The 57,671-nt window shown below is 73.0% G+C and carries 40 protein-coding genes, 1 tRNA gene and 1 pseudogene (2 of these 42 running past the window's edge); 7 read left to right on the forward strand and 35 right to left on the reverse strand.

From position 1 onward, the window contains the following. Positions 1-315 carry the 5' portion of a class I SAM-dependent methyltransferase gene (locus FB554_RS07200; RefSeq protein ID WP_142005341.1) on the reverse strand. The gene continues 540 nt to the left of window position 1, outside the view, so the window shows 315 of its 855 coding nt (coding positions 1-315); the start codon lies at positions 313-315; its stop codon lies beyond the left edge, outside the window. Positions 316-448: 133 nt separating this feature from the next. Here FB554_RS07200 and FB554_RS07205 point away from each other — a divergent pair, with 133 nt between their 5' ends. After that, positions 449-1,723, forward strand: a complete 1,275-nt coding sequence (locus FB554_RS07205) for a glycosyltransferase family 4 protein (RefSeq protein WP_236022325.1) — start codon at positions 449-451, stop codon at positions 1,721-1,723. Positions 1,724-1,839: 116 nt separating this feature from the next. Here FB554_RS07205 and FB554_RS17080 read toward each other — a convergent pair whose 3' ends face one another. From FB554_RS17080 to FB554_RS07225, 5 genes are read right to left on the reverse strand one after another with little or no spacing between them, the layout of a single operon-like run. After that, positions 1,840-1,992 carry a hypothetical protein gene (locus tag FB554_RS17080; protein ID WP_170206805.1) on the reverse strand — a complete coding sequence of 51 codons (153 nt, stop codon included), beginning with the start codon at positions 1,990-1,992 and terminating at the stop codon, positions 1,840-1,842. 2 nt (positions 1,993-1,994) lie between these two features. After that, positions 1,995-3,746, reverse strand: a complete 1,752-nt coding sequence (locus FB554_RS07210) for an MmpA family trehalose lipid delivery protein (RefSeq protein WP_142005342.1) — start codon at positions 3,744-3,746, stop codon at positions 1,995-1,997. A gap of 2 nt (positions 3,747-3,748) precedes the next feature. After that, the gene (locus FB554_RS07215) at positions 3,749-4,834 is read right to left on the reverse strand and encodes a glycosyltransferase (protein WP_236022326.1); all 1,086 of its coding nucleotides are present in this window, start codon (positions 4,832-4,834) and stop codon (positions 3,749-3,751) included. Beyond that, positions 4,831-5,688 (reverse strand): glycosyltransferase family 2 protein, encoded by an 858-nt coding sequence (locus FB554_RS07220; protein ID WP_236022327.1) that lies wholly within the window; start codon positions 5,686-5,688, stop codon positions 4,831-4,833. The genes FB554_RS07215 and FB554_RS07220 overlap by 4 nt, the downstream gene beginning before the upstream one ends. Further along, positions 5,685-10,109: an alpha-(1->3)-arabinofuranosyltransferase domain-containing protein gene (locus tag FB554_RS07225; protein WP_142005343.1), complete on the reverse strand. Its 4,425-nt coding sequence runs from the start codon at positions 10,107-10,109 to the stop codon at positions 5,685-5,687. Before FB554_RS07225 ends, FB554_RS07220 begins: the two co-directional genes overlap by 4 nt. A gap of 71 nt (positions 10,110-10,180) precedes the next feature. On the opposite strand from FB554_RS07225, the gene FB554_RS07230 reads away from it, so the two are divergent. Continuing rightward, positions 10,181-11,371: an MATE family efflux transporter gene (locus FB554_RS07230; protein ID WP_142005344.1), complete on the forward strand. Its 1,191-nt coding sequence runs from the start codon at positions 10,181-10,183 to the stop codon at positions 11,369-11,371. A 202-nt stretch (positions 11,372-11,573) separates the two neighbouring features. On the opposite strand, the gene FB554_RS07235 is transcribed toward FB554_RS07230, so the two are convergent. The 5 genes from FB554_RS07235 to FB554_RS07255 form a co-directional block, all read right to left on the reverse strand. Beyond that, entirely contained in the window at positions 11,574-12,398 is an 825-nt protein-coding gene (locus FB554_RS07235; RefSeq protein ID WP_142005345.1) for a class I SAM-dependent methyltransferase, read from the reverse strand. A 57-nt stretch (positions 12,399-12,455) separates the two neighbouring features. Then, the gene (locus tag FB554_RS07240) at positions 12,456-14,477 is read right to left on the reverse strand and encodes an acyltransferase family protein (RefSeq protein ID WP_142005346.1); all 2,022 of its coding nucleotides are present in this window, start codon (positions 14,475-14,477) and stop codon (positions 12,456-12,458) included. Further along, complete coding sequence (locus FB554_RS07245) at positions 14,474-16,657, reverse strand: acyltransferase family protein (RefSeq protein WP_142005347.1); 2,184 nt, start codon at positions 16,655-16,657, stop codon at positions 14,474-14,476. Before FB554_RS07245 ends, FB554_RS07240 begins: the two co-directional genes overlap by 4 nt. After that, positions 16,654-18,594 (reverse strand): acyltransferase family protein, encoded by a 1,941-nt coding sequence (locus FB554_RS07250; RefSeq protein WP_142005348.1) that lies wholly within the window; start codon positions 18,592-18,594, stop codon positions 16,654-16,656. Before FB554_RS07250 ends, FB554_RS07245 begins: the two co-directional genes overlap by 4 nt. 149 nt (positions 18,595-18,743) lie before the next feature. Beyond that, positions 18,744-19,715 (reverse strand): nucleotidyltransferase family protein, encoded by a 972-nt coding sequence (locus tag FB554_RS07255; protein ID WP_142005349.1) that lies wholly within the window; start codon positions 19,713-19,715, stop codon positions 18,744-18,746. Positions 19,716-19,815: 100 nt separating this feature from the next. On the opposite strand from FB554_RS07255, the gene FB554_RS07260 reads away from it, so the two are divergent. Next, positions 19,816-21,618: a hypothetical protein gene (locus FB554_RS07260; protein ID WP_142005350.1), complete on the forward strand. Its 1,803-nt coding sequence runs from the start codon at positions 19,816-19,818 to the stop codon at positions 21,616-21,618. A 140-nt stretch (positions 21,619-21,758) separates the two neighbouring features. After that, positions 21,759-22,196, forward strand: coding sequence for a hypothetical protein (locus FB554_RS07265; RefSeq protein WP_142005351.1), 438 nt, complete (start codon positions 21,759-21,761; stop codon positions 22,194-22,196). A 407-nt stretch (positions 22,197-22,603) separates the two neighbouring features. Here the strand turns inward: FB554_RS07265 and polA are convergent, their stop codons facing one another. Next, positions 22,604-25,279 carry a DNA polymerase I gene (gene polA / locus FB554_RS07270; RefSeq protein WP_142005352.1) on the reverse strand — a complete coding sequence of 892 codons (2,676 nt, stop codon included), beginning with the start codon at positions 25,277-25,279 and terminating at the stop codon, positions 22,604-22,606. A 46-nt stretch (positions 25,280-25,325) separates the two neighbouring features. On the opposite strand from polA, the gene FB554_RS07275 reads away from it, so the two are divergent. After that, on the forward strand, positions 25,326-25,769 hold the full coding sequence (locus FB554_RS07275; protein ID WP_142005353.1) for a PaaI family thioesterase: 444 nt from the start codon (positions 25,326-25,328) through the stop codon (positions 25,767-25,769). Between the two features lies 1 nt (position 25,770). Here FB554_RS07275 and FB554_RS07280 read toward each other — a convergent pair whose 3' ends face one another. The 8 genes from FB554_RS07280 to FB554_RS07315 form a co-directional block, all read right to left on the reverse strand. Beyond that, complete coding sequence (locus FB554_RS07280) at positions 25,771-26,337, reverse strand: GNAT family N-acetyltransferase (RefSeq protein WP_170206807.1); 567 nt, start codon at positions 26,335-26,337, stop codon at positions 25,771-25,773. 207 nt (positions 26,338-26,544) lie between these two features. Continuing rightward, entirely contained in the window at positions 26,545-27,273 is a 729-nt protein-coding gene (locus FB554_RS07285) for a hypothetical protein (protein WP_142005355.1), read from the reverse strand. A gap of 221 nt (positions 27,274-27,494) precedes the next feature. Further along, positions 27,495-28,202, reverse strand: a complete 708-nt coding sequence (locus FB554_RS07290) for an ABC transporter ATP-binding protein (RefSeq protein ID WP_244937446.1) — start codon at positions 28,200-28,202, stop codon at positions 27,495-27,497. A 5-nt stretch (positions 28,203-28,207) separates the two neighbouring features. Next, complete coding sequence (locus FB554_RS07295) at positions 28,208-29,122, reverse strand: ABC transporter ATP-binding protein (RefSeq protein ID WP_142005357.1); 915 nt, start codon at positions 29,120-29,122, stop codon at positions 28,208-28,210. Further along, a complete protein-coding gene (locus FB554_RS07300; RefSeq protein WP_142005358.1) occupies positions 29,119-30,882 on the reverse strand; it encodes a branched-chain amino acid ABC transporter permease in 1,764 nt (587 codons plus the stop codon). Before FB554_RS07300 ends, FB554_RS07295 begins: the two co-directional genes overlap by 4 nt. Further along, positions 30,879-31,823 (reverse strand): branched-chain amino acid ABC transporter permease, encoded by a 945-nt coding sequence (locus FB554_RS07305; protein ID WP_142005359.1) that lies wholly within the window; start codon positions 31,821-31,823, stop codon positions 30,879-30,881. Before FB554_RS07305 ends, FB554_RS07300 begins: the two co-directional genes overlap by 4 nt. Before the next feature lie 189 nt (positions 31,824-32,012). Next, positions 32,013-33,239 carry a branched-chain amino acid ABC transporter substrate-binding protein gene (locus FB554_RS07310; protein WP_236022328.1) on the reverse strand — a complete coding sequence of 409 codons (1,227 nt, stop codon included), beginning with the start codon at positions 33,237-33,239 and terminating at the stop codon, positions 32,013-32,015. Positions 33,240-33,446: 207 nt separating this feature from the next. Next, complete coding sequence (locus FB554_RS07315) at positions 33,447-34,067, reverse strand: ANTAR domain-containing response regulator (RefSeq protein ID WP_236022329.1); 621 nt, start codon at positions 34,065-34,067, stop codon at positions 33,447-33,449. 159 nt (positions 34,068-34,226) lie between these two features. Here FB554_RS07315 and FB554_RS07320 point away from each other — a divergent pair. Next, positions 34,227-34,300, forward strand: a tRNA-Leu gene (locus FB554_RS07320). A 122-nt stretch (positions 34,301-34,422) separates the two neighbouring features. Here FB554_RS07320 and pyk read toward each other — a convergent pair. From pyk to hisI, 13 genes are all read right to left on the reverse strand, one after another. Continuing rightward, positions 34,423-35,889: a pyruvate kinase gene (gene pyk / locus FB554_RS07325; protein ID WP_142005360.1), complete on the reverse strand. Its 1,467-nt coding sequence runs from the start codon at positions 35,887-35,889 to the stop codon at positions 34,423-34,425. 74 nt (positions 35,890-35,963) lie between these two features. Then, positions 35,964-37,424 carry a glutamate synthase subunit beta gene (locus tag FB554_RS07330; protein WP_142005361.1) on the reverse strand — a complete coding sequence of 487 codons (1,461 nt, stop codon included), beginning with the start codon at positions 37,422-37,424 and terminating at the stop codon, positions 35,964-35,966. After that, entirely contained in the window at positions 37,417-41,955 is a 4,539-nt protein-coding gene (gene gltB / locus FB554_RS07335; protein WP_142005362.1) for a glutamate synthase large subunit, read from the reverse strand. Before gltB ends, FB554_RS07330 begins: the two co-directional genes overlap by 8 nt. A 180-nt stretch (positions 41,956-42,135) precedes the next feature. Beyond that, positions 42,136-43,029, reverse strand: coding sequence for a prolipoprotein diacylglyceryl transferase (gene lgt / locus FB554_RS07340; RefSeq protein WP_142005363.1), 894 nt, complete (start codon positions 43,027-43,029; stop codon positions 42,136-42,138). Between the two features lie 13 nt (positions 43,030-43,042). After that, positions 43,043-43,783, reverse strand: coding sequence for a DsbA family protein (locus FB554_RS07345; RefSeq protein WP_142005364.1), 741 nt, complete (start codon positions 43,781-43,783; stop codon positions 43,043-43,045). Positions 43,784-43,912: 129 nt separating this feature from the next. Beyond that, the gene (locus FB554_RS07350; protein WP_142005365.1) at positions 43,913-44,377 is read right to left on the reverse strand and encodes a MauE/DoxX family redox-associated membrane protein; all 465 of its coding nucleotides are present in this window, start codon (positions 44,375-44,377) and stop codon (positions 43,913-43,915) included. Further along, positions 44,374-45,177, reverse strand: coding sequence for a tryptophan synthase subunit alpha (gene trpA, locus FB554_RS07355; RefSeq protein WP_142005366.1), 804 nt, complete (start codon positions 45,175-45,177; stop codon positions 44,374-44,376). Before trpA ends, FB554_RS07350 begins: the two co-directional genes overlap by 4 nt. Beyond that, positions 45,174-46,448 (reverse strand): tryptophan synthase subunit beta, encoded by a 1,275-nt coding sequence (gene trpB / locus FB554_RS07360; RefSeq protein ID WP_142007492.1) that lies wholly within the window; start codon positions 46,446-46,448, stop codon positions 45,174-45,176. The genes trpA and trpB overlap by 4 nt, the downstream gene beginning before the upstream one ends. A gap of 98 nt (positions 46,449-46,546) precedes the next feature. After that, positions 46,547-47,347, reverse strand: a complete 801-nt coding sequence (gene trpC, locus FB554_RS07365; protein ID WP_142005367.1) for an indole-3-glycerol phosphate synthase TrpC — start codon at positions 47,345-47,347, stop codon at positions 46,547-46,549. Positions 47,348-47,357: 10 nt separating this feature from the next. Beyond that, positions 47,358-47,651 (reverse strand): HGxxPAAW family protein, encoded by a 294-nt coding sequence (locus FB554_RS07370; RefSeq protein ID WP_142005368.1) that lies wholly within the window; start codon positions 47,649-47,651, stop codon positions 47,358-47,360. A 115-nt stretch (positions 47,652-47,766) separates the two neighbouring features. Beyond that, a complete protein-coding gene (locus tag FB554_RS07375) occupies positions 47,767-48,417 on the reverse strand; it encodes a Trp biosynthesis-associated membrane protein (RefSeq protein ID WP_142005369.1) in 651 nt (216 codons plus the stop codon). After that, positions 48,414-49,988, reverse strand: a complete 1,575-nt coding sequence (locus tag FB554_RS07380; RefSeq protein WP_142005370.1) for an anthranilate synthase component I — start codon at positions 49,986-49,988, stop codon at positions 48,414-48,416. Before FB554_RS07380 ends, FB554_RS07375 begins: the two co-directional genes overlap by 4 nt. Then, positions 49,985-50,347, reverse strand: coding sequence for a phosphoribosyl-AMP cyclohydrolase (gene hisI / locus FB554_RS07385; RefSeq protein ID WP_236022330.1), 363 nt, complete (start codon positions 50,345-50,347; stop codon positions 49,985-49,987). The genes FB554_RS07380 and hisI overlap by 4 nt, the downstream gene beginning before the upstream one ends. 150 nt (positions 50,348-50,497) lie before the next feature. Here hisI and FB554_RS07390 point away from each other — a divergent pair, with 150 nt between their 5' ends. After that, complete coding sequence (locus FB554_RS07390) at positions 50,498-53,677, forward strand: hypothetical protein (protein ID WP_142005371.1); 3,180 nt, start codon at positions 50,498-50,500, stop codon at positions 53,675-53,677. A 332-nt stretch (positions 53,678-54,009) separates the two neighbouring features. On the opposite strand, the pseudogene FB554_RS07395 reads toward FB554_RS07390, so the two are convergent. Together FB554_RS07395 and FB554_RS07400 are read right to left on the reverse strand one after the other, a co-directional pair. Next, positions 54,010-55,816, reverse strand: a pseudogene (locus tag FB554_RS07395) (ABC transporter ATP-binding protein). After that, positions 55,813-57,671, reverse strand: the 3' portion of a protein-coding gene (locus FB554_RS07400; protein WP_236022331.1) for an ABC transporter ATP-binding protein. The gene runs 145 nt beyond the window's last position; 1,859 of the gene's 2,004 nt are visible here — the last part of the coding sequence; its start codon lies beyond the right edge, outside the window; its stop codon occupies positions 55,813-55,815. The pseudogene FB554_RS07395 and the gene FB554_RS07400 overlap by 4 nt, the downstream one beginning before the upstream one ends.

A 57,671-nucleotide genomic window follows, 5' to 3' on the forward strand; every position in this document is an offset into this window, starting at 1 on the left:
CTGGTCGGGGTCGACGCCGCCGACCCGGGCGCCGGCGTCGAGGAACCGGCGCAGCAGCTCGCCACGGCCGTACCCGATCTCGAAGACCCGCGTCGGCGCCAGGCCCCGCGTCAGGCTGCGGTAGGTCAGGGTCAGGCGGGCCCGGTCGAGCGTGGCCTCGCCGCCGTAGGCGTGGTCGCGGTGACCGGCGGGGGCCGCGGCCAGGTCGCGGTGCAGGTGGCCGCAGCGGGTGCACCGCAGCAGCGCGCCGCCCCCGCGCAGCGGGCGCGGCTCGAGCGGCCCGCGGCAGACCTCGCAGGCATCGGGTTGGTCCATTGGCTACCTTTCAGTAACAACGGGCGGTAGCGTAGCCGGTGGCCAGGTGACTCAGAGCACACCACGCAAGCACGTCGCGGCTCCCCGGAGGAGGAGCCACGGCGGCCGACCAGAAGGATCAGAGGGAGGGCCCGTGCGCACTGCCGCATCCCGCACGCCGTCCGAGCGCCCGCTGCGGGTGCTCTACCTGTCGTGGCGCGACCGCGACAACCCCGAGGCCGGCGGTGCCGAGACGTTCACCGACCGCACCGGCGAGGTGATGGTCGCCCGCGGCCACCGGGTCACCCTGCTGACCTCCTCCTTCCCGGGCGCCGAGCCCGAGACCGAGCACGGCGGGGTGCGGGTGCTGCGGCGCGGCAACCGGTTCACCTGCTACCTGCACGGGCTGGCCCACGTCGCGCGCCACCGCGACGACTACGACGTGATCGTCGACGTGCAGAACGGCGTGCCGTTCTGGGCGCCGCTCGCGGCCAAGGTCCCCGTGGTCAACGTGGTGCACCACGTGCACCGCGACCAGTGGCGGGTCGTCTTCGGCCGGGTCGGCGGGGCGATCGGCTGGTTCGTCGAGTCGCGGGTCGCGCCGGTCGTCTACCGCCGCTCGCGCTACGTCACGGTCTCCCAGGCCACCCGCTCCGACCTCGCGACGCTGGGCATCCCGCCCGAGCGTGTCGACCTGGTCTACAGCGGCAACGACCACCCGCCGGCCCTGGAGTCCTACGCCCGCGAGCCGCGAAGCGAGCAGCCGAGCATCACCGTGGTCGGGCGCCTGGTGCCGCACAAGCAGGTCGAGATCGCGATCGACGTCGTGGCCGACCTGCAGGAGCAGCAGCCCGAGCTCACCCTCGACGTGGTCGGGGCGGGCTACTGGCTCGAGGAGCTGCAGGCGTACGCCGAGCGCCGGGGGGTCGCGGGCCGGGTGCACTTCCACGGCTTCGTCGACGAGCACACCAAGCACACGCTGCTCGCCCGCTCGTGGGTGCTGCTCATGCCCTCGCACAAGGAGGGCTGGGGGCTGACCATCGTCGAGGCCGGGCTGCACGCCACGCCCGCGATCGCGTTCGCCTACGCCGGCGGCCCCACCGAGTCGATCGTGCACGGGCGCACCGGGCTGCTGTCGCGCGACGCCGACGACATGCGCGAGCAGGTCGCGCGGCTGCTCACCGACCACGAGCTGCGCCACGCCCTCGGCGAGCGGGCCCGCACCCACGCGCGCAGCTTCGACTGGACCACCGCCGGCGAGAAGCTGATCCACACGCTGCGCTCGGTGCTCGGGCAGGTGGAGCGCGCGCCGCAGCCGACGGTGCGGCTGGCCTCGCTCACCCCGATCGACCAGCTCGAGGTGCCCTCGCACGAGGACGAGCCGACCGAGACCGACGGCGACCGCGACGCGCAGGAGCGCTCCGCCTGAGGCGCAGCCGGCGACCGGCACTCGCGCACGGGCACGCGGCACACGACCCACACGGCACGACGAACGGCCCGCCGGTTGGCGGGCCGTTCGGCGTAGCGGTCTGTGGTGCGGGCGGATCAGCCGTCGTAGCTGATGACCTCGCTGTAGTTCTGCGGCTGCTTGATCGAGCTCTGCGACTGCACGAGCCCGAAGATCGCCAGCAGCGCCAGGATGACACCCACCACGGCCCCGCCGATGTTCCACGCGGTCTTGTTACCGGACTCGTTCATGCCTACCTCGCTGGGCTGTGATCTGCGTCGGTCTTTCGCTGACTACGCCACCGTAGCAAAGAGGTACCCCCGAGTAGGAGACAAATCACACCCGAGCCTGCGATCGCGTACGAAATCCATCCCGGAGGGTGGGTCGTGGAGGGCTCGGCGCGGGCCGGGTCGACCGGCCCGAGGTCGTACAGCCGCAGGTCGGGCGTCGAGGCGATCACCCGCGCGTCCGGCAGCCGCGGCACGCCGGGGCCGGGCGGCTGGTCGGCGAGCACCAGGGCGTAGCGGATCCCGTGCTCGCGCAGGACCGGCGCGGTGTCGCCGCCGCGGCGCAGCGCCGCCCCGATGGCGTCGGCGGTGGGGTCCTCGCCGCGCACGACCCGGTCGGACAGCGGCAGGTCGTCGTTGACGACCACCTGGCGAGACAACAGCCGCTGCCACGGGTCGAGCACCACCCGCTGGTCGTTCCAGGCGTAGCGGCGGTAGAGCGTCCAGGGGAAGACCGCGACCGCGCCCGGCGGCGCCTGCTCCAGCTGCGCCGCCACCGCCCGGTGGTCGGCGGGGTAGTCGACCGCCGTCCAGCGCCCGGTCGCGCCCCAGGCCAGGCTCGGCAGGGTCAGCAGCGAGACGACGCCGACCGCGCCGCCGAGGGCCAGCGCCACGGCCCGGCCTCCCCCGCGCGCCAGCACCAGCGCGCGCAGCCGCTCGGCGCTCACCCCGGCGGCCAGGGCGACGAAGACCATCCACAGCGCGACGAACTTCTGCGAGTCGCGCAGCAGGCCCCCGCCGGGCAGGTTCAGCACGATCGACTCCACGAGCGCCCCGCCGCCCACCGCGCTCAGCGCGGCCACGGCGAGCCCGACGGCGCCGGTCACCGCGACCCCGAGCTGGGCGGGCCCGGCGCGCCAGCCGCGGCTCGCGCACCACACCGCCACGCACGCGACGACGAGCACCAGGGCGACCCCGGCGAGCACGGCCGACTGGCGGTCGGGCAGCCAGACCCCCTGGTTCCAGATGCCGCCGCCGGTGAGCAGGCTCCCGACCACGCCGTACGGCGTGTCGGCCCGTGAGCGGAACGCCGCCACACCCCCGGGGTCGGGCTCGAAGCTGCCGGTGATGGTCATGAACGGCAGCCACCAGACGGCGTTGAGCAGCAGCCAGCAGACCCCGGCCCAGGCGGCCACCGGCAGCCGCGCGCGCAGGCTCGCACCCCCGCCGGGCACGGCGAGCACCACGAGGGCCAGCAGCAGCGCGAGCACCGAGCCGGTCGAGCCGGTGAGCGTGGCGAGCAGCAGCACGCCGCCGAGCCGCAGCCGGTCGCGGCCCGTGCCGTCGCGCGCGGCGGCGGCGCTGGTCGCGACCCACGGCAGCACGGCGTAGCCGAGCAGGAAGCCCCAGTGGCCGATGGCCAGGCGCTCGACGAGGTATGGGTTCCAGCAGGCCACCAGGGCCGCGACCGCGGCGGCCAGGCGGGTGCGCACGAGTCCGGCGACGCCGGCGCCGACCCCCACGAGGACGAGGACGAGCAGCAGCTTCTGCACCAGCCACCCCGGCAGCGCGAGCGACAGCAGCGCGACGACCACGTCGTTGGGCACGGCCCGCGGCACCGACCCGTCGGTGCCGAGCGTGCGCTCGCTGAGCGCCAGGTCGGGCACGAAGACCATGTCGTAGAACAGCAGGTAGCCCGGGGCGAGCCCCGGGCCCAGGGCCAGCAGCGCGGCCAGCGCCCCGACCAGGGCACCGACCACCCGGCGGGAGCGCAGCACGGTCAGGCCCGCTCGACGCGGGCGAACGCCTCGCCCATCCGGCGCACCTGGGTGTCCAGGTCGTGCTCGGCCAGCATCCGCTCCCGGTTGAGCGCGCCGACCCGGGCCCGGTCGGCGCGGTCGGTGAGCCAGTGCACGAGCCGGTCGGCGATCGCCTCGGCGTCGTCGTCGAGCAGGTCGTTGGGCGGGGCCGCGACGGCCTCGTCGTTGGTCCCGCACCGCACGGTCACGACCGGCAGCCCGCACGCCTGCGCCTCGAGGTAGGCCAGGCCCAGCTGCTCGGTCCACTTCCAGGTGGGGCGCGGCGCCGTCACGAACACGGCCGAGCCGCGCAGCAGGCCGGCGACGCCGTGGGCGTCGAGCGCGCCCGCGTGCCGGACCCGGCGGGCGGGGTCGGCGGCGGCCTCGTCGACGAGGTGGCGCAGCGGACCCGAGCCGGCGACGACCAGCGACGCCTCGGGCACCGTGCGCTGCACGATGCGCATCGCCTCGAGCACCCGGTCGATGCCCTTGTTGGGCGCCAGCGGAGAGACGAACGCGACCACCGGCTCCTCGCTCGGCCGCGGCGCCGGGTGGAAGATGTCGGTCGGCACGCCGGGCTTGACGACCTGGATGCGGGAGTCGTCGAAACCGTTGGCCAGCAAGTGATCTCGCGCCGCGTCGACCATGCACAGCAGCAGGTCGGCGTCGCGGCAGGAGTTCAGCGCCTGGCGATAGGGCGGCACCTTGTAGAGCGGCTGGTCGGGCAGGTTCTCCCAGGTGATGACCGCCTGCCTGACCCGACCGCCGGACCGGCGGCGGAAGCGCGAGGCCTGCCCGGTCACGAGCGAGCACAGCTCGAGCGAGGCCACCCAGTCGTAGTCACCCGGGTCCTGCTCCCCCAGCCCCCGCACCCAGGCGAAGGCCCCGGCCTCGATGAAGCGCTTGACGGGGCGGACGTACGAGCTCGGCACCCAGGTGAGGTCGCCCACCGGCTCCTGGGCGGCCAGCGCGGTCACCCGGGTGCCCGGCATGCGCGACATCCAGAACAGCTCGCGCCGGGGCCGCTGGTCGGGCAGCGACACCCACAGCATCCGGCGGTCGGTCACGCCGGGCCGCCGCTGCTGGCCGCCTGCCGGCGGTCGCGGGCCCCGCGGCGCGCGCCGACGGCGTAGCCGACCGCCTCGAGGCCGCGCATGAGCACCATGCCGGCGGCGTGGGCGGGGTCGCGGGCCAGGTCGCCGCGGTGGCGCAGGTAGCTGCGCAGCACGGTGCGGCCCTGCGCCCCGACGGCGCCCTCGTGCTGGCTGGCGAAGGCCGGGATGCTGCGGCCGTAGTAGTAGCGCTTGCGCAGCACGTCGGGCAGCGTGAGGCGGCCCTCGTCGTGGTCGACGATGACCGGCGCGAGCGCGATGGTGCGCCCCTCGCGCAGCATCCGCATGCGCAGGTCGGCGTCCTCGGGGCCGGACATCTCCAGGTGGAAGCCGCCGTCGCCGAGCAGGTAGTCGCGCGGCACCAGCCGCGGGTTGTGCAGCCACGGCTCGTCGAGGTAGCACTCCCGCTCCAGCGCCCGGCACGCCGTCCAGAAACCGTCGCCGATGGTGCGCTCGGGCAGCGCGACCCCGGTCGCCCCCTCGCGCTGGGCGGTGCGCATGGCCTCGGCGACGGCGCCGGGCGGCAGCACCATGTCGCTGTCGAGCCACAGGATCCACTCCCCCGCGGCCGCGCGCACCCCGGCGTTGCGCTGGGCGCTGCGCTCGGGGCCCTCCACGAGCACCCGGTCGGCAAGCTGCTCGGCGACCGCGGCCGTGCCGTCGTCGCTGTGGTTGTCGACGACGATCAGCTCGACCGCCGGATAGGTCTGTGCTGCAACGGATCTCAGGCACGCCTCGATCGTGCGCGCGTTGTTGCGCGTGGGCACGACCACGGTCACGAGTGGCGTGGCGTCTGCTGGGTCGGTCACGCGTCGGCGCTCCTGGTCTGGGGGACGTCGGCTGGGTCGGTGTCGGACCGGTCGGGCTGGTCGGTCTGGTCGTGCTGGTCCTGGCGTACGCCGTCGCCGGGCTCGTCGTCGTCCGGCGCCTCGGCGCGGTCGCGCGCGGACGGCTCGCGGTCGAGGCGCAGCGCCCCCACGAGAGCGAGCACCAGGCCGCCACCGGCGAGGTAGTGCGGCCACATCGAGGCCGCCACCGCGTCGGCGCTCACCCGGCCGAGCGCGTCGCCGAGGCCGAGCAGGTAGACGACGATGCTGACCAGGACCAGGCCGGCACCGGCGTACAGCAGGCGGGTGGGTCGCACGGAGCGGCGCAGCAGCAGCACGGCCGCCAGGCCGGCGACGAGACCGGGCACCCCGACGGCGAAGGTCGCGAGCAGCACCAGGAGGACCTCCTTGGCGCCCCGCGGCCAGGCGCGCCAGGCCAGGCGCCCCAAGCGGGAGGCGCCGGGGCCGTCGTCCTCGTCCGCGTCGGCCACGTCCGCATCGGTCTCGCTCGCCCCGGTCGGACCGCCGAGCGCGGAGGCTGCGGTCGCACCCGTCCGCGCGGCGGTGGCGCCCGAGCCGGTGGCGCCCGAGGCGGGGGCGCTGTCGCCCTCCACGCCGTCGTTCACGCCCTTGACGCCGTCGTCGCCACCGCCCGCGGGCGCGGCGGCGCGACGCCGGCGCGGCCAGACCATCAGCGTCAGCAGCGTCGCGAGCGCGACCACCGCACCCGAGACGACCAGCGCGACGGTCGACCAGCGCTGCGGGTCGTAGCGCAGCGTGATGGTGTGCGCGCCGCCGTCGGGCACCAGCCAGCCGGCGGAGAAGCCGTCGACCAGGACCGGCGACCCGAGGTCGGTGCCGTCCTCGAGGGTGGCGCTCCACCGCGGGTCGATGCTGGTGCCGGCGAGGACGTAGTAGGGGCCGTCGCCCTCGGCGACCTCGAGGGTCTTCACCGAGGGACGGTCACGGGTGATGCTCACCTGCGGCGCCTCGACCGGGTCGGTGCCCTCGACCGTGTCGCGCAGGTCGAGGTTGTCGAGCACGAACCCGTCGACCGGGTCGATGCGGTGGCTGCCGGGGCCGAGGTCGAGCTCGCCGCAGCCGATCCAGGCGGTGCCGGGCTGACCGGTGCCGACCAGCTGGCTGTCCTGCCCCGGACGCATCCGCAGCGGCTTCCCGTCGACCGTGGCCACCGTCTGGCACCGGGTGTCGGCCCGCCGGTCCTCGGCGCTCGCGGCGCGGGTGCGCAGGCCGGTGTCGATCTCGGTGAAGCGGGCGGGCGTGCCGTCCGTCGGCCCGTCGACGCCGAGCACCGTCACCCGCACGGTGCCGCCGCGGGTGCCCTCGGGCAGCTGCACGCTCGAGCGGCCGGGCCGCAGCGTGGCGTCCTGCACCGGGCGCCCGTCGACGCTGATCCGCACCCGCCCGGCGAACTGGGTGTTGTCGTTCGTGCGCTCGGGCAGCGGGATCTGGTTGATCGTCACCCGGTCGATGTCGCGCTGCGGCCCGCTGATCTCCCACCAGCCGCCGCGCAGCGCGTTGCCCGGCACCCAGGCGGTGCCGTTGTCGCCGTCGGCGGCCCGCGAGGCGCGCACGTCGGGGTTGTCGAAGAAGAAGCCGCTCGACTGCACCCGGATCGACGGGTCGAGCCCGGCGACCCGGTCGTACATCGGCTCCAGGGGCCCGTCGACGCGCACGCCGGCGGAGCTGCGGTAGGTGCGCGCGTCGGGCAGCGCGACGACCCGGCGCAGGCCGGCCTCGCTGTCGTCGTTGGGCTGCGGCTCGTTGGCCACGCGGCGCAGCAGGACGTCCAGCGGCGTGCGCCCGAACTGCTGCTTGCCCCGCGCGTCCAGCGTGGCGTAGCGGTCGCTGAACGTCGTGGGGGTGCGGGCGGCCCGGACCGGCTTGGGCCCGGGCAGGCCGAGCTCGGCGATGCCGACGAGGCTGTAGCCCTCGCCGCGCAGCGAGTCGATGCGCAGCGTCACCCGGTCGGCGCGCACGCCGCCCAGGTCGAGCTCGGCGCTCTTGCCGGCCTCGGGGAGACGGGCCGAGGCCGACCGGCCCCCGGCCGTCAGCGTGACCCGGTCGATCGACACCCCGCCGAGGTCGAGCTGGCTCACCGGCACGGTGTCGAGGCGGACCGGCTCGGGGAACTGCACGGTGAGGGTCTGCCCGACCCCGCGCTGGAAGTCGCCGAAGCGCCAGCCGGTGTCGGGGTCGCCGTCGACGGCGAGCTCGGGGATGCCGTACGGCAGGTCGAAGAAGGCCGCGCCGCTGCTGCTCGCCGTCACCGTCGGACCGCTCGTGGCCAGCACCGTCTGGTCGGCCGGGTCGGTGCCGAGCGTCCGGCTCTGGGAGAGCTCCTCGCTCGCCGGCAGCAGCGGGCCCTGGCCGGCGGTGAGCCGGTTGGGGATGGCGTCGCGCCGGGCGTTGGTGTCGGTGATCACCATGCGGCCGGTGGTGGGCAGGCTGCGCGCGAGCTGCTGGGCCGAGACGTCCTGGGCGTAGCGCACCGCCGGGTTCTCGCGCAGCATCCCGGCCGCGGTCATCGACGGGAAGGCGAACCCGTCGCCGGCCACGACCAGCTGGCCGGTCGTAGGGACGACCCGCGCGGCCGTGCGGGCGTCGCGCACGTCGTACAGCTGCACCGGGGGCAGCGCCGTCTCGCCGTAGGACGGACCGCTGCCGTCGGGCGGCATCATGAACTGCCCGAGGCGGCCGAAGTTGCCCGCCCCGAACAGGCCGGGGTCGTCGGCCAGCAGCCGGCTCGTCACGGCCGGGCGGGCGCCGCCGTCGTCCTCCCAGGCGGTGTCGTGGCGCAGCAGCACCTTGTCGGAGCCGAGGTAGCGCGCGAACGTCGATACCGTCGCCGCGGGCGCCTGCCCCGACTGCACGGTCGCGTCGAGCGCCGAGAGGAAGTTGACGCCCGGGGGCGAGGCGTTGGGCGTGGTGTCGGGCAGCACCGCGTCGCGGCGCATCAGCGAGTTGGTGAGGTCGTCGGGCCGCTCCACCGTCCAGCGGTAGTCGGGCCGCACCTGACCCGGCACGAGCAGCGTGGTGCTGCTCGGGTTGCCCCGGTCGGCGGCGCGGGCCGCCTCCTGCCAGTAGGACGGGATGTTCATCGGCGAGATGTAGAGCCGGCCGCCGATCGCCGGGAGCGTCCAGGCCCCGAGCACGACGGCCAGGGCCGCCGCGACCACCGGCGGGGCGCCCGGCTTGCGCCACAGCCAGGGCAGGACGCGCACGACCGCCAGCCCCAGCGCCAGGGCGAAGGCGAGCACCAGCACCGCACCGATCTTGTTGGTCGTGCGGAAGGCCGCGAGCGCCGGCTGCTGCAGCAGCTCGCGCAGCAGCGCCCCGAACGGCGACGCCGGTGAGGACTCGCTCGGGAAGATGCCGACCATGATCACCGCGGCCAGCGCGATGCTGCCGACCAGCGCCACGCGTACGGCTCCCCGGGCCCAGCGCAGCGAGAGCAGCGCGAGCACCGGCCACAGGATGGTGAGCGCGATGATCATCGGGCTCGCGACGTAGACCGCGTGCTGCGGAACCCACGCGGTCTCGTCCCCGCCCTGGCCGTAGAGCGGCCACAGGCCCACGCCGCGCAGCACCTCCGGGTAGGAGGAGACCATCGCGATGCCGGAGAGCGTCTCGGACGCCTCGACGATCTGCGCTCCGGTCGCCCGGGCCGACACCGCGGGCACGAGCCAGTAGAGCGAGACGCCGACGACGAACAGCGCGCAGCGGGAGACCACCCGCAGCGCGTCACGCCAGGCCAGCCCGGCCCGCACGCGGGCGGCGATCACCACGGGCACGATCGCCAGCAGCTGCAGCAGCGGCACGACGGCGACGTTCATGCCGCTCATCAGGAAGAACGTCAGCCCGAACGCCGCCGGCCAGCGCCAGCTGCGCGGCGCCTGCAGGGCGCGCACGAGGCACAGCACCTGCCAGGGCAGCAGCGCCATCGGGAGGGCGATCGCGAGCGTCGCCCCGGCCTGGATGGTGTACGGGTTGGCCAGGTAGAGCACGCCCGCGGCCAGCCCGCCCCAGCGGCCCGCCCGGGGCGCCACGTGGCGCAGCAGCTTGGCGGCACCGACCGCGGCGAGCAGCCACAGGCCGAGGTGGAACACCTTGAACGCCCACTCCGGCGACAGCCCGATGCCGCGCAGCGCCCCGACGACCAGCAGCACCGGCACCAGGCCCACGTTGAAGTTCGGCGAGCCGAGGTACGGCGAGGACTGCCAGGCCGAGACGTAGCGCCCGAGCATGTCACCGGGCGCGATGTAGACCTCGGGCTTGATGTCGGTGTTGAACTCGCCCAGCCCGTTGAGGAACACGATGGCGGCGAGCAGCAGCACGAGTCCGGCGACGGTCGCACGGAACCGGGTGATCCAAGTAGGCAATCCGTCGCATCTCCGCTGCAGAGGGCAAGGGCAACGGCCAATATAACCCGCGAGTAGCCTTGCAGGCCGTGATGCGAGATGCCCAGCTCGGCGCCCGCAGTCGCGGACGTCTGCGCGGCATCGCGCTGGGGCTCGCGATGGGCCTGTCCAACGCGATCAGCTACCTGCTGGTCGCGTTGCTGTCGCGCTCGCTCGGACCGGCCGACTTCGGTGGGTACTCCGCCCTGTCGACCGTGGGCATCCTGCTGGCCATCCCCGCCGGCGCCTTCCAGCTGGCCATCGCGCGCCGGCAGCACTCCCCCGGCGCCCCCAGCGGCCTCGGCGCCTCGCTCGCCGTCGGCAGCGGGCTGACCGCGCTCACCGCGGCGGTCGCCGTGCCGCTCGCCGACGCGCTGGACCTCGACTCCCCCTGGGCGGTCGTCTTCCTCGCGCTGACCCTCGTGCCGATGACCACCAGCGGCGCCCTGCAGGGGGTGCTGCTCGGGCAGGAACGGCTGCGACCGCTCGCGCTGAGCTTCCTGCTGGTCGCGGGCGGACGCCTCGCCGCGGTCGTCGTGGCCGTGACCCTGGACCTGTCCACCAGCGGCGTGTTCGGCGCGCTGCTCGTCGGCAACACCGTCGCCGGCCTCGCGACGTGGCTGCTGGCGCGGCCCGCCCTGCGCCGCGCCGGAGGCGACGGCCGGGTGCTCGGCGACGTCACCCGCGCCTCCGGCGCCCTGCTGGTCTTCATGGCGCTCACCGGCGTCGACGTGCTGCTCGCCCGCAACTACCTGTCACCGGACGACTCCGGCGGCTACGCGCTCACCGCCACGTTTGCCCGCGCGCTGTGCTGGGGCACCCAGTTCGTGGTGCTGCTGGTCATCCCGCGCATGGCGCGCGACGCGCGCGGGCAGGCCAAGCTGCGCGCGGTGGGCGTGGTCCTCGGTCTCGGGCTGCTGGCGCTCGCGGTGGTCCTCCCGGCCCCCGGCACCTGGATCCGGATCGCGGGCGGCGAGGAGTACGCCGGCTACCAGCGGCTGCTGCTCGGCAGCCTGGTCGTCGGCATCCTCTGGGCGATGATCCAGGTGCTGCTGCTCGCCGACGCCGGCGGCACGCCCCGCCTCGCGATCATCACGACCGGGGTGCTCGCCGCGCAGGTGGCCGCGGTCGCGCTGTGGTGGCACCACTCGACCTGGCAGATCCTGTGGACCACCGCGGGCGCCGCCGCCACGGTCCTCGCCGTGGGGCTGCTGTCCCTGCGGTCGGACAGCCCGCGAACGTGATCCCACCCGGCCCGCGGTGAGGCCCCCCTCGCCCACATTTCGTTCACTCGCGCACGAAATGCAGCCGGCACCCCCGGAATCCCGGGCCCCTCGCCCACATTTCGTTCACTCGCGCACGAAATGCAGCGGCCACCCCCGGAATCCCGGGCCGCTCTCCCACATTTCGTTCACTCGCGCACGAAATGCAGGCGGCACCTGTGGGCTAGATCGCCCGCGATCGCGACATCACCAGCTTGGCGGCCCGCTTGGCCACCCCGGGCATCCGCTCGGCCATCCGCCAGGCCGCCGTGTTGAGGTGGCGCTGCGGGCCGGTCTGCCAGCGCCGCAGCGCGGCGGTGGCACGCGACTCGCGGGCGGCCTCGCCCGGCTGACGCCGGAAGACCAGCGCGTGCAGGCCGTTGGCCCAGCGCGGGTCGTCGTTGGTGGCGGCGTCCCAGGTGGCGGCGATCTCCCAGCCCGGGTGGTTCTTCAGGAACAGCCGGTGCGCGCGCTGCACGACCGGCCAGGTGGCGTCGTCGACGAGCACCAGCGCCTCGTCGGCGAGCAGCGGCTCGACGACCGCGAGCGCGAGGTAGTGCGCGAGCAACGTGTGCTCGCCGTCGTAGAAGTAGACGCCGACGGGCCGGTCGATGACCCCCGGCTTCCCCATGAGCGCGAACGCGTCACCCTCGAGCAGGGTCACCCTCGCGCCGTCGGCGTGCCGGTCGAGGTTGTCGAACAGCTCCGCGCGGGCCACCTGCCCGGCCATGCCGAACTCCATGAAGTTCTCGATGGCGTACATCCGCGCGTCGTGGTTGTCAGCGGCGGCGGCCACGATCGAGCGGCCCTTGAACGTGCCGACCTCGAGGTACGCCTCGTCGGCCGGCAGCAGCCGGGCCGCGAGGTTGACCATGGCCAGCTCGTTCGGGGAGGTGAACCCGTCGACCTTCTCGGTGATCTCCACCCAGCGCGGGTCGATCGGGTCGGTGACCTGCGGGTCGCCGGGGAAGATCGAGGGGACCTCGGCGAAGAAGCGCTCCGTCTGCATGGCCGGTGAGCCTACTCCTGCGTAGGTTGCCGCGGGGAGAGATTCACGCGGACGGTCTCATTCCCCGGTTCGGTCGGTCCGGCCGACCAGGGTCGGGGCGAAGCGCTGCCACCACAGCCCGACCGCGTCGGGGGTCAGGTGCACCCCGTCGGTGCGCAGCTGCACGCCGTAGGCGCGATCGACGTACGACCCCTGCGGGCAGAGGAAGCCGCGCATGTCGAGCATGGTCACCCACGGCCGGGTGGCGGCCACCCGCTGCAGGGCGGTGTTGAGCGCCTGCTGGCGCGCGGGGTCGTTCTGCTCGCGGGCCGCGCCCTCGGCCTGCTCCGGCGAGACGCCGGGCATTGCGGCGTCGCCGCTCGCGACCGTGCGGCCGTAGCAGGGGATGTTGACCAGCGACACCGGGTTGGCGCCCCGGCGCCCGGCGATGTCGACCGCGCGCCCGAAGGTGCGCTCCATCAGCGCGGTCCACTCCGGCGTCCCGACCCGCACCAGCCGACCGTCGACCCACCGGTCGAACAGCTCGGCCGACCCGGACAGCACCACGGAACGGTCGGGCGAGACCTGGTCGACCAGGGCGCTCCACCGGCTCTCCCAGCCGTCGCACTGCGGCGACGGCGTGGTGCGGCTGCCGCCGATCTGCAGCTCCTGGGGTGTCGCGATGCCGCACCCGAGCTGGGTCGAGGACCCCACGCTGAGGTCGGGATAGTCCTGCTGCGGGAAGTACTTCCACAGCGTGAAGGCCACCGAGTCGCCGAGCACCAGCACCTTGTCCTGCCCCGGCCGCATCGGCCCGGTCACCGTCGAGATCGACCCGGGCAGTCCGGTGCCGAACACGGGCGGCTGGGCGTTGGCGGTGGAGGTGAGGGTGAGCAGGCAGGCGGTCCCGAAGGCGGTGCCGGTGATCAGCGGAGCCGCACCGGGGCGCAGCCGGCTGAGCGCGCCGCGCCGGATCGGCCGCTCGACGTAGGTGTCGTAGGCGAACGCCAGCGCGAACACCGAGGCCATGCGCAGCACCATGAGCGGCACGCCGCTCAGCCCGGTGCGCTCGGAGTCGAGGATGAGGAACAACGGCCAGTGCCACACGTACAGGCCGTACGTCCGTCGCCCCGTCGCGACGAACGGTCGCCACGACAGCGCCCGGGTCAGCGCGCTGTCCGGCAGCGCGACGACGTGCCACCCCATCGCGAACGCCGCCAGGCTGGCCACGAAGAAGCCGCCGCGGAAGACCCACTGGCTGGTCTCGGTGACCAGCAGCGGCAGGCCGAGGAGGGCCAGGAAGCCCAGCACCCCGAGCACCCAGATGCCGGACCGGGCGGTGAGGTCGACCGGGCCGAGCGCCACGACCCGGCGGGGCCCCTGCTGCTGCTTCGGCCCGCGCTCGGCGGCGCGCACGACGAGCACCCCGAGGGTGCAGCCGATCAGCAGCGCCTGGGCGCGGGCGAAGGAGTTGTAGTAGACCGACGAGGGGTCGCTGAACGGCTCGTAGATCGCAGCCATGTAGACCGCCGAGGCGACCGCCAGCACCATCAGCACGGTGGGCAGCCAGCGGGTGCTGCCCTTGCGCCAGCGCAGCCACAGCAGCAGCAGCACCGGCCAGACGAGGTAGAACTGCTCCTCGATCGACAGCGACCAGGTGTGCAGCAGCGGCGAGACCTGGTCGCCGACGGCGAAGTAGGACTGCTCCTCGGTGGCGAACCTCCAGTTCGACCAGAAGGTGAGGGTCGAGAGCATGTCGATGCGCAGCTTGCGCAGCGTGGTCGGGTCGGCCCAGAGCCAGGCGTACAGCGCGACGAGGGCGACCATGCCGAGCAGCGCCGGCAGCAGCCGCCGCGCGCGGTTGGCCCAGAAGCCGAGCAGGCTGATCGTGCCGTAGCGGCGGTGCTCGGCCAGCAGCACGGCGGTGATCAGGAAGCCGCTGGTCACGAAGAACATGTCGATGTTGAGGAACGCGCCCTGCAGCCAGCTGACGCCGGCGTGGTAGAGCAGCACGACGGTGACGCCGATCCCGCGCACGCCGTCGACGGCGGGGCGGTAGGCGATCTTGCGACGTTCGGGAGGGGCGGCCGGGGTGCTCACGGGCGACGCTCGCTCCCCAGCGGCGCGAGGATCTGCGGCAGCATCCACTTCCAGATCATCGGCGAGGCCGGCACCGAGAAGTGCAACCCGTCCTGGAAGAACTGGATGCCCGCGGCGCTGCTGCGCTGGGTGTCGCCGCACACGGCCTGGCCGAGCTCGAGCACCGGCACGCCGCGGTCCTTGGCCCAGCCGCGCAGGTAGGCGTTGATCTGCACCGGGTTGCGCGCCTCGCGGTAGGCCTCCGGCTCCTTGGTGCGCACGGTGTTGACGAACCCCGGGTCGAGGCCGGACAGGTCGACGCGGCACGGCAGCGTCGCGATCATCAGCCCGGCGACTCCCCCGGCCCGCGACCGGCGCGCCCAGGCGTCGAGGGCCTGGCCGACGGCCCGCTCGAACGCCGGGTCGCCCCAGCGCCGCATCGCGCCGTCGACCTGGTGGGAGAAGGCCAGCAGCGTCGAGGGGAACAGCAGCGAGACGTCGGCGCCCGAGCGCTGCAGGTCGGCGGTGAGCCGCTGCTTCCCGCGCACGCACTCGGGGGTGTTGTTCAGGGTGCCGCCGTTGGGGTTGGCGACCGGCAGGTCGAGGGTGTCGCAGCCGGCGACGGCCAGGTTGGCGACCGAGGTGCCCGGGAAGTTGCGGGCCGGGAAGTTGCGGGCGAGCAGGAACGGCACGGAGTCCCCGACCATGCCGATGCGCACGGGCGGGTCGGGGCGGGTGTACGCCCGCTGCCCGCGCACCAGGTCAGGCACCGAGGGCACGTAGCTGGGCACCCGCTGGTCGAAGGTCGGGTTGCCCTCCTCGCTGCCCTGCTCGACGGGCGTGGCGGCCTGCGCGGGGGCCGGCGGCAGCCCGCTGGAGACCGACACCGCGCCGGCGACCAGCACCGCGAGACCGCCGGCGGTGATCGCCCGCCCGCTGGTGAGCCGCCCGGTCAGCCCGCGCAGGCCGTGCCGCAGCACGGGCTGCTCGACGAGGTCGTAGGACAGCTTGGCGAGCAGGAAGGTCAGCGTCAGCCCGACCACCACGACCTGCCAGGTCGGCGCCTCCGGCATGGCCTGGCCGAGCCAGAGGGCGATCGGCCAGTGCCACAGGTAGAGGCCGTAGGACAGCTTGCCGAGGTAGGCCAGCGGCGGGGCGCCCAGCACCCGCTGCAGCGACGGCGCCCGGTCGTCGGCGGCGACGAGCACCAGGGCCGCGGCCACCGCCGACAGCACCAGCATGCCGCCGTAGTCGTAGACCCACGACGGGAACGGCGCCACGACGACCGTGCCGGCGACCAGCAGCACCAGGGAGACCCAGCCGACGGCGGTGACCACGGCGGGCGAGAGCCCGGCCCAGGACGTACGTCGGGGGGCCTGGTCCTCGCCCGAACCGGCCTCGTCGGCGGGCTCGCCAGTCTTCACCTCAGGTTCAGGGTCAATGTTGTCGGCCTGCGCGGCGCGTTCGTCGCGCTGCGGGTCGCGGTCGCGGGAGACCAGCGCGAACGCGAGAGCCGCACCGACGAGCAGCGCCTGGGCACGGGTGTCGGTGCCGTAGTAGGCGTGCGACTGGGCCGACATGCTCCCGATGCCGACGACCGCCGTCCACACCGCCGACACCGCCGCCAGCGCGAGCAGCACGCCCACCCGCGCGCGCCGCCGGGCGAGCAGCGCGACCAGGCCGAGCACGAGCAGCGGGGCCAGCACGTAGAACTGCTCCTCCACCGCGAGGGTCCACGCGTGCCGCAGGTAGGAGGGGTTGCCGAACTGCTCGAAGTACTGGTCGTCGCGCAGGATCAGCCGCCAGTTCATGACGAAGCCCAGCGTCGCGAGCACGTCGCCGCGCATCGGCCGGCGCGCGTCGTCGGGGGCCAGCAGCATGCCGTACGCCACGATCGCGCCGAGCACGAGGAACAGCGCGGGCAGCAGGCGCCGCGCGCGCCGGCGGTAGAACTCCAGCAGCCGCAGCCGGCCGGACGCCTCCCGCTCGGCCACCAGCAGCCGCACGATCAGGAAGCCGGACAGCACGAAGAAGACGTTGACCGCCACCCATGCGCCCTGGAACGCCGCCACCCCGAGGTGGAACAGCATGAAGATCACCATGAAGACGCCGCGGATGCCGTCGAGCGCGGGGCGGTGCGGGAACCGGGTGGGGCGCCCGGTCAGGTCCTGAGCCGGGGCCGCCTGCGGGGCGGTGGTCACTGCGAGGCCGTGGTGGCGCCGCTCCACCGGTTGATCTGCGGCATCAGCCACTGCCAGAACATCCGGGCCCCGGGCGCGGTGTAGTGGACGCCGTCGTTGCGCACCTGCACGCCGTTCATCCTGTCCTGGTACTTCCCGCTCGGACAGACGAAGGAGTCCAGGTCGGCGATCTTGACCCGCTCGGGGTTCTTGGCGGCGAACCGGCTGAGGATCTGGTTCACCGCGGCCGCGCGCTTCGGGTCGTTGCGGTCGCGGGCCAGGTCCTTGCCGTTGACCACGTAGCTCGGCTGGTTGTAGCAGGGCACGTTGGTGATCACGACCGGCGCGTTGCTCGGCGAGAGCGCCGTGAGCCCCTGCTGCAGGCGGGAGTCGAGGTAGCGGGCGTACTCCGGGCTCCCGACCCGCAGCACCTTCCCGTCGACGACGTGGTCGAAGACCTCCCAGCCGCCGAGGCTCCACACGATGGCGTTGGGCTGGGTCTCCTTCAGCCCCTGGTTCCAGTAGTCGAACGAGCTCTCGCAGTCGTCGCGGTTCTCGGCCGGCTGCGGCTCGCCGTCGATGGCCAGCGCCTGCTCGGCGGTGCCGCACCCGAACTTGACGTTGGCGGTCGCCGACACGTCGGGGAAGGACTCCTTGGGGAAGTTGTAGCCGAGGCTGAAGCCGACCGAGTCACCGACGATGAGCAGCCGGAACGCGCCGCCGGCGTGCTTGACCTGCGCAGCCTCCCCGGCCTGGGCGTTGGGCGCCAGCTGCATGCCGGCGGTCGTCACCAGCAGCACCGCCGCCGTGACCGCGACGCTGGTCGTGGAGACCGCGGCGGAGACCTTGCTGCCTAGCCGCTTGAGCGCGCCCCGGCGGATGGGGTTCTCGATCAGGTAGAACGAGGCGCTGGCGAAGGCGAAGGTGAGCGCGAGACGTACGACCAGCAGCGGGAACGCCGAGAGCCCGGTGCGCTGCTCGTCGAGCATGACGAAGATCGGCCAGTGCCACAGGTAGAGGCCGTAGGACAGCTTCCCGACCCACACCAGCCAGGACAGGCTGAACAGCCGGGCCACCGAGGAGGTGCGGTAGAGCTCGACGCTGAGGATCAGCATCGCGAACATCACGTCGAACAGCAGGAAGCCGCCGGTGAACGCCCAGCCCTCGGCCGGGACGAACAGGAACCAGCCGAGGGTCGCGATCGCGACGACCCAGCCGACGATCGCGAGCGCGCGGCGGTGCTGGGCGATCTCGGCGACCCGTCGGGTGCCGAGCGCGTGCAGCCCCATCGCCAGCAGCGATCCGACGAGGATGTCCTGCATGCGGGTGTCGGTGCCGTAGTAGACGCGCGACGGGTCGGCGCCCGGGGTCGCGAGGCGAGCCATGAGGTACGCCGACAGCAGGGTGAGCGCGCCGATGACCGCGATCGGGATCCACTTACGGCGGCCGGCGAGCTTGAGCAGGCCGATGAACAGCACCGGGAAGATCAGGTAGTACTGCTCCTCGATGCCCAGCGTCCACGCGTGCCGGAACGGCGAGGGGGAGCCGAACTGCTCGAAGTAGGACTGGCCGGTCGCGATCATCCGCCAGTTGGCGACGTAGAACAGCGTGGCGATGCCGTCGCCGGAGAAGGTGCTCGGCGTGCGCTCCTGCATGACCCGCGGCACGACCAGGCCCATCACCAGGAGCATGACCAGCAGCGCGGGAAGCAGGCGGCGAGCCCGGCGTACGTAGAACCCGGCCAGGTCGATCGCGCGCCACTTGTCCCACTCCTTCAGGAGCAGACCGGTGATCAGGTATCCGGAGACGACGAAGAAGACGTTCACCGACCAGTAGCCGCCGAGCACCCACGACACCGGGGCGTGGAACAGCATGATCGTGATGACCGAGATGGCGCGCATCCCGTCCAGCGCCGGGCGGTAGGAGCTGCCGCTGGGGCGAATGGCAGGGCTGGTCATGAGTTGGTGCGTCTCCACGAGGGGCCGGTCGGTCGCCCGCCCACGGCCGTCGGCCGGTGACGAACCGGGCCAGCATAGACACGGATGCGGCCCGGTCGACGTAAAAGTGACGGATGAGTAACTTCCGGGTGCGGATTCGTAGGTTGCTCTCAGGTTCCGGCCGGGTGCACCGCGTCCTGCAGCACGGCCCCGGCCGGCACGACGGCGCCCGGCGCGACCACCGCGCGCTCCAGCCGGGCGCCCTGCTCGACCCGTCCGCCGGGCAGCACCACCGCGGCCTCGAGCACCGCGCCGGCGGCGACCCGGGCCCCCGCGTGCACCGCGCTCCCCCGGGTCAGCACCGCCGCGGGGTCGACCTGCGCCTGCGGGTGCACCCACGCCTCGCCGCCAGTGCCGGCGGGCATCCCGGGCACCCGGCCGAGCACCGCGTCGGCCGACGCGGCGACGAAGCTGGACGGGGTCCCGACGTCGCGGAAGTAGGCGTCCTCGCGGTAGGCGACGACCCGGCCTCGCCGCACCAGGTCGGGCAGCACGTCGCGCTCGAGGGACGTCTCCACGCCGGCAGGGATCGCGTCGAGCACGGCCCGGCGGAGGACGTACGTCCCGGCGTTGACCAAACCCGCACCACCCGCGGCCGGCTTCTCGACGAACGACGCGACCCGCTCGCCGTCGAGCACGACGTGGCCGAACGCGCTCACGTCGGGCACCTCGCGCACGTGCAGCACCGCGTCGGCGTCGGACGCCGCGGCGAGCAGCTCCTCCTGCCGGCGCAGGTCGTGGCCGGACAGCAGGTCACCGTTGGCGACGACGACGGTCCCGACGTGGTCGCCGAGGGAGTCCGCGGCGAGCCGCAGCGCCCCGCCGGTGCCGAGCCGCCGGGGCTCGCGGACGTACGTCAGGTCCAGGCCGAGCGCGCGGCCGTCGCCGAGCGCGGGCGGGAAGCGGTCGGCCTGGTGGGCCACCGCGAGCAGTCCGCGCTGCACGCCGAAGGCGCCGAGCCGGCGCAGCAGGTAGGCCACGAGCGGCTGGGGCCCGAGCGGCAGCAACGGTTTGGGCAGCTCCGAGCCGATCGCGCGCAGCCGGGTGCCGAGCCCGCCGGCGAGCACCACCGCTTCACGCATGCGCCCGCCCGGCGCTCGACCTCGGGGTTACGCTGCAGTAGTTTCCCGGCGCCACCGGGCGCCGCCGCTCCCAGACACTCACCCGAGGGACAGTAACCGCGTGACCACCTCCGCTGCATCGCCGGCCCGCGGGCGCACCCCTGGGCGGCGGCACGGCGGCAGCACGGCCGCGGGGGCGGTCGACGCGGCGCGTGGCCGGGTCACCCGCCTCGCGACGCGGGCGGTGCACCACCCGCTCCTGCCGTACGTCCTGCTCGCCCTGCTCCCGATCCTCGCCGCGGCCGTGCGGGCCTGGGTGAGCGGCTGGGCGCCGGAGGGCGACGACGCGATCATCGGCATGCGGGTGCGCGACACGCTGAGCCCGAACCTGCCGTTGGTCGGGATGCGCTCCACCAGCGGCCTGGAGGACCCCGCCCTCGCCAGCCACCACCCCGGACCGCTGGAGTTCTACCTGCTCGCGCTGCCCGCGGCGCTGCTCGGCTTCTCCGGCGCCGGCCTGGTGCTCGGCGTCGCGCTGCTCAACGCCGCCGCCGTCATCGGCACCCTGGTCATCGGGTGGCAGCTGGGGCGCCACCGCGTGGTCCTGCCGCTGACCGGCGCGGTGCTGGCGCTGGAGTGGAGCCTCGGCGCCGCGCTGCTCGTGCGCCCGCTCAACACGTTCGTCGCCGCGTTCCCGCTGCTGCTCGCCCTGGTCAGCGCCACGGCGCTGCTGCTCGGGCGGCTCGGGCCGATGTGGGTGTTCGCGCTGTCGGCGACGCTCGTGGCCCAGTCCAACGTGGCGTACGCCCCGCTCGTCGCCGCGATCGCGCTGCTGCTGGTCGTGGTCGGGCTGGTGCGCTGGTGGCGGCTGCGGCACGCGGTCTGGCCGCTGCCCGGCTGGCGGCCGCGCACGCAGCAGCACCGGCGCTGGGGGCCGGGCCGCGTCACGTTCGCGGTGCTGGCCCTGGCCTGGATGCCGCCGCTCGTGGAGCTGCTCACCGCGACGCCCAACAACCTCACCCAGCTGCTGGCCTACCGTGCCGACGGGGCCCAGCAGGGCGGCGGCGTGCGCCCCGACCAGCGACTGTCGTTCGCCGTCGGACAGCTGGTGCCGGTGGCGCGGCTCGGCCGCTACGGCGACCACCTGGCGGTGCCGCCCACCCCTGCGGTGGCGGCGCTCGGGATGATCGTGGTGCTGCTGCTCGCGCTCGCCGCCGTGGGCGGGAAGCGCCGGGTCACCACCCGCCGACCGTGGACCGTGGGTCGCTGCGCGTGCGCCCTCGCGGTGTTCTCGCTCGCCGCCGAGGTGTGGGCGCTGTCGTTCCTGCGGGTCAGCATCGCCGCGGCCTACTGGCTGCTGCCGACCATCGTCGTGTCGGTGTTCGCCTGGGCCGCGCTCGGCATCCGGGTGCTGGAGCTGCTTCCCGAGGGGGTCCGCGAGCGGGTCGGTCGGCCGGCGCGTCTGGCGGCGGTGGCGCTGCTGGTCCTCGCGCTGGTGCCGACCCTGACGACCCCGACCGACGGCGCGTGGCGCGGCAGCCGCGACGCCCAGCAGGTCAGCGACCCGGTGGTGACCGCCCTGCGCGAGCGGGTTCGCCCCGGCTCCGACGTGGTGGTCCTGCCCGCGGGACTGTGGCCCTACCTCTCGCTCGCCTCGGCGGTCGGGTTCCAGAGCGAGCGCGCCGGCTTCCGGACGTACGCCGTCTCGGCCTGGCCCTATCCCGAGGACATGGCCCACCGCCAGGTCGATGCGGCACCGCCGGACAGCGTGCGGGTCTTCCTGCAGGAGCGGCAGGCCGACGGGACCTGGCCGCAGCTGCCGCCGGGCACCGAGCGGATCCCGCTGCCGGCCGTCGAGGGGCGCCCCGAGCTGGCGTTCTCGTTGCTCGTGCCGCCCGCCAGCCGCCGCATCGCCGGCAGCTGATCTCGCCGCCGGCCGGACTGCTCGCGCGCACACGTTGCCCGGGCCAACCCGCGCGCGGGACTCGCGTGGTGTCGCGACGCGCCGGATCCTGCGGCCCGAACCCTGGCCGCTGGAGGTGACTGGCCAGTAGCATTCACGCCATGGCCGAACCGACGACTGAGACCCGCACCGTCATCTCGCCGCGTGCGGGCACGAAGATCTGCTGGCTGATCGCGATCCCGCTGCTCGCGGCCGCGGCCTACTTCTTCTGGTCGCCCATCACGTTGCAGAGCCCCGACACCGGCGCGATCTTCAACTGCGGGTCGGCCGCCTCGCCGCCGAGCGAGGGCTTCCAGCGCGGCACCTGCGGCGACCTGAGCACGGTCAACAGCATGCGCGCGATGTTCCTCGGCGGCACCGGGCTGCTGCTCGCGATCCTCGGCACCGCGCTGTTCGGGATGAACCGCCGCCAGGAGACCCGCGAGGTCGCGGCACGCGACGAGGAGCCCAGGCGCTCGGAGTCGGCCGGGTCCACCACGACCGGCGTCGACAAGGACTCCGAGCCGGCCGCCGGCGCCACTCGCGCCGACAAGGACTGACCCGGGCGGTCGTACGCCCTCGCCCGGCTCGGTTTCGTCCGGTCGGTCTCGTCCGGTTGGGCCTGGGGCGCGGCTTCGTCGCTCCCCTGGGCTGCGCTCGGCGCGTCGCCTGTACGCACGGTCGGGAAATGTGCCGGGAGGCGCGGCCGAGTCGCTGGCTGGGCTGAGCCCGGCGCGTCGCTTGTGCGCGTGGCCGGGGCCCTGGCCGCAGATCGTTCACTCGTGCACGAAATGCAGCTGGCATCCCCGGAATCCCGGACCCCCCTCCCACATTTCGTTCACTCGCGCACGAAATGCAGCCGGCGCCCCCGCAATCCCGGGCCCGGCGCCCGCATTTCGTTCACTTGCGCACGAAATGCGTTCCGTGACCCGTGTCCGCACCCGTGCCCACGAGGCCGGGCGGCGGCTCAGTGGGCGGCGGCGTGCCAGGAGCTGCCGAGGCCGACGCTGACGTCGAGAGGTACGTCCATCTCGACGGCCGCGCCCATCTCGCGGCGGACCAGGGTCTCCAGGTCGGAAGCTTCGCCGGGGGCGACCTCGAGCACGAGCTCGTCGTGCACCTGGAGCAGCATGCGCGAGGTCGCGTCGGAGTCGCGCAGCGCGGAGTCGACCCGCAGCATGGCGAGCTTGATGATGTCGGCCGCCGACCCCTGGATGGGGGCGTTGAGCGCCATCCGCTCGGCCATCTGGCGGCGCTGCCGGTTGTCGGAGGTGAGGTCGGGAAGGTAGCGGCGACGACCGAGCATGGTCTCGGTGTAGCCGGTCTTGCGAGCGTCGTCCACGACCTCGCGCAGGTAGTCGCGCACCCCGCCGAAGCGCAGGAAATACTCGTCCATCAGCTCCTGGGCCTCACCGGTGGAGATGCCCAGCTGCTTGGACAGGCCGAACGCGGACAGCCCGTACGCCAGGCCGTAGGACATCGCCTTGACCTTCGACCTCATCTCGAGGGTGACCCCGTCGGGCTCGACACCGAAGACCCGCGCCCCGACGAACCGGTGCAGGTCCTCACCGGTGCGGAACGCCTCGATGAGCCCGGAGTCGCCGGACAGGTGAGCCATGATGCGCATCTCGATCTGGCTGTAGTCGGCCGACATCAGCGACTCGAAGCCCGGGCCGACGACGAACACCTCGCGGATGCGCCGGCCGGCCTCGGTGCGAATCGGGATGTTCTGCAGGTTGGGCTCGACCGACGACAGCCGCCCGGTGGCGGCGATCGTCTGCTGGTAGGTCGTGTGGATGCGCCCGTCGTCGGCCACCGACTTCTGCAGCCCCTCGACGGTCACCCGCAGCCGCGAGCTGTCGCGGTGGCGCAGCATCGCCTCGAGGAACGGGTGCTCGGTCTTGGCGTAGAGGTCGGACAGCGCGTCGGCGTCGGTGGTGTATCCGGTCTTGGTCTTGCGCGTCTTGGGCAGCTGCAGGGTGTCGAACAGCACCGTCTGCAGCTGCTTCGGTGAGCCGAGGTTGATCTCCTCGCCACCGATCGCGTCGTAGGCGTCCTGCTGCGCGGCCCGCACGCCGTCGGCGTACTCGCTCTCGAGCCGCTCCATCGCGTCGGTGTCGACCGCCACGCCGCTGCGCTCGAGCCCGGCGAGCACCTCGACGAGCGGGAGCTCCAGGTCGGCGAGCAGGTCGGTGCCGCCGGTGCCGCCGAGCTCCTCGTCGAGCTTGTCGGCGAGCTCGCGCACGGCCTCGGCCCGCTCCATCGCCTGCTGGGCCTCGACCGGGGTGCCGGTGTCGCCCAGGTCGAGCAGCCCCTGGCCGGAGGACTCCGCGGCGGTGCCGAGCTCGCGTCGCAGGTATCGCAGGGCCAGGTCGGTCAGGTCGTAGCTGCGCTGGTCGGGCCGCACGAGGTAGGCCGACAGCGCCGTGTCGTGGGTGACCCCGGCGAGGGCGAACCCGCGCGCCGCGAGCGCGTGCCGCGGCACCTTCGACTCGTGCAGCGCCTTGGGCCGACCCGCGTCGGCGAGCCAGTCGCCCAGCGCCTTCTCGGCCGCCGGGTCGAGACCCTCCAGATCGACGTACGCCGCCGCGGACTCTCCCGCCACTGCCAGCCCACGAGCATCGCCGGCGCCCTTCACCCAGGTGCCGAGCACCTGCACGCCCGTGCGCACGCCCGCCGGGGCGTTGGCCTCGAGCCACGCAGCCACCTCCTCGCCGGCGAGCACGCTGCCCTCGACCTCGATGGCCGACTCGGCCTCGGTGTCGACCGACTCCAGCGTCGAGAACAGCCGGTCCCGCAGCACCCGGAACTCCAGACCGTCGAAGACGGTGTGCACCTGCTCGCGGTCCCACGTCTGGCGCTGCAGGTCGCCGACCCCGACGTCGAGCGACAGGTCGCGCAGCAGCTGGTTCAACCGGCGGTTGCGCAGCACGCCGTCGAGGTGCTCGCGCAGGCTCTCGCCGGCCTTGCCCTTGATCTCGCCGACGTGGTCGACGATGCCGGGCAGGTCGCCGTAGAGCCCGATCCACTTCGCCGCGGTCTTCGGACCGACCCCCGGCACGCCGGGCAGGTTGTCGGAAGACTCCCCCACGAGCGCCGCGAGGTCGCTGTAGCGCTCGGGGGTCACGCCGTACTTCTCCTCGACCGCCGCGGGCGTCATGCGCGCAAGGTCGGACACGCCCTTGCGCGGGTAGAGCACGGTGACCCTGTCGGTGATCAGCTGCAGCGTGTCGCGGTCGCCCGAGCAGATCAGCACCTCGTCGAAGCCGTCGTCGAGCGCCTGGGTGGTGAGCGTCGCGATGACGTCGTCCGCCTCGTAGCCGGGGGCCTCGACATAACGGATCTTCAGCGCGTCGAGCACCTCGTGGACCAGCGACACCTGCCCCTTGAACTCGTCGGGGGTGGTGGCGCGGCCGGCCTTGTACTCGGCGTACTCCTCGGTGCGGAAGGTCTGCCGGCTGACGTCGAACGCGACCCCGACGTGCGTCGGCTCCTCGTCGCGCAGCACGTTGATGAGCATCGAGGTGAAGCCGTAGACGGCGTTGGTCGACTGCCCCGTCGTGGTCGAGAAGTTCTCGACCGGGAGGGCGAAGAACGCCCGATAGGCCAGGGAGTGTCCGTCGAGCAGCAGGAGACGCTTCACGGATGAGAGCCTAGGACCCACCACCGACACCAGGAGGACCCCCGTCATGACCGACCCCAGCGCCACGCTCGGCGACGCGCTCGACCTCGAGACCATGAACTCGTTCAACAAGGGCACGCTCGCCGAGAAGATGGGGATCGAGATCGTCGAGGTCGCCCCCGGCAAGGTCGTCGCCCGGATGCCCGTCGAGGGCAACACCCAGCCCTACGGCCTGCTGCACGGCGGCGCGCACGTGGTGCTCGCCGAGACGGTCGGCTCGATCGCCGCCGCGATCGCCGCCGGCGAGGGCCGCGCGGCCATGGGCCTGGACATCAACTCCACGCACCACCGCGGGGTCCGCTCGGGGTTCGTCACCGCCACGGCGACCGCGCTGTCGGAGGGGCGCTCGGTTGCGGCGTACGAGATCGCGATCGTCGACGACGAGGGTCGCCGGGTCAACACCTCGCGCCTGACCTGCATCCTGCGCGACGCCCCGACCAGGGCCAGCTGAGTCAGGCGCCGGTCTCGGGCTCGATCTCCGGGTGGCGCAGGCCGTGCCGGGCCCGCTCGCGCAGCGAGCGTCGGCGGCGCACGATCTCCTCGGTCGTCGAGGTCTGCTCGTCGTCGCCCAGCCGTCGGTGCAGCGCCCGCGTGGGCGTGGACCGCACGGTCACCTGGGCCGCGAACCCGAGCCGGGCGAAGTAGCGGTTGGTGTGCTTCTCCCCCGCCGGCACGCAGCTGGTGACCTGCCCGACCCCGCGCAGGTCGGCGTACGTCGCGACGGCCGCGAGCAGCTCCTTGGCGACGCCGCGCCGGCGCGAGCCGGGGGTGACGTAGATCTGGTCGATCCAGACCGCGCTCTCCTCACCGAGCCCGCTGAGCGGGCTGGCTGTGACGGCGGCGAAGCCGACGGGCTGGCCGTCGCGCTCGGCGAGGTAGACGCGCACGTCCTCGCGCTCCAGCGCGGACCGGACCCGGCCCTCGCGCACGGCCCGGTCGGCCCAGTCGGCCGACTGCCCCGCGGCGGTGCGGGCGGCGACCCACAACGGCGCCAGACGCTGCTCCTGGTCGACGGTCACCCGCGACACAGAGATGCCACCACGGCCCAACGCTCTGGCTCCGATCCTCGGCCCCGATGTGCGCCGCCTTCGGGCGCGGCGGCAACACTACGCCTCCCTCGCCCACCCGGACAGTTGAACCCCGAATGAAACCGGGTTCCGTCCCTTTGACCTCGATGCATCAGGGTCAGAGGCACGGAACCCGGTTTCATGCGTGGCCGGGCCGGGTCAGCCGCCCAAGCCGCCGGCGCTGGTCGTGCTCGGCGTCGCGGCGGGCGCCGGCGTCGTGCTCGGGGCCGGTGCCGGCGTGCTGCTCGGGCTCGGCGCGGACGAACTGCTGGGTGTCGACGTGCTGCTCGAGGTCGACGAGCTGCCGGTGGTGGACGACGACGCGACCGACGAGGCGGCCGCGTCTGCCGACTCCTTGGCCGTCGGCGTGCAGCCGGGAATGTCGCAGACGGGTGGCGTGCCCGGCACCTTGAACGCGACCGTGATGGGCGGGTGCTGGTTGGGGTCGGTGCCCGGGGCCGGGGTGTGGCCCCACTGGATCTGCATGACCGCGTCGAAGTCCTGGTTCGCCGAGTTCGAGCTGTCGGCACGGAACTCGACGGTCTGGCACTGCCCTGCCGCGAGGCGGTAGGGCAACGGCGGCGACTGGTGGGTCAGCGTCAGGTTGGTCCCGCTCACCGAGTAGCTGATGCTGTACAGCCAGATGTCCTCGCTGCTGTTGTTGCAGACCTCGAACGTGAACTGGTAGCCCTTCGGGAAGGCCTTGCAGCTCTGGCCGGGCGACTTGCAGGCGCCGATGAAGCGGAAGGTCGGCGGGACGGTCGACAGCGCGAACGCCGGCGCCGCCTGCGCCACCACCACTGCCGGGGTCGCCCAGGCGACTCCCTTGACGACCGCCCGTCGGCGTACTCCCGTGCTGTCCGAACCGTGCTCCTGGTGACCGCTCATGGTCCCCTCCCCTGACCGTGGGTCGGCCCGGCGCGTCCGGGCCGACTGCTCGCGTCCCACCCGGACGGGTGCACGACGCGCAGTCAGTGTGCCCGTGCCGTTCACGTCCGAGCACGCTGTTCTCGGCGGTGCGGCCAGAGTGAAAGAAGGGGTGGTTGGGGACTCCCTATCTTTCAGGGAGCCGGGGGTCGTGCAGTAAGTGCGTGCAGCAGGGTCGGGCGTCAGTCCTCGCCGAGGTACGCCTTGCGCACCGCGTCGTTGGTCATCAGCTCTCGCCCGGGCCCGTCGAGCACGATCGAGCCCACCTCGAGGACGTAGCCCCAGTCGGCGAGCTTCAGCGCCGCCTGGGCGTTCTGCTCGACCAGCAGGATCGTGGTGCCGCGCCGCTGCAGGGTGCGCACGGTCTTCATGATCTTCTGCATCATCAGGGGCGACAGACCCATCGAGGGCTCGTCGAGCATCAGCAGCTTGGGGCGGCTCATCATCGCCCGGCCCATCGCCAGCATCTGCTGCTCGCCGCCGGAGAAGGTGCCGGCCGGCTGCTTGCGCCGTTCGCGCAGGATCGGGAAGAGCTCGAACGCCTCCTCCAGGTCCTCGGCGACCGCCTTGTGGTCGTTGCGCGCGAAGGCCCCCAGGTGCAGGTTCTCCTCCACGCTCATCCGCGGGAAGATGCGCCGCCCCTCGGGCGACTGCGCCAGGCCGAGACTCACGATCTCGTGAGCGGGCACGTCGTCGATCCGCTTGCCCTGGAAGGAGATCGAGCCGCTCTCGGGGCGGATCAGCCCCGAGATCGTGCGCAGCGTGGTGGTCTTGCCCGCGCCGTTGGTGCCGATGAGGGTGACGACCTGCCCCTCCTCGACGGCGAACGAGATGCCCTTGACCGCGGCGATCTTGCCGTAGGCGACGGTGAGGTCGGAGACCTCCAGCATCGGGCTCACGGGCGCTGCTCCCTCGGGTCGGTGCCGGTCTCGTCGTCGCGGCGCAGGTCGGCCTCGTCCTCGCGCACGATCTCGTCCATCTCCTCGTCGTCCTCGGTGCCGTCGCCGGTGCCGATGTACGCCTCGATCACCCGCGGGTCGGACTGCACCTGCTCGGGGGTCCCCTCGATCAGCGTCTTGCCCTGCACCAGGCACAGCACCCGGTCGCACAGGTTGAAGATGAACCGCATGTCGTGCTCGATGACGACGACGGCCAGCCCCTGGTCGCGGATCTTGAAGATCAGCTCCATCGCCTGCTGGGTCTCCAGCGGGTTCATGCCCGCGGTCGGCTCGTCCAGCAGCAGCAGCTTGGGGTCGGTCGCGAGCGCGCGGGCGATCTCGAGGCGGCGCTGGTCGCCGTAGGACATGTTGCGCGCCAGGTGCGCCGCCTGCCGGCCGAGGCCGACGAACTCCAGCAGCTGCTGGGCGCGCGCCCGTGTCTCCTCCTCCTCGCGCCGGAACTTCGGCCCGCGCAGGATCGAGGTGAGCGCGCCCGAGGACGTACGGCAGTAGCGGCCGACCATGACGTTCTCCAGCGCCGTCATGTTGCCGAAGAGCCGGATGTTCTGGAACGTGCGGGCCATCCCGGCGCGCACCACCTTGCCGGGCTTGGGCGGCAGCACCTGCCCCTCGAAACGCACCGTTCCCTCGGTGGGCCGGTACATCCCGGTCAGGCAGTTGAAGAACGTCGTCTTCCCGGCGCCGTTGGGCCCGATCAGCCCGACGATCTCGCCCTGGTGCACCTGCAGGTCGACGCCGCCGACGGCCACCAGGCCGCCGAACCGCATGACCACGCCGGACGCGTCGAGGATCAGCTCGCCGCTCGTGCCGTCGCCGGGTGCGCCGTACGTCGGTTCGGTCGTGGCGGTCATGCCTGCGCTCCCTTCGGCCCGCTCGAGCCGCTCGACCCGGGTGGCCCGGTCTGTCCCGGGCCCAGGTCACTGGTCTCCAGCCGGTCCTCGACCTCGTCGGCGAGCGACTCGTCCTCCTCGTGGAACTCCAGCTGTCGCCGCTTGGAGGCGATGAGCCCCTCGGGCCGGAAGCGCATCATCACCACGAGCAGCAGGCCGAAGATCAGCAGGCGGTACTCGTTGAAGAAGCGCAGCTTCTCGGGCAGCAGCTTCAGGATGGTCGCGCCGAGCAGCACGCCGGCGATCGTGCCCATGCCGCCGAGCACGACGGCGGCGAGCAGGAACGCCGACTCCAGGAAGATGTACTGGTCGGGCGAGACCGAGGTGTCCTGGTGGGCCTTGATCGTGCCGGCGATGCCGGCGAGCGCCGCGCCGCCGGCGAAGGCCAGCAGCTTGAGCCCGAACACGTTGACGCCCATGGCGTCGGCGGCCCGCTCGTCCTCGCGGATCGCGACCCAGCCGCGGCCGATGCGGCTGTTGTTCATCCGGGTGAACACCAGGATGATGAAGCCGATCAGCAGCAGGAGCAGGAAGTAGTAGTTGCTCATCCGGCCCAGCGGGATCCCGAAGACCGAGTGCACCTGGCCGAAGTCGAAGCCACCGATCTTCAGGTCGGGGATGGCGCCGATGCCGTTGGGGCCGCGGGTCAGGTTGGGTCCGTTGGTCCCGTCGAGGTTGAACATCGCCAGCCGGAAGATCTCGCCGAACGCCAGGGTCACGATCGCCAGGTAGTCACCCGAGACGCGCAGCGTCGGCGAGCCGATGATCAGGCCCAGGCAGGCGGTGACGACCGCGGCGATCAGGACCACCACGAAGAACGGCGGCTTCCAGTCGATGGTGGCGAACGCCGAGCTCGACAGCATCGCGGCGACGTAGGCGCCCGAGCCGAGGAAGGCGATGTAGCCCAGGTCGAGCAGCCCCGCGAGGCCGACGACGATGTTCAGCCCGACCGCCGTCGCGGCGAAGATCAGCACCTGCGCGGCGATCGACATGTTCGCGTCGGAGCCGTTCTGGGTGAACGGGAACAGGAACGCCACGACGAACGCCGACAGGGTCAGCACCGTGCGGTGCCGCGCGGCCGCCTGGGAGACCCAGGTGAAGATGCCGCCGCGCACGGCCGTCACGAGCAGGCCCGCGACGAACAGACAGGCGGCGACGAAGCTCCACGACTCCTCCAGCCCCAGGGTGACCGCCGCCAGAACCAGGGCCAGCGCCATCACCGCGGTGATCAGCAGGATCTCCACCCACGGCTTCATCCGCGCGGTCTCCAGCGCCTCGAGCGGCTGGGGCTGGGCGAACCGGGAGGCGAGGAACATCAGCAGCGCGCCGGCCAGGCTGATCCAGCCGCCCGGGTTGACGTTGATCAGCCCCGGCGCCTGCACGGTGATCGCCACGATGACGAAGACCAGGTAGATCGTCGCCCAGGTCGCGACCGCCCGGAAGCCCAGGGCCGCGTCCAGCCAGCGGCCGAGCCGGTGCAGCGGACCCTTCATGGCCAGCAGCAGCACCAGGGCGATGACGCCGAGCACGATCGCGAAGATCTGCACCGTGCCCGGGTAGAAGTTGATGGTCAGGTCGCCGAGGAAACCACCGACGTACGACCACGACAGGAACGAGCCGACGATCAGCAGGACGGCGCCGAGCAGGCCCAGCGGCCACGCCTTGGCGGCGTGCCGCTGCACGACGTGCTCGGGCAGGGTCGGGATCTTCCACCAGCTCATGCGCGGTCCACCACCCGTGCTCCGAGCAGACCCTGGGGCCGGAAGACCAGCACCAGGATCAGCAGGACGAACGCCCAGACGTCCTTCCAGGACGTGCCGCCGAACGTGCCGGGGATGAACCCGGTGGCCATCGCCTCGGCGACGCCGAGCACCAGGCCGCCGAGCACGGCGCCCCACACGTTGCCGATGCCGCCGAGCACCGCGGCGGTGAACGCCTTGAGGCCGGCGAGGAAGCCCATCCGGAAGTCGATGTTGTTGTTCTGCAGGCCCTGCGCGACGCCCGCGATGCCGGCGAGCGCGGCGCCCACGGCGAACGCGACGACGATGATCCGGTCGACGTTGATGCCCATCAGCCGCGCGGTGTCGGGGTCCTGCGAGACCGCCTGCATGCCGCGACCGGTGCGGGTGTGGCCGATGAACCACCACAGTCCCGCGGCGCAGACCGCGAGCGCGATCATCGTGAACAGCGCCGAGCGCTGGATCGTCACGCCCCCGAGGCGGATCGCCTGGCCGGTGACCACGTCGATCTGCGGGAAGGGGATCTTGCTCTTGGCGCTCGGGAAGTCGGCGAACGGGATCTTGTCGTAGAACAGCCGCACGAACTCCTGCAGGAACACCGAGATGCCGATGGCGGTGATGAGCGGCGCCAGGCGTGGCGCCCCGCGGAGTGGTCGGTAGGCGACCCGCTCCATCAGCACCGCCGTCAGCACCGAGACGAGCACGGCGCCGATGATCATCAGCGGCAGCAGCACGATGCTGGTGCTGCCCTTGAAGAGCACGAGCTGGACCGAGAGCGCGCCGAACGCGCCGATCATGAACACCTCGCCGTGGGCGAAGTTGATCAGCTGGACGATGCCGTAGACGACGGTGTAGCCGACGGCGATGAGCGCGTACAGCGATCCGAGCGTCAGCCCGTTGACCAGCTGTTGCAGGAACTGCACGGAGGATCTCCCAACAGGGTGCGGGGGCGGGGCAGCCCGTCGTACGTCCGCGCCGGCCGGCGCAGGAACGGCGAGCAGGACCGGTGGTCCCGGGGGCGGGGCGTGGACGGGCGCCCCGGACAGCCGGACAGTGCGACCGCGGGGGCAGCGCTCGCTGCCGCCGCGGTCGCACTGCCCGCGACTATCGGCCTACTTGAACTCTTCGGTGTTGACCGCGGTCCACTTGCCGCCCTTCACCTGGTACACGGTGAGGATGCGGGTGGTGGTGTCGCCGTAGCTGTCGAAGGCGACCTTGCCGGTGACCCCGTCGAAGTTGACCTTGCCGACGGCGCCGGGCATCTGGGTGCGGGCGTTGGCGACGGTGGAGTCGCTCTTCCAGACGCTCTTGAGCCCGTTGATGATCGAGTTCGCGGCGTCGTAGGAGTAGGCGCCGTAGGCCTCGTAGGGCTCGGGGTACTTCTGCGCGTTGTAGTCGCTGACGAACGTCTTGGCGCTGTCCAGGCTCTCGGTCGGGGCCCCCACCGAGGTCGCGAGGTCGCCCTCGCCGGACTTGCCGGCCAGCTTGATGAAGTCGGCCGAGTAGATGCCGTCGCCACCCATCAGCGGGACGTTGAGACCGGCCGCCTTCATCTGCTGGGACAGCGGACCCGCCTGCGGGAACTCGCCGCCGTAGTAGACCGCCGCGGGGTTGGCGCCCTTCACCTTCGACACCGCCGCCTGGTAGTTGGCGTCGTCGGGGTTGATGGTCTCCTGCGCGACGACCTTGCCGCCGAGCTTCTTGAACTCGGTGGCGAACGCCGAGGCCAGGCCCTGGCCGTACGTCTTCTTGTCGTGGATCGTCGCGACGGTCTTCTTGCCGGCCTTGTTGTACAGGTAGCGCGCGGCGAACGGCCCCTGCACGGCGTCGGTGGTCGCGGTGCGGAAGTAGTAGGGGTACATCCGCTTGGGGTTGGCGGGGTCGGCGCCACGGGTCAGCGTCGGGTTGGTGTTGGCCGGGCTGACCATCACGATCTTGGCCGTGTTGAGCACCGGCGAGGCGACCTGGCCGGTGCTGGAGTTGAGGGTGCCGACGACGCCGATGACGTCGGGGTCGGCCGCCAGCTGGGTCGCGGCGTTCTTGGCCGGGTCGGTCTTGCCCTCGTCGTCCTTGGCGACGACCTCGAACTTCACGCCGGGGACGAGGTTGGACTGGTTGGCCTTCTTCACGGCCAGGTCGACCGAGTTCTTGATGCCGAGGCCGAGGGGCGCGAGGTCGCCCGAGAGCGGCGCGATGACGCCGATCTTCACGGTCTTGGTGTTGCCACCCTCACCGCCGCTCGCACCGGCACCCTCGCCGTCGCCTCCGCGCGAGCCGCAGGCCGAGAGCAGCATCGCCGCTGCGACCACCGGGGCGCTGTACTTCACCACTGAACGCACGTGTTCCTCCTGAGCCACACGTCGCTTCGCCGCCGGTCGGCAGCGAGGTTGCGGCGGCACGGGAGGCCGTCGCGCTGGATGGAACCTAGCCCGCGCCCTCGTGACCTGGGAGGCGATTGATGTGATTGAGGTCACCCCGTGACCAAGCCGAGACCTGGCCTGCGGCCATGCGGGCGATGACTCCTTACCGGGCGACGGACGCGGCGCTCAGGACTGCTGCTCGCCCATCCCGTCGATCACCGCGTCGGCGACCTCGCGCATGCCGAGGCGCCGGTCCATCGCGGCCTTCTGGATCCAGCGGAACGCTGCCGGCTCGTCGATGTCGAGCCGCTTCATCAGGATGCCCTTGGCCCGGTCGAGCCGCTTGCGGGTCTCCAGCCGCTCCCCCAGGTCGGCCACCTCGGCGGCCAGCGCCGCCCGCTCGGCCCAGCGGGCTCGCGCCACCGCGATCGCCGGGCGCAGGTCGTCGACCCCGAACGGCTTGACGACGTACGCCATCACCCCGGCCTCGCGCGCCCGCTCGACCAGCTGCTCGTCGCTGAACGCGGTGAGCAGCACGACCGGCGCCAGGTTGGCCTCGGCAATCTGCTCGGCGGCGGTGATGCCGTCCAGGCGCGGCATCTTGATGTCCATGAGCACCAGGTCCGGCTCGGTCTCGCGCGCGGTCGCGACGGCCTGCTCGCCGTCGCCGACCTCGCCGACGACCTCGTGGCCGATCTCGCGCAGCATCTCCGCGATGTCCATGCGGATCAGCGCCTCGTCCTCGGCGACCAGCACGCGCAGCTGGGTCGGCGACGAGCTGGGCGGGGTCTGCTCGGTGCTGCTCACCGGGTCAGCCTAGCCAGGCGTACCGGCGCGTACGACACCCTCGGCCAGCCGCGTCGCGCCACCTTCTCGCCCACCCGGCGCGGCCCCTGGCAGGGCGCCTGACGCCGCTGCGCGCCGGTTGGGTGGCCGCTCGGCGTTCGGCTACCGTGTGCTGCGCTGGCCCCGGTATTCCAACTGGCAGAGAAGGCGGCCTCAAACTCCGCACAGTGTGGGTTCGAATCCCACTCGGGGCACTCGCGATCCGATCACCCGCCGCGACGACGGCGGCACACATACGACGACGGCGGACCACGTCTTACGTGGGCCGCCGTCGTGGTTTCTGTGCCGCCGTCGACGATGCCGGGGCGGGTGGGGCCTACTCCGGGGCGTCGCCGTTCTCGAGCTCGGCGTACGCCGGCGCCACCTTGTTCTTCGCGTCACCCATGACGTGCACGCGCAAGGCGTTGGTGGAGCCGGGGATGCCGGGCGGGGAGCCGGCGACGATGACGACCTGGTCGCCCTCGACGCAGCGGGCGCACGCCAGCAGCGACTCGTCGACCTGCATGGCCATCTGGTCGGTGTGCTTGACCTCGGGCACCAGGAACGTCTCGATGCCCCAGACCAGCGTGAGCTGGCTGCGCACCTCGGCGTTGGGCGTGAACGCGATCATCCGGCGCGGGTTGCGCAGCCGGGCCATCCGCTTGGCGGAGTCGCCGGTGGTGGTGAACACGATGAGCGCCCGCAGGTCGAGCACGTCACCGATGGTGGCGGCGGCCTTGGTGACCGCGCCGCCCTTGGTGCGCGGCGGGTGGTCCAGGCTCGGGATCAGCTCGAGGCCGTGCTCCTCGGTCGACTCGATGATGCTCGCCATGGTGCGCACCGCCTCGATCGGGTACGCCCCGACGCTGCTCTCGCCGGACAGCATGATCGCGTCGGCGCCGTCGAGCACCGCGTTGGCGCAGTCGGAGGCCTCGGCGCGAGTGGGGCGCGGGTTCTCGATCATCGACTCCAGCACCTGGGTCGCGACGATGACCGGCTTGGCGTTGCTGCGGGCCAGGGTGACCGCCTGCTTCTGCACCAGCGGCACCTCCTCGAGCGGCAGCTCGACGCCGAGGTCGCCGCGGGCGACCATGATCGCGTCGAACGCCCGGACGATCTCGGTGAGGTTCTCGACGGCCTGCGGCTTCTCGATCTTGGCGATGACCGGTAGCCGCACCCCCTCCTCGTCCATGATCTCGTGCACCCGCGCGATGTCGTCGGCGCTGCGCACGAAGGACAGCGCGATCATGTCGGCGCGCAGCCCGAGCGCCCAGCGCAGGTCGTCCTCGTCCTTCTCCGACAGCGCCGGCACGCTCACCGCGACGCCGGGCAGGTTGATGCCCTTGTTGTTGGAGACCGTGCCGCCGACCACGACCTCGGCGACGACGTCGGTTCCGGTCACCGCGGTGGCCCGCAGGCACACCTTGCCGTCGTCGATGAGCAGCAGGTCACCGGCCCGGACGTCGCCGGGCAGCCCCTTGTACGTCGTCGACACCCGCTCCTGGTCGCCCTGGACGTCGTCGGTCGTGATGGTGAACGTGTCGCCCGGCGCGAGCCCGATCGGTCCCTCGGCGAACCGGCCGGTGCGGATCTTCGGCCCCTGCAGGTCGACGAGGATCCCGACCGCGTGGCCGGTCTCGTCGCTGGCCCGACGCACGTGCTCGTAGACCTTCTCGTGGTCCTCGTAGGACCCGTGCGACAGGTTCAGCCGAGCGACGTCCATGCCGGCGGTGACCAGCTCCAGGATGCGCTCGTAGGTGCTCGTGGCAGGCCCGAGCGTGGCAACGATCTTGGCGCGACGCATGGTGACCAGCGTAGTGAGGTCGGACCACCCGCCCAGGGGTGTCCGTCGTACGGTCGAGTAGGTTCGGCGCTCCCTCAGACCGCCAGCGGGCGGTCGGTCGGACGCACCGGAGCCGGCAGCGTGGAGTCGCCGGTGAGGTAGGCGTCGATCGCGCGCGCGGCCGAGCGGCCCTCGGCGATCGCCCACACGATCAGCGACTGACCGCGCCCCGCGTCGCCGGCGACGAACACGCCCGGGACGTTGGTGAGGTAGGACCCGTCGCGCGCGATGTTGGTGCGGTCGTCGGTCTCCAGCTCCAGCTGCTCGACGATGCCCTCGCCCTCGGGGCCGAGGAAGCCCATCGCGAGCAGCACCAGCTGCGCGGGGATCTCCCGCTCGGTGCCCTCGATCTCCTCGAAGCCGCCGGCCTCGGTGCGCTCGACCTCGACGAGCCGCAGCGCGCGCACCTTGCCCTGCTCGTCGGCGAGCACCTGCTTGGTGCTGGTGGCGTAGACCCGGTCGCCGCCCTCCTCGTGGGCGCTCGCGACACGGAACAGCATGGGGTACGTCGGCCACGGGTGAGCGGGTGAGCGCTGCTCCCCCGGCTGGGGCATGATCTCCAGCGACGTGATCGACCGGGCACCCTGCCGGATGGCGGTGCCGAGGCAGTCGGCGCCGGTGTCGCCGCCGCCGATGATGACGACGTCCTTGTCGGTCGCGAGGATCTGGTCCTCGACGGTCTCGCCGAGCGCGACCCGGTTGGCGTCGGGCAGGTAGTCCATCGCCTGCACGACCCCGTCGAGGTCGCCGCCCTCGACCGGCAGCCCGCGCGGCACGGTGGCGCCGGTGGCCAGCAGCACCGCGTCGTAGCGCTGGCGCAGCTGCTCGCCGGTGATGTCCTTGCCCACCTCGGTGCCGCAGCGGAAGCGGGTGCCCTCGGCGGTCATCTGCTCCAGCCGCCGGTCCAGCACCGACTTCTCCATCTTGAACTCGGGGATGCCGTACCGCATCAGCCCGCCGGGCTTGTCGGCCCGCTCGTAGACCGCGACGGTGTGCCCGGCGCGGGTCAGCTGCTGGGCGGCCGCGAGCCCGGCCGGGCCGGACCCGATGACGGCGACGGTCTTGCCGGTGAGCCGCTCCGGCACCTCGGGCACGACCGTGCCGGCCTCGAAGGCCTCCTCGATGGTGCGCAGCTCGACCTGCTTGATCGTGACGGGGTCCTGGCTGATGCCGAGCACGCACGCGGACTCGCACGGCGCCGGGCACAGCCGCCCGGTGAACTCCGGGAAGTTGTTGGTGGCGTGCAGCCGCTCGATGCCGTCGTCCCACTCGCCCTTGCGGGCCAGGTCGTTCCACTCGGGGATCAGGTTGCCGAGCGGACAGCCCTGGTGGCAGAACGGGATGCCGCAGTCCATGCAGCGCCCGGCCTGGCGCTGCAGCTCGCCGCGCTCCTGCTCCTCGTAGACCTCGCGCCAGTCCTTGATGCGCACCGGCACGGGCCGGCGCTGCGGCAGCTGCCGCTCGCGAACGGTGAGGAATCCTCGGGGGTCAGCCACGGTGTGCCTCCATGATGCGCTCCCAGACCTGGGCGCCGTCGGGGTCGAGGCCTTCGCCTTCAGCCTCGGTGCGGATGTCGAGCACGCGCTGGTAGTCGCGCGGCAGCACGAGCGAGAACCGCTCGACCGCCGCCGGCCAGTCGGCGAGCAGCTTGGTCGCGACCTGCGACTCGGTCCAGTCGCGGTGCTGCTCCAGCAGCCGCTTGACCGTCGCGATGTCGTCGGGCCGCAGCCCGACCACGTCGACCAGCTCGGGGTTGACGAGGTCCTCGTCCAGGTCGAGGACGTACGCCTGGCCGCCGGACATGCCGGCCGCGAAGTTGCGCCCGGTCGGGCCGAGCACGAGCACGGTGCCGCCGGTCATGTACTCGCAGCCGTGGTCGCCCACGCCCTCGACGACGGCGGTCGCGCCGGAGTTGCGCACGCAGAACCGCTCGCCGACCATCCCGCGCAGGAAGATCTCGCCGCTCGTGGCGCCGTAGCCGATGACGTTGCCGGCGATGGCGTTCTTCTCGGCGACCAGCGACGCCTCGCGCAACGGACGTACGACCACGCGGCCGCCGGAGAGGCCCTTGCCGACGTAGTCGTTGGCCTCGCCGAACAGGCGCAGCGTGACGCCCCGCGGGACGAACGCCCCGAACGACTGCCCCGCGGACCCGTTGAGCGAGACCTCGATGGTGCCGTCGGCGAGGCCCTCCGGGTAGCGCTTGGTGACCTCGTGGCCGAGCATCGTGCCGACCGTGCGGTTGACGTTGGAGATCGGCACCTCGATGCGCACCGGCTCCTGCTGCTGCAGGGCGTCCTGGCTCATCGTGATGAGCTGCTGGTCCAGCGCCTTCTGCAGGCCGTGGTCCTGCTCGGTGGTGTGGTGGCGGGCGCCGCCGAACGGCATCGCCACCTCCTGCAGGATCGGCGCGAGGTCGAGTCCCTCGGCCTTCCAGTGGTCGACCGCGCGGGTGGTGTCGAGCGCGCGCACCTGGCCCACCGCCTCCTCGACCGAGCGGAAGCCCAGCTCGGCGAGGATCTCGCGCACCTCCTCGGCGACGTACTCGAAGAACGTCTCGACGAACTCCGGCTTGCCGGTGAAGCGCTCGCGCAGCTCGGGGTTCTGCGTCGCGATGCCGACCGGGCAGGTGTCGAGGTGGCAGACGCGCATCATGATGCAGCCGCTGACCACGAGCGGGGCGGTCGCGAAGCCGAACTCCTCGGCACCGAGCAGCGCCGCGATGACCACGTCGCGCCCGGTCTTGAGCTGGCCGTCGGTCTGCACGACGATCCGGTCGCGCAGCCCGTTGAGCAGCAGCGTCTGCTGGGTCTCGGCGAGGCCGAGCTCCCACGGGCCGCCCGCGTGCTTGAGCGAGGTGAGCGGCGAGGCGCCGGTGCCGCCGTCGTGACCGCTGATCAGCACGACGTCGGCGTGCGCCTTGCTCACGCCCGCGGCGACCGTGCCGACGCCCGACTCGGCGACCAGCTTCACGTGCACCCGCGCCTGCGGGTTGGCGTTCTTCAGGTCGTGGATGAGCTGGGCCAGGTCCTCGATGGAGTAGATGTCGTGGTGCGGCGGCGGGGAGATGAGCCCCACGCCGGGCGTGGAGTGCCGGGTGCGCGCGACCCACGGGTAGACCTTCGGCCCGGGCAGCTGACCGCCCTCGCCGGGCTTGGCGCCCTGGGCCATCTTGATCTGGATGTCGTCGGACTCGGTGAGGTAGAGCGAGGTCACGCCGAACCGGCCGCTCGCGACCTGCTTGATCGACGAGCGCCGCTCGGGGTCGCGCAGCCGCTCGGGGTCCTCGCCGCCCTCGCCGGTGTTGGAGCGGCCGCCCAGCCGGTTCATCGCGACGGCAAGCGTCTCGTGCGCCTCCTGGCTGATCGAGCCGTAGCTCATCGCGCCGGTCGAGAAGCGCTTGACGATCTCGCTCACCGGCTCGACCTCGTCGATCGAGATGCTCTCCCGGTCGCTCTTGAACCGGAACAGGCCGCGCAGCGTCATCAGGCGCTCGGACTGCTCGTCGACGGTCTTGGTGTACTGCTTGAAGATGTCGTAGCGGCGGCTGCGGGTGGAGTGCTGCAGCCGGAAGACGGTCTCGGGGTCGAACAGGTGCGGCTCGCCCTCGCGCCGCCACTGGTACTCCCCGCCCACCTCGAGCGTGCGGTGCGCGTTGCGCACCCCGCTCGTGGGGTACGCCGTCGCGTGCCGGGCCGCGACCTCGTCGGCGATGACGTCGAGCCCGACGCCGCCCAGCCGCGACACGGTGCCGGTGAAGAACTCGCCGACGAAGTCGTCGGCGAGACCGACGGCCTCGAACACCTGCGCCCCGCGGTAGGACGCGACGGTCGAGATGCCCATCTTGGACATCACCTTCAGCACGCCCTTGCCGAGCGCCTTGATGAGGTTGCGCACGGCCTGCTCGGCGCTGACGTCCTGGACGATGCCCTGGCGCACCAGCTCCTCGACCGACTCCATCGCGAGGTAGGGGTTGACCGCCGCGGCGCCGTAGCCGATGAGCAGCGCGACGTGGTGCACCTCGCGCACGTCGCCCGCCTCGACGATCAGACCGACCTGGGTGCGGGTCTTGGTGCGGATCAGGTGGTGGTGCACCGCCGCGGTGAGCAGCAGCGACGGGATCGGTGCGAAGTCGGCGTTGCTGTCGCGGTCGGACAGCACGACGAACCGGTGCCCGTCCTCGATCGCCTGGTCGACCTCGGCGAAGATCCCCCGCAGCCGGGCGCGCAGCGCCGAGGCGCCGCCGTCGACGCGGTAGGTGCCGCGGATGACGTACGTCGCGTAGCCGGGCAGGTTGCCGTCGCGGTTGATGTGCACGATCTTGGCGAGCTCGTCGTTGTCGAGCACCGGGAAGTCCAGCTCGACCTGGCGCGCGTGCGCCGGGGTGGCCGCCAGTGCGTTGTGCTCTACGCCGATCAGCGTGCCGAGCGAGGTGACCAGCTCCTCGCGGATCGCGTCCAGCGGCGGATTGGTGACCTGCGCGAACAGCTGGGTGAAGTAGTCGAACAGCAGCCGCGGCCGGTCCGACAGCACCGCGATCGGGGTGTCGGTGCCCATCGAGCCCAGCGCCTCGGCCCCCGCCTTGGCCATCGGCGACAGCAGGATGCGCAGCTCCTCGTGGGTGTAGCCGAAGGTCTGCTGGCGACGCACGACCGAGGCCGGCGAGTGCCACACGTGCTCGCGGTCGGGCAGGTCGCTCAGCTTCACGATGCCGGCGTGCAGCCACTCCTCGTAGGGGTGCTCGGCCGCCAGCTGCGCCTTGACCTCGTCGTCGCCGACGACGCGGCCGTGCTCGGTGTCGACCAGGAACATGCGGCCGGGCTGCATGCGGCCCTTGCGCACGACGGTCTCCGGGTCGAGGTCGAGCACGCCGGCCTCGGAGGCCAGCACGACCAGACCGTCGCTGGTGATGGCGTAGCGGCCCGGGCGCAGCCCGTTGCGGTCGAGCACGGCGCCGACCAGCTTGCCGTCGGTGAAGGTGACGCAGGCCGGGCCGTCCCAGGGCTCCATGATCGCCGCGTGGTACTCGTAGAACGCCCGCCGGGCGGGGTCCATCTGCTCGTGGTTCTCCCACGCCTCGGGGATCATCATCAGCACCGCGTGCGGCAGGCTGCGCCCGCCCAGGTGCAGCAGCTCGAGCACCTCGTCGAACGTCGCCGAGTCGGACGCGCCGGGCGTGCAGATCGGGTAGAGCCGGCTCAGGTCGCCCGGGATCACGTCGCTCGCGAGCATCGACTCGCGTGCGTTCATCCAGTTGCGGTTGCCCTTGACGGTGTTGATCTCGCCGTTGTGGGCGATGTAGCGGTAGGGGTGGGCCAGCGGCCACGACGGGAAGGTGTTGGTCGAGAAGCGCGAGTGCACCAGCGCCAGCTCGGTCGCGAATCGCCCGTCGGACAGGTCGGGGAAGAACGGCTCGAGCTGACCGGTGGTGAGCATCCCCTTGTAGACCAGGGTGCGCGAGGACAGCGACGCGAAGTAGACCTTCAGCTCGTGCTCGGCGCGCTTGCGCACGCAGAAGGCGAGCCGGTCCAGCTCCAGGCCCGAGACGCCCTGCTCCTGCGCGGCGAAGAAGACCTGGCGGAAGACGGGCATGGTGCGCCGCGCGGCCTCGCCGACCAGCGAGGGGTCGGTGGGCACGTCGCGCCAGGCGAGCACGCGCAGCCCCTCCTCGGCGGCGAGCCGGTCCATCTGCTCGCCGACGGTCCACTGCTCGTCGGGGTCGGTGGGCAGGAAGACCAGGCCGACGGCGTACTCCCCCGCCGGCGGCAGCTCGACGTCGACGACCTCGCGCAGAAAGGCGTGGGGGACCTGGGTGAGGATGCCCGCGCCGTCACCGACGGCCGGGTCGTGACCGGTGGCGCCGCGGTGCTCGAGGTTGCGCAGCGCGGTCAGCGCGTGGTCGACGATGTCGTGCCCGGCGCTGCCGCGCATCGTGGCGACCATCGCGACGCCGCACGCGTCGTGCTCGGCGGCGGGGTCGTAGAGGCCCTGGGCCGTCGGCGATGCGGAGAAGTGGGCAAGACCCATGCGCGTGTCCTGTCTCTCGGACCTCGGCGCGCGCCCTGCTTGGCCTGCGTGACGGGGCTGGCCGGATGGGGGTCGCGCCGAAGTGATCGGCGGTCCACCAGCAGGACGTCGTTGGCCGGCGTGGTCGGGTCTGCACACTCTACTCGCGCCAGCCGGGGTCTCACAAACTGGTCTGCTATCTCACGATGTGGGACGTTCGGCCGTCGGTGGTACGTCCTCGGCCGGCTCCTCCCCCCCGCGCGGCCGCGGCGGGTTGCGCCGCCACAGCCAGAACAGGGTGACGCCGAGCAGGAAGACGATCATCGACATCCACACGTTGACCCGCAGGCCGAGGATGCGGTTGGCCGGGTCGGTGCGCATCAGCTCGAAGACGATGCGCCCCATCGGGTAGAGCAGGACGTACAGCGCCAGCGACTGGCCGCGCCGCAGCACCCCGCGCCGGTCGAGCAGCAGGATGATCGCGGCCATCACCAGGCACCAGATCGCCTCGTAGAGGAACGTCGGGTGGAAGTAGCCCTCGACGATCGGCTGCCCGGCGGCGTCGCGCAGCGCCTGCCCGTCGGAGCCCATCCGATGGATCTCCAGCGCCCACGGCACCGTGGTGGGCTCGCCGTACAGCTCGTTGTTGAAGTAGTTGCCGACCCGGCCCATCGCCTGGGCGATGGCGACGCCCGGCACGGCGGCGTCGGCGTAGTCGAGGAAGGAGATACCGGCCCGGCGGCACCCGATCCACACCCCGACCGCGCCGAGCGCGACGGCGCCCCAGATGCCGAGGCCGCCCTCCCAGATCTTGACCGCGTCGAGCGGGCGGCCGCCCTCGCCGAAGTAGGGCTGCGGCGTGGTGATGACGTGGTAGATGCGGCCGCCGAGGATGCCGAACGGCACGCCCCAGTAGGCGACGTTGAGCGCCTCGTCGGGGTCGTAACCGCGGTCGGCGAGCCGGCGCCCGCACAGCCAGATGGCGACGGCGATGCCGGCGAGGATGCACAGGGCGTACGCCCGCAGCGGCAGCGGACCGAGCCACAGGATCGAGGACGTCGGGCTCGGGATGCTGGCGGGCAGCGCGGCGGTCATCGTCGGTCCCCGCTCACGACGCGGCCTGCAGGACCGACGGCCAGGTGTTCGGGGTGGTGAGCAGACGCTTCAGGGCGGTCTCCTCCAGCGGCTCGCCGCCGACCAGGACGGTGGGGGTGCCCTCGACCCCGTCGTCGCCGGAGGCCTTCTCGGTGTCGTCGACGTAGTCGTCGTAGGTGCCGCCGGCCATGCAGGAGTCGAACGTCGTGCGCGCGCTGCCGGTGATGCCGGCCGTGGTCGCGGCCTGCTTCAGGGTGGCGTCGGAGTAGCCGTCGCCCTCGCGTTCGGGCTGCGCGGCGAAGACCGCCGCGTGGAACTCGGGGAACCGGCCCGCGTCGGACGCGCAGAAGGCGGCGTTGGCGGCGCGCTTGGAGGAGTCGTTGTCGAGGTTGCCGTCGAGGAAGGACATCAGGTGCACCACCAGCTTGATGTCGCCGGCCTTGGCCATCTCGAAGATCGACCTGCCGTTGCGCTCCTCCAGCTGCCCGCAGACGGGGCACTGGAAGTCCTCGTAGAGGTCGACCGTGGGGACGCCCGGCCTCGCGGCGCCCGGGTAGGCCACGACGCCGGCGCCCGCGGGGTTGCCGCCCTTGGGCGGGGTGGCATCCAGGCTGCCGAACGGGTCGGTGCGCAGCCAGGCGATGCCGCCGACGATGACCAGGGCCACCGCGATCACCGCGGCGATCAGGACCTTGGAGGGCCCCTCCGGTGGCTGGTTGGCCTTGAGCTTGTCGGCTGCATCCGGGCGCGGCACGGATCACTCCTCGCGGAACGTCGGGACGGCACCGCTGCGGCGCCCGCGTCAAGGGTAGGTCGGCCCCCTGCGTGCAGGTGGGGCGACCCACCCGCGACCGGCCGGCGGATCAGGCCGCCGGGTGCGACCTCAGGTGCCCCACAGCCGCCGGTCCAGGCTCGCCGGGGTGCGCGGGCGCACGACCAGCCAGGCGGCCGCGAGCGCCAGCGCCGCGTCGCGCACGATCTCCTGCAGGTAGGCCGTCTGGTCGACGCCGACCTGGCCCCCGCCGCCGAAGCAGCCGCAGTCGATGCTCAGCCCGCGCGCCCAGGCCGAGGCGATGCCGGCGACGAAGGCGATCATGAGCAGCCCGCCGAGCAGCGCGGACCCGCGGGTGAGCAGGCCGAGGACGAGCAGCGCGCCGAGCGTCACCTCGACGAACGGCAGCATGGTCCCGACGAGGTCGGCGACGCCGGTCGGCATCAGCCGGTACGCCCGGGTCGCCGCGCGCGACCCGCTCAGGTCGTCCAGCTTGAGCCAGCCCGCGACGATGAGCACCCCGCCGAGGGCGAGCCGCAGCACGAGGCCGACGGCGTCCTTGACCCGTGGGGTCACCGACCGCCCTCGCGGGCGCCGGCGGCCAGCTCGCGGGCGAGGGCCCGCAGGTCGGCGAGCCCCGTGTCGGGGTCGGGGGCGTCGACCAGGGTGCGCACCAGCGCCGAGCCGACGATCACGCCGTCGGCGAACCCGGCGACCTGGGCGACCTGCTCGCGGGTGGACACGCCGAGCCCGACGCACAGCGGCAGGTCGGTGACGGCGCGGGTGCGCTCGACGAGCGCACCCGCGGCGTCGCCCACGCTGGTGCGCGCACCGGTCACGCCCATGAGCGCCGCGACGTAGACGAAGCCGCGCGCGGCGCCGGTGGTCATCCTGAGCCGCTCGGTGGTCGAGCTGGGCGCGACGAGGAAGATCCGGTCCAGGTCGTGCCGGTCGCTCGCCTCGATCCACTCCTGCGCCTCGTCGGGCACCAGGTCGGGCGTGATCAGCCCGGAGCCGCCGGCCGCCGACAGGTCGGCGGCGAACCGGTCGACGCCGTAGTGCAGGACGGGGTTCCAGTAGGTCATGACGACCGCGGCCGCGCCGGCCTCGTGCACCGCGCGGACGGCCGTGAACACGTCGCGCACGCGCACGCCGCCCTCGAGCGCGCGGGTGGCGGCGGTCTGGATGACCGGGCCGTCCATCAGCGGGTCGGTGTAGGGCAGCCCCACCTCGACGATGTCGACGCCGGACTCGACCAGCGCACGGACGGCCCGGACCGACCCCTCGACGTCGGGGAAGCCGACCGGCAGGTAGCCGACGAGCGCGGCGCGACCCTCGTCCTTGGCGCGGGCGAGGACCTCGGAGACGGCGGTCATCCGCCGCTCCCCGCAGACTCTCCGACGGGTTCCTCGGCCTTCTTCTGCTCGGCCTCGACGATCTCCTCGCCGCTGAGCAGCCCGAACCACCGGGCGGCCGTGTCGACGTCCTTGTCGCCGCGACCCGACAGGCTCACCAGCACCAGACCCTCCGGGCCGAGCTCGCGCCCGACCTTCATCGCGCCGGCGAGCGCGTGGGCCGACTCGATCGCGGGCAGGATCCCCTCGGTGCGGGCCAGCAGCGCGAACGCCTCCATCGCCTCGTCGTCGGTGACCGGGGCGTACTCAGCACGGCCGGAGTCGCGCAGGAACGCGTGCTCGGGCCCCACGCTGGGGTAGTCCAGCCCCGCGGAGACCGAGTGCGACTCGACCGTCTGGCCGTCGTCGTCCTGCAGCACGTAGGTGTAGGCGCCGTGCAGCACCCCGGGCGTGGCCTGGCCGGTGAACCGGGCGGCGTGCCGGCCCGAGTCGACACCCTCGCCGCCCCCCTCGAGCCCGATCAGACGTACGTCGGGGTCGTCGACGAACCGGTGGAAGATGCCCATCGCGTTGGAGCCGCCGCCCACGCACGCACAGACCGCGTCGGGGAGCCGGCCGTACGCGTCGAGCACCTGCTGGCGGGCCTCGACCCCGATGATCCGGTGGAAGTCGCGCACCATCTCGGGGAAGGGGTAGGGACCGGTGACGGTGCCGAGGACGTAGTGCGTGCTGTCGACGTTGGTGACCCAGTCGCGGAACGCCTCGTTGACGGCGTCCTTGAGGGTGCGGCTGCCGTGGTCGACGGGGACGACCTCGGCCCCGAGCAGCCGCATGCGGGCGACGTTGAGCGCCTGCCGCTCGGTGTCGACGCGGCCCATGTAGACGGTGCACTCGAGCCCGAGCAGCGCCGCGCCGGTCGCCGTCGCGACGCCGTGCTGGCCCGCGCCGGTCTCGGCGATGACCCGCGACTTGCCCATCCGCTTGGTGAGCAGCACCTGGCCGAGCACGTTGTTGATCTTGTGCGAGCCGGTGTGGTTGAGGTCCTCGCGCTTGAGCACGACGCGGGCGCCGCCACAGTGCTCGGCGAAGCGCGGCACCTCGGTGATGATGCTCGGCCGCCCGGTGTACGACCGGTGCAGCTCGGCGAGCGCGCCCAGGAACTCCGGGTCGCTCATCGCCTTCTGCCGGTGCTCGTCGAGCTCCTCCAGCGCCGCGACGAGCGCCTCGGGGACGTAGCGCCCGCCGAAGTCGCCGAACCGGCCCAGCCGCTCGGTGGTCGTCTCGCTGATCATCGCCTCGGTGCTCGCGGTGTCGTTGGTCGATTTGTCGTTGGTCGCGTCGTTGCTCGTGCTCTCGTTGTCCGTCGTGTCGCTGCTGGTCGCCTCGCCGCTCATCGGCGCACCCCCAGCGGGACGCGCATCGCCCGCACGTTGCTCGCGACGTCGCCGGCACCGGTGACCAGCGCCTCGCCGACCAGCACGGCGTCGGCACCGGCCGCGGCGTAGTCGGCGGCGTCGGCCGGGCCGCGCACGCCGGACTCGGCGACGGTGACCCGGTCGCCCGGGATGCCCGCGGCCACCTCGGCGAACACGCCGCGGTCGACCTCGAGGGTCTTCAGGTTGCGGGCGTTGACCCCGATCAGCTCGGCGCCGAGGGCGACGGCGCGCTCGGCCTCGCCCGTGTCGTGCACCTCGACCAGGGCGGTCATGCCGAGCTCGGTGACGAGGGCGTACAGCTCGTGCAGCAGGTCGTCCCCGAGCGCGGCCACGATGAGCAGCACCACGTCGGCGCCGTGCGCGCGGGCCTCGACCACCTGGTAGGGCTCGACGACGAAGTCCTTGCGCAGCAGCGGCGTGTCGACCGCGGCCCGCACCGCGTCCAGGTCGGCCAGGCTGCCGCCGAACCGGCGCTGCTCGGTGAGCACCGAGATGACGTCGGCGCCGCCGCGGGCGTACGCCTGGGCCAGCTCGGCCGGGTCGGGGATGTCGGCGAGCGCGCCCTTGCTGGGGCTCTTGCGCTTGACCTCGGCGATGACGCTCAGCGCCGCCGGGTCGCGCAGGGCGTCGATGACAGGACGGGCGGGAGGGGCTGCGTCGGCGAGGTCGCGGACCTGCGCGAGGGGGCGAGCACGCTCCCGGTCGGCGAGGTCGGCACGCACGCCGACGATGATCTCGTCGAGAACGGTGGGCACCCGCCCAAGATTACTCGGCGGAACGCTCGTCCCCGCGGCCGGTCCGGCCCTCGGAAGCCCGCGACTCGGCCAGCGCGTGACGCTTGGCGGCGACCCCGAAACCGGCCTTGGCCAGCACGATCGCACCGATCAGGCCGAGCACCCCGATGACGATCCCGATGATCAGGATCGGGTCGTTGTTGATGTAGATCCCGAGCGCGATGATCGCCGAGCTGATCAGCAGCAGGATGACGCCGACCCATGCGGCAACGCTGCTGCCGTGGTCGTCGGTACTGCCGTGGTGAACGCTGCTGCCGTCGGCCATCCGCCGAGTCTCCTTGTTCGTCGGTCTCGGTCCTCCTCCGCCCGGCCGTCGCACGCTCCGGCCGGTCGGCATCGTCGCCGAGACGAGTTCTTGCCTCGTGTCGCGCGACATTGTGTCAGGTCGGGTCCTCGCCGCGGCTGAGCCGGTCCCAGTCGGACTCCTGCGGTGTCGCGCGGTCGCTCTCGTCGGCGTCGGCGTCGCCGGCGGGGCTGTCGTAGCGCGCGGTCAGCCCGCCCCAGTGCCGGGCGCTGACCAGGGCCGCGAGGCCGCACAGCACGAGCACCGCTCCGGCGACCAGCGCCACGATCACCCACGCGGTCGGCGACCCGGTCGCCTCGATCGAGCCGGTGCGCCCGGTCTGTGCCGCGGCCTGCTCCCCGACCACCCCGGCGGCGTCGGTGAGCACCGGGAGCGACAGAGCCACGACGAGCACCCCTGCCAGCGCCAGCGCCACCGCCCCGATGCGGCGCACGATGCGCCCGCCGGTGAGCGCCGCGAGCATCGCGGCCGCCGCGACCAGTGCTGCGGCGATCACCCCGCCCGCCGCGTCGCGACCGCTCACCCCGACGCTGCTGGTCGCGAGCACGGCGTCGCTCACCTGCCCGTCGACCCAGGTGCGTCCGCCGCTCGCCAGCAGCACGACGACCGTCACGGCGGTGACCGCCACGAGCATCCCCTTGGGGACCCCGCGCGACTCCCGCGACTGCTGCGGCTGCTGCGGCTCCCGCGCGGACTCGTCGTGCTGCACCTGCGGTTCCTCGGTCATACCGGCTCTGCCTCCGACTCGGTCAGCGCGCGCATCCCGGACGCGGTCGAGACCGCGTGGATCGCCGCGGCGGCCTTGGAGATCGTCTCCTGGTACTCCGCCTCGGGGACCGAGTCGGCCACGATGCCCGCGCCCGCCTGCACGTGGGCCACCCCGTCGCGCAGCACCGCCGTGCGGATCGCGATGGCCAGGTCGAGGTCGCCGGCGAAGTCCAGATAGCCGACGACGCCGCCGTAGATCCCGCGCCGGGTGCCCTCAAGCCGCTCGATGATCTGCATCGCGCGCGGCTTGGGCGCCCCCGAGAGAGTGCCGGCCGGGAAGGTCGCGACGAGCACGTCGTACGCACTGCGCCCGGGCGCGAGGCTCCCGACCACGGTCGACTCCAGGTGCATGATGTGGCTGTAGTGGCGCACCTGCATGAACTCCACGGTGTCGACCGTGCCGGCCGAGCAGACCCGCTGCAGGTCGTTGCGCGACAGGTCGACGAGCATCAGGTGCTCGGCGCGCTCCTTGGGGTCGGCCGCGAGCTCGTCGGCCAGTTCCTGGTCCTCCTCGGGCGTCTTGCCGCGCGGGCGGGACCCGGCGATCGGGTGGGTGATGACCCGGTCCCCCGTCACCTTGACCAGCGCCTCGGGGCTGGAGCCGACGACGTCGTACGTCCCGCCGGCCGGGTGCGCCAGGCGCAGGAAGTACATGTACGGGCTCGGGTTGGCCGTGCGCAGCACCCGGTAGACGTCGAGGCCGTCGGCCTCGCACGGCACGCTGAACCGCTGCGACACCACGATCTGGAAGGCCTCGCCGGAGCGGATCTCCTCCTTGCAGGTCTCGACCATGTCGTGGAACTGCTCGCGGGTGTGGGTGCTGGTGGGCTCCAGGCGTACGTCGTGGGGCACCGCCACCGTCGAGTCGGCGGGGCGGGCCAGGTCGGTCGCCATCGCGTCCAGCCGGCGCACGGCGTCGGCGTAGGCCTGCTCGACCCGCTCGTCGGTGTCGTCGTGGTTGACGGCGTTGGCGACCAGCAGCAGCGAGGCGTCGCGGTGGTCGAGCACGGCGAGGTCGGTGGCGAGCATCATCGCGAGCTCGGGCAGCTGCAGCTCGTCGCGGGCGGTGTCGCCGAGCCGCTCCCAGCGGCGCACGGCGTCGTAGCCGATGGTGCCCACGAGGCCGCCGGTCAGCGGCGGCAGGCCCGGGATGGGCGGGGTGGCGAGCGCGGCGACCGTGTCGCGCACCGCGTCGGTGGGCGCGCCGTCGGTCGGGACGCCCACGGGCGGCTCGCCGATCCAGTGCGCCGCGCCGTCGACCTCGGTCAGGGTGGCGCTGCTCGCGACGCCGACGATGGAGTAGCGCGACCACACGCCACCGTGCTCGGCCGACTCCAGGAGGAAGGTGCCGGGGCGGCCGGCGGCGAGCTTGCGGTAGACGCCCAGGGGCGTCTCGGCGTCGGCCAGCAGCCGGCGTACGACGGGGATGACGCGCCGGTCGCGCGCCAGCTCGGCGAACTGCTGCGCGGTCGGCCAGGTCCGGCCCCACCCCAGGTCGGCGTGCAGGTCGGCTCCGCCGGGCGAGCTCATCCGGCGGTGGCTTCGAGGTCGTGCGCGAAGCAGCTGAGCTCACCGGTGTGGCAGGCCGCGCCGTGCTGGTCGACCTGCACGAGCAGCGCGTCGCCGTCGCAGTCGAGCGACACCGAGCGCACCAGCTGGACGTGGCCGGAGGTGTCGCCCTTGCGCCAGTACTCCTCGCGGCTGCGGGACCAGAAGGTCACCCGCCCCTCGGTGAGGGTGCGGCGCAGCGCCTCGTCGTCCATCCAGCCCAGCATCAGGACCTCACCGGTGTCGTGCTGCTGGATCACGGCAGCGACGAGGCCGTCGGCGTCACGCTTGAGCGCGTCGGCGATGTCGGCCGGCAGGGTCGATACGGCGTTGTCCGTCACAGGTTCATTGTGCAGCGGGCGGCCGACCCACCCTCGCCGTGGGGGTACCCGCGGGCGAGCGAACCTCACTACGGTGGCGGGAATGGGATCGGAGCGGGCATCTCACCTGGTGTCGGCCATCCCCGAGGGACCGAGTCCGAGGAGGACGACGTGGGCAACTCAACGATCTGGTGGATCCTGGGCGTTCTTGTTCTGCTGCTCATCATCCTGATCGCGGTCTGGCTCGCCAAGCGGGCCGCGCGCAAGCGCGAGGAGGTGGAGTGGCAGCTGGACCGCGACCGCAAGACGCGTGAGTCGCGCGAGCGTGTCGACACGGCCCGTACGCCGGAGTCGGGTCCCGCAGCCGCGGCCGGCGCTGCCGGTGCGGCCGGTGCCGGCGCCGCAGGTGCGGCCGGGCTGGGGGCGGCTGCGCGGGCGGACCGGGACGAGCGGGGCGACCGCGACGACCGTGACGACTCGCTGGGGCGTGACGAGCGGCTCGGACGTGACGACTCGCCGGGGCGTGACGAGCAGCTCGGACGTGACGACTCGCTGGGGCGTGACGACGTGACCGCGCGGGGCGACCGCGACAACGTGACCGCGCGGGGCGACCGCGACGACGTGACCGCGCGGGGTGACCGCGACGCTCTGGGCAACGACGGGCTGCGCGGCGACGGGCTCGGCGACGAAGGTCTGGACGGGCGCGCCGACGACGGTGACGCCCGCGACGGCGGACACCTCGGCGGCCGGGGGCTCGAGGGCTCCGCGGGTCGCCCCACCCACGTCGGCGACGCGACCTCGGGCCCCGACACCGGGCGCGACGGTCTGGGCGGCAGCGGTCTCGACGGGCGCGCTGGTGACGGTGACGCCCGCGACGGCGGACACCTTGAGGGACGCGGCCTCGGCGGCGTCGGCTCCGGGACCCGCTCGGGGACCACGGGTGCCGCGGGCGCGGCCGGTGCCGGCGCACTCGGTGCTGGTGCCGCCGCCGGCACGGCCGCGGGTGGCACCGGCCGGGGCTCGACCGGCGCCGACCGGGACGACGTGGCGCTCACCCCCGACCGGGACTCCGACTCCGACCGTGCGTTCTTCGGCGACGACGACGACGTGCGCTCCCCCGACAGCCGGGTGGAGGAGGTCGAGGTCGACGAGACCACCGCCATCACCGACCGGGTGCCGATCCGCGGGTCGTCCGACGAGCGAGGCGGGGACCGCGCGGGTTCCTTCGGTGGCAACGCCGACCGCACCGGCACGTTCGGTGGCAACACCGAGCGGACGGGCACGTTCGGCAGCGAGCGCGACGCTGACCGCACGAGCACGTTCGGCAGCGACCGCGACACCGACCGGACCAGCACCTTCGGCAGCGACCGCGACACCGACCGCACCAGCACGTTCGGCAGCGACCGCGACGCTGACCGCACCAGCACGTTCGGCGGTGACCAGGGCCTCGGCGAGGACCGTGGCCTCGGCGAGGACCGGGGCCTCGGCGACGCGCAGGCTTCGCGCCTGGGCGAGGACTCCCGAGGTGGCTCGACCTTCGGGGCCGGCACCGGTCGTACGGCGGGGTCGGTGGACGACGGGTTCGGCTCGGTCGACCGGGCCGACGACCTGGTCGCGGACCGGGGTACGCCCGACGACCCGGCGCGGCAGCCGGGCCAGATCTCGCCGGCGCCGAGCACGTTCGAGCCGGGCGACGGCAGGAACGCGAACGAGCGCGGCTGGAACCCGCCCGGGACGCGCGACCCGGGTGACGTCTCGGAGACCGTGGTCGTCGAGGAGGAGTCGACGACGTGGGCGAGCGGCCCCGCGACCGGCGACGCGCACCGCACCGGTGACGCGCTCGGCGGCGACACCGAGACCGGGAGCGGCCAGGGCCTGACCCCGGCCACCGGCGGCCGCAGCCTGGGCGATCGTGACGCGGGCAGCCTCGGTGCTACCGGCACGGGACGCACCGACACGGGACGCACCGACACCGGCGCGCCGGGCACGGACGACCGTTCGGGCTGGGGTACCGGCGCGGCCGGTGTGGGCACCCTCGGCGCGGGCGCGGCCGGTGCCGCAGCTGGTGCTGCCGGTGGCCGCCGCGACGGTGGCGCCGACCCCGACCCGCAGCTGCGCGACGAGGGCCGGCACAACCCGGACTGGGCGGGCCCCGCCGACACGACCAGCGACCTCGGTGGCTCCCGCTCCGGCCTGGGCGAGACGGGCATGCCTGCGGCGCAGCAGCCGTACGACGCCCAGCGCCCCGGCGAGCCCGCCGACCGCGGTCTCGGCTCGGACCAGGCCGACCGCGGCTCCCACGACGACCGTGGGGTGGGCGGCTTCGGTGCTGGCTCCGGCGGCGCGGGTGGCACCGGATCTGGCGCCGGCTCGTCCGGCTCGTCCGGCTCGTTCGGTGACGAGCGCGGGACCGGCGGCTTCGCCAGCTCCGGTGCACGGACGACCGATGGCGACGAGCGTGGCACCGGCGGTTTCCGCACCCACTCGCCCGCGGGCGGCGCCGACGAGGACGAGTCGGGCAGCGGCTTCACCAGCCCGAACTCCCCCGACGGCGACAACCGCGGGACGCGCGGGATCGCCACGCCTGGCGCGTCCGGCACCCCCGGCGCCGCGGGTACCGGCCAGAGCGGTACGGGCGGCTTCACCAGCCCGAACTCCCCCGGCGGGGACCTGGCGGGCTCGGGTGGCTACACCGGCCCGGGTACGCCCGGCACCGGCACCACCGGCACCGGCCAGAGCGGTACGGGCGGCTTCACCAGCCCGAACTCCCCCGGCGGGGACCAGGCGGGCTCGGGTGGCTACACCACGACGGGTACGCCCGGCACCGGCCAGACCGGCACCGGCCAGAGCGGCGCGGCTGGTGACACCGGCACGGGCGAGCCGTCGACCGGCCAGCGGCTCAACGAGATCCGCAGCAAGGTGCAGGGTGAGGTGAAGGACCGCTGGACCCGACCGGGTCAGGACGGGCAGTCGCCGAGCGACAAGTTCAGCCACCTGCGCGAGCGGGTGGAGGGCGAGGTGCGCAACCGGATGCAGAACCGCCCCGGCGGTGACACCGGCGGCGGCAACGCCCCCGACGCCGCAGGCACCAGTGGTGCACCTGGCACCCCGGGTACGCCCGGCGCGGCTGGTACGCCCGGCGCGGGGAGCGGTGGTTACGGCACCGGGACCGGCACGGGCACCGGCGCTGGGCACGGCACCGGTCAGGGCACCGGCACCGGCCCCGGCGCAGGTGGCAACCAGGGCAGCGGCAGCGGTCTGCGCGACCGGGTCGAGGGCGAGGTCCGCGACCGGCTGCAGGAGGGCATCCGCCGCTTCCGCAACCGGGGCGGTCAGGGCCCCGGCCAGTAGGCCGCCTGCCCCGCCGACCCCGTCGGTCCGAAGGCCGTCGGTCGAGCCCGCCTCACGGTGGGCCGGCCGGCGGCCTTCGCCGTTCCCCGGGGCGAACGATGGGACTGGCCGCGGTCGCGAGCTCCCAGGGTCAACCCGGGCCTCAGACCGTTCACCAGTGAACGAAATGCGGAGGCGACCTCCCGGGATGCCGGGCACGGACGTACCAGACCGTTCACCAGTGAACGAAATGCGGAGGCGACCTCCCGGGATGCCGGGCACGGACGTACCAGATCGTTCACCAGTGAACGAAATGCGGAGGGAGCGTCAGAGGGCCGCGGCGGGCACCCGGCTCAGCGCTGCTGGCGCGCCCAGGAAGCGTGGAGGCGGGCGTAGACGCTGTCGGGCTGGCGTACCAGCTCGGCGTGCGGGCCGCGCTGCACCACCCGTCCCTGGTCGACGACGATGACCTCGTCGGCGGCCTCGGCGGTGGAGAGCCGGTGGGCGATGGCGATGGAGGTGCGGCCGGCGCTCAGTCCGTCGACCGCGCGCTGGATGCGGACCTCGGTGGCCGGGTCGACCGCCGAGGTGGCCTCGTCGAGCACCAGCAGGTCGGGGTCGGCGAGGTAGGCGCGGGCCAGGGCGACCAGCTGCCGCTCCCCCGCCGACAACGACTCGCCGCGCTGCCCGACCTGGGTGTGGATGCCGTGCGGCAGCCCGATCGACCCAGTCGCGCAGCCCGAGCTCGGTGAGGGTGAGCAGCACCTGGTCGTCGGTGGCGTCGGGCTGGCCGAAGCGCAGGTTCGCGAGCAGCGTGTCGTCGAACAGGAAGCCTTCCTGCGGCACCATCACGACCCGGGCGCGCAGCGAGGAGAAACGCACGTCGCGCAGGTCCACCCCGTCCAGCAGCACGCGGCCGGCGGTGGGGTCCATCAACCGGGTCAGCAGCTTCGCGAGCGTGGTCTTGCCGGAGCCGGTCTCGCCGACGACCGCGATGCGGCTGCTGGGTTCGATGGTCAGGTCGACGTCGTGCAGCACGGTGCCGCCGCCGGGGTAGGCGAACGACACGTCCTCGAAGTCGACGGTGATCGGTCCGCGGGGCAGCACGACCCCGTCGTCGCCGGGGTCGCTGACGTCGGCGGGGGTGTCGAGGATGCCGATGACGCGGCGCCAGCCGGCGACGGCGTTCTGCATCTCGTTGAGGATCTCGGTGGCCGCCTGCACCGGCTGGGTGAACAGGTTGACCAGGAACAGGAACGCCACGAGCTGGCCGAGGGTCAGCTCGCCCCCGGCCGCCAGCCAGGCGCCCACGGCGAGCACGACCGTGGTCGTCAGCCCGGCGACGAGCTGGCCGGTGCTGAACGCGGCGACCGCGCGCAGCTGAGCGCCGATCGCCGAGCGGCGGTGAGCGTCGATGGCCCCGTCGATGCGTTCGCCGGTGCGCTCCTGGACCCCGTAGGCCCGGATCGTCTCGGCGCCGACCACCGACTCCGAGACGGCGGCCAGCATGTCGCCGACCCGCTCGCGCACGCGGGTGTACGCCCGCCCCACGATCACCTGGAAGCGCCGGATCACGAGGAACAGCGGCACGAAGCACAGCCAGACCACCGCTGTCAGTGGCGGGCTGTAGACCAGCATCAGCACGGTCGCGACCAGCACCTGCCCCACCGACAGGATGAGGATGAGCCCGCCGAACTGCACGAACTGGCTGATCGTGTCGACGTCGCTCGTCACCCGCGAGACCAGCGCGCCGCGGCGCTCGCTGCTCTGGGTGAGCACCGACAGGTCGTGCACGTGGCGGAAGGCCTTGGTGCGCAGCGTCGCGAGACCCGACTCCGAGGCGGTCACCAGCCGCACGTTGACGAAGTACGTCGCGACGGCCGTGCCGAGCACCGCCAGCGCGGCGAGCAGCACCAGCCGGGTCACCAGGCCCGTGTCGGGTCCGCCGGGCGCGAGGATCCCGCGGTCGAGGGTCTGCTGCACGGCCAGCGGGATCAGCACCCGCCCGGCGGTCGCCACGAGGGCGAGCGCCAGGGTGAGCACGAGTCCCTGGCGCAGCTGGGGCGACAGCGCGAACCCCCGCTTGAGGGTCTGCACCGTCCCGAGGTCGCGGCCGTGGCCGATCGCGCTGGCGTCGGGCGCCACCTGCTCGGCGCTCACCGCTGCACCTCCTGGCGGTCGGGCGCCACCGGCTCCTCGGTCGCGGCGACGGCGGCGCGCTCGGCCGCCTCCCGGGCGTACGCCGTCACCAGCCGCTGGTAGCCGGCGCACCGGCCCATCAGCTCCTCGTGCGTGCCTCGGTCGAGCACTCGGCCGTGCTCGAGGTAGATCACGTGGTCGGCCATGCCGATCGTCGACATCCGGTAGGCGACGACGAGCACCGTGATGCCTTCGCTGCGCTCGCGCAGGCCGTCGAGGATCGCGGTCTCGACGGCCGGGTCGACTGCCGAGGTGGCGTCGTCGAGCACCAGGAGCGCCGGGTCACGAACGACGGCGCGGGCCAGCGCGATGCGCTGCCGCTGGCCGCCGGAGAGGCTCGCGCCGCGCTCCCCCACGTGGGTCTGCGCGCCGTCGGGCAGCCGGTCGACGAAGCCGCTCGCCTGCGCCACGTCGAGGGCTCTGCGCACCTGCTCGTCAGTGACGTCGCGCCCCAGGGTGACGTTGCCCTCGACGGTGTCGTCGAACAGGAACGGCGTCTGGGCCACGAGCGTGGCCACCTCCGGAATGCCGCCGCGCCGGATCTGCCGCAGGTCGACCCCGTCGAGCACGATCTCACCGGTGTCGGGGTCCATCAGCCGCAGCACGAGTCCGCTCAGCGTGCTCTTGCCGGCGCCGGTCGGGCCGGCCACCGCGGTCGTCGCGCCCGCGGGCAGCGCCAGGTCGACCTCGCGCAGCGCGACGACGCGCTCGAGCGGCGGGGTGGTCGCCGGTGGCGGACCCGCCTGGTCGCTGCTCGCGCCCGTGCGCGTGAGCCGGCGATCGCGTCGCCCTCCCTTGCCGGTGGCTTGGTCATGACCGCCCTTGCCCGTGGGCTGGTGGGCGCCGAGCACGGCTCGGCCGCCGACCTCGTACGCATAGCTCACCCCGGTGACCCGCTCGGCGCCGCGCGCGGGGGTGGCCGGGTCGCGGTCGCCGTACGCCATCTCGCCCTGCTCGTCGAGCACCGAGGAGATCCGGTCCCAGCCGACGACGGTGCGCGGGAGCTCCGACAGCACCCAGCCGAACGCGCGCACGGGGAAGGCCAGCACGGAGAACAGGTAGGCGATCTGCACCACGTCGGCCGCCTCGATCGCCCCGCTGCCGACCCGGCTGGTGCCGACGGCGAGGACGGCGAGCGTGCCGAGCGTCGGGATGGCCTCGATCACCGGGTCGAACGTCCCGCGCGTGCGGCCGACGCGGATCGCCGCGTCGCGCAGCTGGTCGGTGCGCTCGGCGAAGCGCTGGGTCTCCTGGTCCTCGCGGCCCATCGCCTTGACGAGCAGCCCGGCCTCGACGCTCTCGTGCGCCACCTCGCTGACCTCGGCGCGCAGCTGCTGCGCCCGCGTGACGCGCGGCGACATGCGCGACTGGAAAACAAGGTTGGCGACGAAAAGCGCTGGGAACACAAGGAATCCGATGAGCGCGAGCGGGATGTCGACGCGCAGCATCTCGGCTCCGGCGACCACCAGCATCACGAGCACGCCGATGGCCATCGGAAGCGGCTGGAAGACGTTCCAGGTGGCTTCGACGTCGGCGTTGGCGTTGCTCAGCAGCTGCCCCGAGGGGTGCCGGTGGTGCCACGACAGCGGCAGCCGGAGGTACTGCCCCGTCACGCGGCGCCGATAGATCGCCTGCAGGTTGAAGAACGCGAAGCCGGCACCGGCGCGGCGCAGCACCACCCCGACGACGGTGAGCAGCACGACGAGCCCGAGCTGCCACACGATCGTCCAGATCTGCGCGCCGCTGATCTCCCCGGCTCGCACCGCGGGCTCCACGACGTTGCCGGTCAGGCTGCCGATGACCCGGGCGGTGAGCA

This window comes from Barrientosiimonas humi (genome assembly GCF_006716095.1).
Classification (GTDB): Bacteria; Actinomycetota; Actinomycetes; order Actinomycetales; family Dermatophilaceae; genus Barrientosiimonas; species Barrientosiimonas humi.

Coding starts and splice junctions, on each gene's coding strand:
- FB554_RS17080 (WP_170206805.1), bottom strand. CDS start 1,992: ATGAACGAGTCCGGTAACAAGACCGCGTGGAACATCGGCGGGGCCGTG.
- FB554_RS07230 (WP_142005344.1), top strand. CDS start 10,181: ATGCGAGATGCCCAGCTCGGCGCCCGCAGTCGCGGACGTCTGCGCGGC.
- FB554_RS07235 (WP_142005345.1), bottom strand. CDS start 12,398: ATGCAGACGGAGCGCTTCTTCGCCGAGGTCCCCTCGATCTTCCCCGGC.
- FB554_RS07250 (WP_142005348.1), bottom strand. CDS start 18,594: ATGACCAGCCCTGCCATTCGCCCCAGCGGCAGCTCCTACCGCCCGGCG.
- FB554_RS07255 (WP_142005349.1), bottom strand. CDS start 19,715: ATGCGTGAAGCGGTGGTGCTCGCCGGCGGGCTCGGCACCCGGCTGCGC.
- FB554_RS07265 (WP_142005351.1), top strand. CDS start 21,759: ATGGCCGAACCGACGACTGAGACCCGCACCGTCATCTCGCCGCGTGCG.
- FB554_RS07275 (WP_142005353.1), top strand. CDS start 25,326: ATGACCGACCCCAGCGCCACGCTCGGCGACGCGCTCGACCTCGAGACC.
- FB554_RS07285 (WP_142005355.1), bottom strand. CDS start 27,273: ATGAGCGGTCACCAGGAGCACGGTTCGGACAGCACGGGAGTACGCCGA.
- FB554_RS07290 (WP_244937446.1), bottom strand. CDS start 28,202: ATGCTGGAGGTCTCCGACCTCACCGTCGCCTACGGCAAGATCGCCGCG.
- FB554_RS07295 (WP_142005357.1), bottom strand. CDS start 29,122: ATGACCGCCACGACCGAACCGACGTACGGCGCACCCGGCGACGGCACG.
- FB554_RS07300 (WP_142005358.1), bottom strand. CDS start 30,882: ATGAGCTGGTGGAAGATCCCGACCCTGCCCGAGCACGTCGTGCAGCGG.
- pyk (WP_142005360.1), bottom strand. CDS start 35,889: ATGCGTCGCGCCAAGATCGTTGCCACGCTCGGGCCTGCCACGAGCACC.
- gltB (WP_142005362.1), bottom strand. CDS start 41,955: ATGGGTCTTGCCCACTTCTCCGCATCGCCGACGGCCCAGGGCCTCTAC.
- lgt (WP_142005363.1), bottom strand. CDS start 43,029: ATGACCGCCGCGCTGCCCGCCAGCATCCCGAGCCCGACGTCCTCGATC.
- trpA (WP_142005366.1), bottom strand. CDS start 45,177: ATGACCGCCGTCTCCGAGGTCCTCGCCCGCGCCAAGGACGAGGGTCGC.
- trpB (WP_142007492.1), bottom strand. CDS start 46,448: ATGATCAGCGAGACGACCACCGAGCGGCTGGGCCGGTTCGGCGACTTC.
- FB554_RS07370 (WP_142005368.1), bottom strand. CDS start 47,651: ATGGCCGACGGCAGCAGCGTTCACCACGGCAGTACCGACGACCACGGC.
- FB554_RS07375 (WP_142005369.1), bottom strand. CDS start 48,417: ATGACCGAGGAACCGCAGGTGCAGCACGACGAGTCCGCGCGGGAGCCG.
- FB554_RS07380 (WP_142005370.1), bottom strand. CDS start 49,988: ATGAGCTCGCCCGGCGGAGCCGACCTGCACGCCGACCTGGGGTGGGGC.